46 protein-coding genes (2 of these 46 cut by a window edge) are annotated in these 57,671 nt (G+C 45.1%); 5 read left to right on the forward strand and 41 right to left on the reverse strand.

Translation table 11 applies throughout. The annotated features are described in order from the left end of the window. From mtaB to MKZ16_RS24795, 7 genes are all read right to left on the reverse strand, one after another. On the reverse strand, window positions 1-632 hold the 5' portion of the coding sequence (mtaB, locus tag MKZ16_RS24765; protein ID WP_038572916.1) for a tRNA (N(6)-L-threonylcarbamoyladenosine(37)-C(2))-methylthiotransferase MtaB. The gene continues 712 nt to the left of window position 1, outside the view; 632 of the gene's 1,344 nt are visible here — the first part of the coding sequence; the start codon lies at window positions 630-632; its stop codon lies off the left edge, out of view. A gap of 3 nt (window positions 633-635) precedes the next feature. Next, window positions 636-1,400: an RsmE family RNA methyltransferase gene (locus tag MKZ16_RS24770; RefSeq protein WP_076103752.1), complete on the reverse strand. Its 765-nt coding sequence runs from the start codon at window positions 1,398-1,400 to the stop codon at window positions 636-638. A 179-nt stretch (window positions 1,401-1,579) separates the two neighbouring features. Next, window positions 1,580-2,263, reverse strand: coding sequence for a site-2 protease family protein (locus MKZ16_RS24775; protein WP_036683904.1), 684 nt, complete (start codon window positions 2,261-2,263; stop codon window positions 1,580-1,582). 2 nt (window positions 2,264-2,265) lie between these two features. After that, a complete protein-coding gene (gene prmA, locus MKZ16_RS24780; protein ID WP_076103750.1) occupies window positions 2,266-3,318 on the reverse strand; it encodes a 50S ribosomal protein L11 methyltransferase in 1,053 nt (350 codons plus the stop codon). Between the two features lie 145 nt (window positions 3,319-3,463). Next, a complete protein-coding gene (locus MKZ16_RS24785) occupies window positions 3,464-4,042 on the reverse strand; it encodes a DNA-3-methyladenine glycosylase I (RefSeq protein WP_076103749.1) in 579 nt (192 codons plus the stop codon). A gap of 105 nt (window positions 4,043-4,147) precedes the next feature. After that, window positions 4,148-5,824, reverse strand: coding sequence for a DUF4179 domain-containing protein (locus tag MKZ16_RS24790; protein WP_143758975.1), 1,677 nt, complete (start codon window positions 5,822-5,824; stop codon window positions 4,148-4,150). After that, window positions 5,784-6,344: an RNA polymerase sigma factor gene (locus MKZ16_RS24795; protein WP_036683913.1), complete on the reverse strand. Its 561-nt coding sequence runs from the start codon at window positions 6,342-6,344 to the stop codon at window positions 5,784-5,786. The genes MKZ16_RS24790 and MKZ16_RS24795 overlap by 41 nt, the downstream gene beginning before the upstream one ends. Before the next feature lie 154 nt (window positions 6,345-6,498). On the opposite strand from MKZ16_RS24795, the gene MKZ16_RS24800 reads away from it, so the two are divergent. Beyond that, the gene (locus MKZ16_RS24800; protein ID WP_076103747.1) at window positions 6,499-7,005 is read left to right on the forward strand and encodes a hypothetical protein; all 507 of its coding nucleotides are present in this window, start codon (window positions 6,499-6,501) and stop codon (window positions 7,003-7,005) included. Between the two features lie 134 nt (window positions 7,006-7,139). On the opposite strand, the gene MKZ16_RS24805 is transcribed toward MKZ16_RS24800, so the two are convergent. From MKZ16_RS24805 to MKZ16_RS24820, 4 genes are all read right to left on the reverse strand, one after another. Further along, window positions 7,140-8,051, reverse strand: coding sequence for a methyl-accepting chemotaxis protein (locus MKZ16_RS24805; protein WP_036683918.1), 912 nt, complete (start codon window positions 8,049-8,051; stop codon window positions 7,140-7,142). A 988-nt stretch (window positions 8,052-9,039) separates the two neighbouring features. Continuing rightward, on the reverse strand, window positions 9,040-9,411 hold the full coding sequence (locus MKZ16_RS24810; protein WP_036683921.1) for a hypothetical protein: 372 nt from the start codon (window positions 9,409-9,411) through the stop codon (window positions 9,040-9,042). A gap of 97 nt (window positions 9,412-9,508) precedes the next feature. Further along, window positions 9,509-9,688 carry a YfhD family protein gene (locus tag MKZ16_RS24815; RefSeq protein WP_036683923.1) on the reverse strand — a complete coding sequence of 60 codons (180 nt, stop codon included), beginning with the start codon at window positions 9,686-9,688 and terminating at the stop codon, window positions 9,509-9,511. A gap of 36 nt (window positions 9,689-9,724) precedes the next feature. After that, window positions 9,725-10,084 carry a hypothetical protein gene (locus tag MKZ16_RS24820; protein ID WP_036683926.1) on the reverse strand — a complete coding sequence of 120 codons (360 nt, stop codon included), beginning with the start codon at window positions 10,082-10,084 and terminating at the stop codon, window positions 9,725-9,727. 283 nt (window positions 10,085-10,367) lie between these two features. On the opposite strand from MKZ16_RS24820, the gene MKZ16_RS24825 reads away from it, so the two are divergent. Beyond that, window positions 10,368-14,942, forward strand: a complete 4,575-nt coding sequence (locus MKZ16_RS24825) for a S8 family serine peptidase (protein ID WP_076103746.1) — start codon at window positions 10,368-10,370, stop codon at window positions 14,940-14,942. Window positions 14,943-16,646: 1,704 nt separating this feature from the next. On the opposite strand, the gene dnaJ is transcribed toward MKZ16_RS24825, so the two are convergent. From dnaJ to gpr, 16 genes are all read right to left on the reverse strand, one after another. After that, entirely contained in the window at window positions 16,647-17,771 is a 1,125-nt protein-coding gene (gene dnaJ, locus MKZ16_RS24830; protein WP_038572930.1) for a molecular chaperone DnaJ, read from the reverse strand. 253 nt (window positions 17,772-18,024) lie between these two features. Continuing rightward, window positions 18,025-19,872, reverse strand: a complete 1,848-nt coding sequence (dnaK, locus tag MKZ16_RS24835) for a molecular chaperone DnaK (protein ID WP_036677488.1) — start codon at window positions 19,870-19,872, stop codon at window positions 18,025-18,027. A gap of 175 nt (window positions 19,873-20,047) precedes the next feature. Next, window positions 20,048-20,629: a nucleotide exchange factor GrpE gene (gene grpE / locus MKZ16_RS24840; RefSeq protein ID WP_036677491.1), complete on the reverse strand. Its 582-nt coding sequence runs from the start codon at window positions 20,627-20,629 to the stop codon at window positions 20,048-20,050. 48 nt (window positions 20,630-20,677) lie between these two features. Continuing rightward, on the reverse strand, window positions 20,678-21,709 hold the full coding sequence (hrcA, locus tag MKZ16_RS24845; protein WP_036677493.1) for a heat-inducible transcriptional repressor HrcA: 1,032 nt from the start codon (window positions 21,707-21,709) through the stop codon (window positions 20,678-20,680). A 103-nt stretch (window positions 21,710-21,812) separates the two neighbouring features. Further along, window positions 21,813-22,304, reverse strand: a complete 492-nt coding sequence (locus tag MKZ16_RS24850; protein WP_076105914.1) for an N-acetyltransferase — start codon at window positions 22,302-22,304, stop codon at window positions 21,813-21,815. Between the two features lie 93 nt (window positions 22,305-22,397). Further along, window positions 22,398-23,570: a radical SAM family heme chaperone HemW gene (hemW, locus tag MKZ16_RS24855; protein WP_076105910.1), complete on the reverse strand. Its 1,173-nt coding sequence runs from the start codon at window positions 23,568-23,570 to the stop codon at window positions 22,398-22,400. A gap of 185 nt (window positions 23,571-23,755) precedes the next feature. Then, complete coding sequence (locus MKZ16_RS24860; protein ID WP_076105908.1) at window positions 23,756-26,032, reverse strand: FAD-dependent oxidoreductase; 2,277 nt, start codon at window positions 26,030-26,032, stop codon at window positions 23,756-23,758. 18 nt (window positions 26,033-26,050) lie between these two features. Next, window positions 26,051-26,878: a carbohydrate ABC transporter permease gene (locus tag MKZ16_RS24865; RefSeq protein WP_076105906.1), complete on the reverse strand. Its 828-nt coding sequence runs from the start codon at window positions 26,876-26,878 to the stop codon at window positions 26,051-26,053. A gap of 63 nt (window positions 26,879-26,941) precedes the next feature. Further along, complete coding sequence (locus MKZ16_RS24870; protein WP_232061438.1) at window positions 26,942-27,826, reverse strand: sugar ABC transporter permease; 885 nt, start codon at window positions 27,824-27,826, stop codon at window positions 26,942-26,944. 91 nt (window positions 27,827-27,917) lie between these two features. Further along, complete coding sequence (locus MKZ16_RS24875) at window positions 27,918-29,222, reverse strand: extracellular solute-binding protein (protein WP_038572941.1); 1,305 nt, start codon at window positions 29,220-29,222, stop codon at window positions 27,918-27,920. A 95-nt stretch (window positions 29,223-29,317) separates the two neighbouring features. Next, on the reverse strand, window positions 29,318-30,085 hold the full coding sequence (locus MKZ16_RS24880) for a response regulator (RefSeq protein ID WP_036677509.1): 768 nt from the start codon (window positions 30,083-30,085) through the stop codon (window positions 29,318-29,320). Beyond that, window positions 30,070-31,875: a histidine kinase gene (locus MKZ16_RS24885; RefSeq protein ID WP_235219398.1), complete on the reverse strand. Its 1,806-nt coding sequence runs from the start codon at window positions 31,873-31,875 to the stop codon at window positions 30,070-30,072. Before MKZ16_RS24885 ends, MKZ16_RS24880 begins: the two co-directional genes overlap by 16 nt. Before the next feature lie 105 nt (window positions 31,876-31,980). After that, a complete protein-coding gene (gene lepA, locus MKZ16_RS24890) occupies window positions 31,981-33,795 on the reverse strand; it encodes a translation elongation factor 4 (RefSeq protein WP_036677511.1) in 1,815 nt (604 codons plus the stop codon). A gap of 140 nt (window positions 33,796-33,935) precedes the next feature. Further along, the gene (locus tag MKZ16_RS24895) at window positions 33,936-34,421 is read right to left on the reverse strand and encodes a hypothetical protein (RefSeq protein WP_076105902.1); all 486 of its coding nucleotides are present in this window, start codon (window positions 34,419-34,421) and stop codon (window positions 33,936-33,938) included. Window positions 34,422-34,456: 35 nt separating this feature from the next. After that, window positions 34,457-35,797, reverse strand: a complete 1,341-nt coding sequence (locus MKZ16_RS24900) for a stage II sporulation protein P (protein ID WP_076105900.1) — start codon at window positions 35,795-35,797, stop codon at window positions 34,457-34,459. 156 nt (window positions 35,798-35,953) lie between these two features. After that, window positions 35,954-36,955 (reverse strand): GPR endopeptidase, encoded by a 1,002-nt coding sequence (gene gpr, locus MKZ16_RS24905; protein WP_036677518.1) that lies wholly within the window; start codon window positions 36,953-36,955, stop codon window positions 35,954-35,956. A 304-nt stretch (window positions 36,956-37,259) separates the two neighbouring features. Between gpr and rpsT the strand changes: the two genes are divergently transcribed. Continuing rightward, window positions 37,260-37,532 (forward strand): 30S ribosomal protein S20, encoded by a 273-nt coding sequence (gene rpsT, locus MKZ16_RS24910; RefSeq protein ID WP_036677521.1) that lies wholly within the window; start codon window positions 37,260-37,262, stop codon window positions 37,530-37,532. 158 nt (window positions 37,533-37,690) lie between these two features. On the opposite strand, the gene MKZ16_RS24915 is transcribed toward rpsT, so the two are convergent. The 6 genes from MKZ16_RS24915 to MKZ16_RS24940 form a co-directional block, all read right to left on the reverse strand. After that, window positions 37,691-38,179: a hypothetical protein gene (locus MKZ16_RS24915; RefSeq protein WP_076105898.1), complete on the reverse strand. Its 489-nt coding sequence runs from the start codon at window positions 38,177-38,179 to the stop codon at window positions 37,691-37,693. A 36-nt stretch (window positions 38,180-38,215) separates the two neighbouring features. Next, on the reverse strand, window positions 38,216-39,235 hold the full coding sequence (gene holA, locus MKZ16_RS24920) for a DNA polymerase III subunit delta (RefSeq protein ID WP_036677525.1): 1,020 nt from the start codon (window positions 39,233-39,235) through the stop codon (window positions 38,216-38,218). A 276-nt stretch (window positions 39,236-39,511) separates the two neighbouring features. Next, complete coding sequence (locus MKZ16_RS24925; protein WP_076105896.1) at window positions 39,512-40,774, reverse strand: zf-HC2 domain-containing protein; 1,263 nt, start codon at window positions 40,772-40,774, stop codon at window positions 39,512-39,514. Next, window positions 40,771-41,319 (reverse strand): sigma-70 family RNA polymerase sigma factor, encoded by a 549-nt coding sequence (locus MKZ16_RS24930; protein ID WP_036677530.1) that lies wholly within the window; start codon window positions 41,317-41,319, stop codon window positions 40,771-40,773. The genes MKZ16_RS24925 and MKZ16_RS24930 overlap by 4 nt, the downstream gene beginning before the upstream one ends. Window positions 41,320-41,559: 240 nt before the next feature. Beyond that, window positions 41,560-41,796 (reverse strand): hypothetical protein, encoded by a 237-nt coding sequence (locus MKZ16_RS24935; protein ID WP_038572950.1) that lies wholly within the window; start codon window positions 41,794-41,796, stop codon window positions 41,560-41,562. 238 nt (window positions 41,797-42,034) lie between these two features. After that, on the reverse strand, window positions 42,035-42,676 hold the full coding sequence (locus MKZ16_RS24940; protein WP_038572952.1) for a bifunctional 2-keto-4-hydroxyglutarate aldolase/2-keto-3-deoxy-6-phosphogluconate aldolase: 642 nt from the start codon (window positions 42,674-42,676) through the stop codon (window positions 42,035-42,037). Window positions 42,677-43,023: 347 nt separating this feature from the next. Here MKZ16_RS24940 and MKZ16_RS24945 point away from each other — a divergent pair, with 347 nt between their 5' ends. Beyond that, complete coding sequence (locus MKZ16_RS24945) at window positions 43,024-43,974, forward strand: sugar kinase (RefSeq protein ID WP_036677538.1); 951 nt, start codon at window positions 43,024-43,026, stop codon at window positions 43,972-43,974. A gap of 482 nt (window positions 43,975-44,456) precedes the next feature. Here MKZ16_RS24945 and MKZ16_RS24950 read toward each other — a convergent pair whose 3' ends face one another. From MKZ16_RS24950 to MKZ16_RS24980, 7 genes are all read right to left on the reverse strand, one after another. Further along, window positions 44,457-45,473, reverse strand: a complete 1,017-nt coding sequence (locus MKZ16_RS24950; RefSeq protein WP_038572957.1) for a LacI family DNA-binding transcriptional regulator — start codon at window positions 45,471-45,473, stop codon at window positions 44,457-44,459. Window positions 45,474-45,545: 72 nt separating this feature from the next. Continuing rightward, window positions 45,546-46,664, reverse strand: coding sequence for a hypothetical protein (locus MKZ16_RS24955; protein WP_076105894.1), 1,119 nt, complete (start codon window positions 46,662-46,664; stop codon window positions 45,546-45,548). Next, window positions 46,661-47,155, reverse strand: coding sequence for an RNA polymerase sigma factor (locus MKZ16_RS24960; RefSeq protein ID WP_232061440.1), 495 nt, complete (start codon window positions 47,153-47,155; stop codon window positions 46,661-46,663). Before MKZ16_RS24960 ends, MKZ16_RS24955 begins: the two co-directional genes overlap by 4 nt. A 178-nt stretch (window positions 47,156-47,333) precedes the next feature. Then, entirely contained in the window at window positions 47,334-49,397 is a 2,064-nt protein-coding gene (locus MKZ16_RS24965) for a glycosyl hydrolase 115 family protein (protein WP_256715519.1), read from the reverse strand. A gap of 865 nt (window positions 49,398-50,262) precedes the next feature. After that, window positions 50,263-52,938, reverse strand: coding sequence for a ComEC/Rec2 family competence protein (locus tag MKZ16_RS24970; RefSeq protein ID WP_076105890.1), 2,676 nt, complete (start codon window positions 52,936-52,938; stop codon window positions 50,263-50,265). Window positions 52,939-53,051: 113 nt separating this feature from the next. Continuing rightward, complete coding sequence (locus tag MKZ16_RS24975; RefSeq protein WP_036677545.1) at window positions 53,052-53,570, reverse strand: dCMP deaminase family protein; 519 nt, start codon at window positions 53,568-53,570, stop codon at window positions 53,052-53,054. Window positions 53,571-53,683: 113 nt separating this feature from the next. Continuing rightward, on the reverse strand, window positions 53,684-54,394 hold the full coding sequence (locus MKZ16_RS24980) for a ComEA family DNA-binding protein (RefSeq protein ID WP_076105888.1): 711 nt from the start codon (window positions 54,392-54,394) through the stop codon (window positions 53,684-53,686). A 187-nt stretch (window positions 54,395-54,581) separates the two neighbouring features. Between MKZ16_RS24980 and comER the strand changes: the two genes are divergently transcribed. Further along, window positions 54,582-55,433 carry a late competence protein ComER gene (comER, locus tag MKZ16_RS24985; protein ID WP_076105886.1) on the forward strand — a complete coding sequence of 284 codons (852 nt, stop codon included), beginning with the start codon at window positions 54,582-54,584 and terminating at the stop codon, window positions 55,431-55,433. 61 nt (window positions 55,434-55,494) lie between these two features. Here comER and leuS read toward each other — a convergent pair whose 3' ends face one another. Next, window positions 55,495-57,671, reverse strand: the 3' portion of a protein-coding gene (leuS, locus tag MKZ16_RS24990; RefSeq protein ID WP_076105884.1) for a leucine--tRNA ligase. It continues 274 nt past the right edge of the window; the window shows 2,177 of its 2,451 coding nt (coding positions 275-2,451); its start codon lies off the right edge, out of view; it ends in the stop codon at window positions 55,495-55,497.

Below are 57,671 nucleotides of genomic sequence, written 5' to 3' on the forward strand. Positions count from 1 at the left end.
AGACGGTAATTATCAAGATCATCACCGTAACCACCGGTATGAATACCCGTGAGAACAAATTCTTTATACCCTGCTTCTACTAATTGATGCGCCTGGGTTACGATGCTTTTGGGATCACGGCTGCGGGAAAGTCCACGTGACCATGGAATGATGCAGAATGTGCAGAAGTTGTTGCAGCCATCCTGAATCTTCATAAAAGCACGCGTCCGATCCGCAAAGCCAGGTACATCCATCTCTTCGAATTCACGTGTCTTCATAATATTACGAACAGCGTTGACCGGCTGACGTGAGGCTTCAATGTTCTTCACATGCGTCATGATCTGATCGCGGTCCTGGTTACCAATAACAAGATCGACACCAGGAATATCAAGAATCTCACCAGGAGAGGTCTGTGCATAGCAGCCAGTAACCGCCACGATAGCCTCCGGATTGCGGCGAACGGCACGACGAATCATTTGACGGCTTTTTTTGTCACCTGTATTAGTTACAGTACAAGTATTAATCAGATATACATCGGCAGGTCCCTCGAAATCGACCTGCTCGTAACCTTCATTTTTGAATAGCTGCCAGATGGCTTCGGTGTCATAAAAATTCACTTTACAACCTAAAGTATAAAATGCTACGGATGGCATCTCTTAAGCTCCTCCCATTTCTCCAGATTCATATAAAATACAAGCAGCGGCAACCATGCCCGCTGTCTCACAGCGCAGAATACGCCGTCCTAGTCCTACGGAAACCGCACCAGCTTCTTCTGCCTTTTGGCATTCCTCTGGTGTAAAGCCCCCTTCAGGACCTACCACAATCAATACCTTCCCACCAGCCTGCGGTGAAAGCGAGGATAACCAAGGGGCAACACTGCTGCGAAGCTGCAAGCCTTCTTCTTTTTCATAACAAAAATAAATTGCATCATACTCACTAAAAGTCTGGAGCAGCTGCTTCCAGGATAACGGTGAGCCTACAGCCGGAACGATGTTCCGGTGTGCCTGCTCGGCAGCTTCTTTACAAATTTTACGCCAGCGGTCCAGCCGCTTACTTTCCTTGCGTTCATCGTACTGTACAATCGTGCGCTCCGACAGAAAAGGAATAAAACCAACGGCTCCAATTTCTGTACACTTTTGAATGATAATTTCCATCTTATCAGCCTTGGGTAAGCTCTGAGCCACTGTGATTTTTATCCGCGGTTCATGCGTCATCTCCAGGGTTTCCAAGATATTCACTGTCACTTCCCCAATTTCGATCTGAGCAATCTCCACTAACGCTTCACGGGAGACGCCATCGCTGACAATAAGCTTGTCCCCAGCCTTACCGCGCATCACTTTGGCAATATGCCTTGCATCTTCTCCGTCAATTCTAACGTTATCCGTACCAAACTGCTCCGGTGTAACAAAATATCGCTGCATCTCTTCATCATCCTGTTCATGAATTCAGTAAGAAGAAACGGTAAAGACGCCTTAATTAAGACGTCACCCGTTTCTTAGAGAAATATAACTATGGATCAGGCGAAATTTAACTATCCTATTTTTCAACAAATTACATAATACAATGTTTAAGCAGGGTTGACCAGACTTCAGTCCCTACCTTAGCTGCCAAACATTCTTAGGAATAGCTGCACAAATGTTCTCGACATTTCACTAGCCCAGTGGCCAAGAGGATCAATGGTATAGGTTCGTAACCCTGGAATAAACAGAATTAATAAAAAGATAAATACAGCCCATTGCTCAAATTGCTGTAATTTGCCCCGAATAGAGCGAGGGGCAATATCCTCCACAATCCGGTAGCCATCCAGCGGAGGCAATGGAATCAGATTGAATAAGAATAGAAAGAAGTTCCATTGAATAAAGGTGCCAAAGAACAAATACACTGCCTCTAATACGCGGTCATTGGAGATCGACTCTAATACACCAGTTGCCGCAAGCACCCCATATATTAAAGCACCAATAATCCCTAGTAACAGGTTACTGATTGGGCCCGCAGCAGACACAATGACTCCCATCAGACGGGGGCGGCTAAAGTTATCGCGGTTTACAGGAACCGGACGCGCCCACCCGAAACCAGCAACCAGCAGCAGTAAAATACCAAAAAAATCGAAGTGTACAGCAGGGTTAAGCGTCATGCGTCCTAATAATCTAGCGGTAGGGTCACCGAACTTATTGGCGAAATAAGCATGACTGAATTCATGTACTGTAAAAGCAATTAAAATCGTAATGAGCAGAAAAGGAAGCTGATCCAGATCTACACGTATTATACTTTGCAATATATCCATTTTTACCTCTTTCCGGCTGTAAATGCCACCCAATCTTCTTCACGGGATACTTCCATAATCTCAAAGCCGGACTCTTGTAGTGCGTTAGCCACAAGTCCTTCTTTATCCTTGTAAATACCAGAGGTAATATACAAGCCTCCTGGCTGAAGTGCACGATACACGTCATCCGTAAACAATACGATGATTTCTGCCAAAATATTCGCAACTACAATCTTCACTGGGAGTGTAACGCCAAGACTATCCTCTGTTACTTGCTCACCAGGTGTTCCCTCAAGAGTGTGACCCGGTCTAGCGGATGGCCACATTTCTCCAGCAGCTGTGTCAGCTACGCCTTCACCGCCTAGCAAGGAGAGCAGGTCGCTTTCTTTTACCGTAATGAACTTCTCAAGTTTGTTCAGTGCTACATTCTCGCGCGCACTTTCAACAGCTACCGGGTCCAAATCTAACGCCAGCACGGATTTCGCACCAAGCAGCATCGCACCTACAGCCAATATTCCTGAACCCGTACCGACATCGATCACTTCTTCGCCGCCGCTAATATTCTTTTCAAGCGCACGCAGGCACAAAGCTGTTGTAGGGTGAGTCCCTGTACCAAATGCCATACCAGGGTCCAGCTCAATGATTGCTTCATCTGGGCGCTCAGGCGTATATTCCTCCCAAGTTGGTTTAATCGTGAGACGCTCCGATACCCTGAGCGGTTTAAAATATTGCTTCCAAGCATGCGCCCATTCGTCTTCATCTACGGTTTTCCAAGAAATCAGCGATTTGCCCGGATCAATACCGTACTCACGCAATTCTGCTACCCGTGGAGTCAGTTCTTCTATAACAGCATCCATATCCGTGGAATCGGCATAATAACCTTTGATTACCGCTTCCCCTTCTGGGATATCATTCAAGGGTTGGTCGTATAATTCACCGTAACGCGTATTCCGCTCTTTACTGAGTGTTCCGGATTCTTCAATAGAAACCCCACCCGCTCCTGCTTCATATAAAAAATTCGAAATCATTTCTTGTGCATCTTCTGTTGTATGTATCGTCACTTCATGCCATAACATCTTTATGTGATCCTCCTAAAGTTTTGTGAGCGTTAGCTTCATTGATTGACTTCGTGCAAAACTGGCTTCGTAAGCATAGACTTAGTTTTGTGAGCATTCGCTTCATAGTATAACATTTCTTCTTGGGGTAACGCCAAACTACAGATCAACGCTCTGCCATGCCCGTGCTACTCCTGCAAAAGCAATCGAGCGAATGATCATCTACCATCCCCGATGCCTGCATAAAAGCATAACATATGGTAGAGCCGACAAACTTCATGCCTCGCTTTTTTAATGCTTTACTCATTGCGTCAGACTGAGCCGTCGAAGCAGGGACATCCGCACGTGTCTTCCAATGGTTAATCGAAGGTGCACCCCCCACAAAACTCCAGAGATAATCTGCAAAGCTGCCTGTTTCCGCACTAATTTGCAAATATACGCTTGCATTACGAATGATAGAATCAATCTTTAAGCGATTTCTAATAATCCCGGGATCGTTCATCAGCTCAGCAATTTTCGGCTCATCATAATGCACAATCTTTTCCGGATCAAATCCATCAAATACCTCTCTGTAATGTGCCCGCTTTTTTAAGACGGTGTACCAGCTTAATCCTGCCTGCATGCCTTCGAGCATAAGTAATTCAAACAGCTTCCGGTCATCATACAGAGGTTTACCCCACTCTTCATCATGGTATGCGATATATAAAGGATCCTCATTAACCCAAGCACAGCGAGTGATTTCCATCCTTTTCTCTCCTTTACGCTAATCCTCGCTGAGTCCACTCAGCATCTACTCACTTTAAACGAAAAAAAGGGAAGAACACAAGGTTCCTCCCTAAAAAAAAATTTTCTATGGCCGCAGCTGCACTCTTGTTTCTTTATCCGGATCGTCAGTCGTATAGAAGAATATATAAATAGAAGCTTCTGTACCTTTGAAACCCTTGTAAACATCAATGGCCTTATTGTTTCCATCCCCAGTGAAATTAACGGTCAGAGGTTTACCTAAAATACGCTCTTTCCCCAGTCCGATATGGGTCTGGTTAATTCCACCGAAGCGAGCATCTTCACTTTCAGTCTCTACATAAAGATCGGCACCCTGCATATAGTACGTCCATTTTACCGGATAACCGCTAAGCTGCTGGATAAGCGTCTGTTTCTTATCAGATATATTCGTCAACAGAAGTGGTGTTTTTTCGTCCTTGTTAATTTTATAGCTGCCGTGCTGAGTTACCTTGTATTTAGCAACAAAGGTAATTGGCGTCTCTTCTGTGATTTCAAGGTCAACTGGCCGCTCAAAACGAAGCACTGTTAATTCCGGCTCACCTTCTGGAGATCTCCAGAAATTGCCCTCCAGCGTCTTGCCTGCTACTTCAAGAGTAGACTTTTGATACGGGAAATTGGTGCCTTTCTCTTTACTTCTAATAGCGATTCGAATTTGAGTAGGCGTCACTACCATTTTCTCCAGCGTGTAATTAGGTTCGCCCTCTTCTAGCGGCAGATTCAATGAAGTATTTATGGTTCCGCTCTCCATCTGCTTTTTGCTTAATTGAAGATCAAAAGCTAGTGGCCCCTCAACCTTTTTCTCTTGTTTCATGTACTGCAGCTTGTAATTCACTTCTCCGCTGGAAATATCAGCCGCCTTAAAATATTGCTGGGACGTATATTCCCCGTTTTCTCCCGGTGTACCGAAAGTACCTCCAGCCAGCGAATTTATGAGCGTTCCGTTTTTGTATGCAACAATATTTGGAAAGGCCCATTCTTTTGTTTCTGGCTGATCAAAAATGATCGCTGAAGAGAATAATATTTTTTCTTGTCCTTGGGTAAAAGGTTTCACCTCTATGCTGCGCATGCCTTCCTGTCCAATAGGAAACTTTTGTGTCTCCTGCGATTGGATATCCAGCGGTAAATCTAACTCCTGTGTGCTAAAGGCTTGCAGATTATCTGCAACTAATTGCACATTCACAGTATCCTTTTTCGGTGTCCAATCACTCTCGAAATATCCGTTGTAATGTTGATTTTTCTCATCCCATAACACATAACTGAACTCACTGGGACCATTCGCCCCATCTGCGCCCTTCAAAGTCATTCCTTTAACATTCCAATTTTCATTTTCCAAGCGTTTTCCTACATCCAAAGTGAATAAGATAACCGTCCGATTCTCATCCACAATCGCTGTATGTAGCTTCAGAGTTACTCCATCCTGTGTCACCGACTGGTTCAGTTGTTGTCCGAGATTTTGGGCCAGCGCTGCTTGAACGCCTCCTCTCCCATGGAGCAAATTATCCCAATCATAATGCACTGCCGCATATACGGGTGCCGCTGCAATAAGTACTGAAAATGAAGCAACCACAGCTATTTTACTCCAGTTTCTCCCTCTGTTCCCGCTACCATTGGCCATACGAAGTTGTAGGGGAGTCATTGTACTGTTTTCTTGCTCTAAACGTCCCCACATGCGTTCAAAATCTGGATAAGGCACGCCTTTATCTTCATTTAAACGATGCTCCAGCATATTTTCTAACTTTTTCAAAAGCTTCGCCCTCCTTTAGTTCAATTTGAACCCCCGCCTCCTGCAGGATTCTCCTCATTACCGTTAGTCCTTTATGCAGCCTAGATTTGGTCGTTCCAAGTGGAATGGACAGCAGATCCGAAATTTCAGCCAGACTGAAATCATGCATATACCTAAGTGTGAGCACCATCCTAAGTTTGATAGGGACCTGGCTCATATATTGCGCCCACTCGACCTCCGTCTCACGCTGCTCAATCTGCTGCTCCACAGCTGTTTCTGCCGTTTTATTAAAGAAATGAAGGTTGTCCGTAATCTTCTGTTGTAATGTCCGTTTTCGTTTCAAATGATTGAGGCAATGGTTGACCGTTATTTTCATAATCCAAGCCTTGATATGCTCCACGTGCTCACGATTGCTGCGAAATACTGTAATAAAGACATCCTGAGTCAAATCCTCTGCATCCGCCGCGTCATGCACCATATAGTAGCAAGTTCGGTATACATCTTTATTGTAGGTTTCAAATAACTCCCGGTTACTCTCCAAATCTTGCGCCCTCCTTTCTTGACTGAGATATCTATATGACAACCAATCCTTGGAAAAGGTTCGTTTTTCTGAGCATAAACTATCGCTACTCTCAAAGACATAGAGAAAATCAAACAGGCTTAATAATCTAAATGAAGCAAATAGAGGAAGGACAATGACTCTTTTAACTACTGGTCCGATAGAAAACAATGTTAACTCAGAAAACAACACAAGACTTACACAACAGGTCACGGTCAAATTCGCTAATGGTAGCGGGCAGATTGCTTCTACAGTTCTGATTGAAGGCTACTACATGAATGAAGAAAGAATTCAATATGTATGCGATCTGCTAGATGTGATGCCAAATCAGGTAATAACTAAAAATTATTTTGCGGATTTTGATACTTTCGAATTTTTTTTCACAACTGCTAGTTTGCCAGATCATCCAATTCAACTCTCATTTTGGGGTAAAGACAGTGCAGAAAGATTAGTAGCCCCGCATCGATTAGTTACAGCAGAATTACTTGGGTATGATGGGGCAACTGGCGCGACAGGCGCTACTGGGGTGATGGGGCTAAAGGTGGGACTGGCTCTGATGGGGCGATTGGGGACACGGGAGTTACTGGAGTCACTGGCACGACTGGTGCTTCTGGTAACACCGGAGTTAACGGAGTCATCATAAATCATAGATATATGATTCCTACCTTGATTGTTAACAAAATCGGATAATACCAACAATTAAAAGGGTCTATCTCTCGCAAGTAGGAGACCGACCCTTTTTTGCTGATATTCAATCTATCAACATACATACTGCTGCTAGAGAATATCCATAACTTCACGCGCTTGTGTGTCGAGATTTTGTGCAGATGAAGCAATCTTCGAAAAATCCTCCAACGCCACCAGAACCTGCTGCTGACTATCTTCTATATTTTCTTGCACTTGATTTGTACCTATAGAGATCTTTCCAATTTCCAGCGTGATCGCATCCACACTATCCCGTACCTTTATGATCGAATCTTGTACCATGGAAGATAACTTTCTTACTTCTTTTGCCACCACGTCAAAACCTCGGCCATACTCCCCGGCATGCGCTGCCTCAATAGCAGCATTTAGGGCTAATAATTGCGTTTGCGAAGCAATATCGCGAATCGTTTGCACGATGCTATGAATCGATACAGCTTGCTTTTCAAGATTAGCTAGAGTATGTGTATTTTCTATCGATACTTCGGCGATTTTGTTGATGCTTCGTAATAATTCTTGACTGCGCTCAATACCTAAATCTGCTCTTTGATTCAAGCTGTCTGCCATCTCTTGCATCCGTAGTACAACATTACTCATGTTGCTTTGTCTTTGGGTGATATTAGTTGCTATTTTAGATACTCCGATGACTTGTTCATTGCTTTCATCAAACACTGGCATGTAGGTGGCTTCAAGCCAAACCGCATTTCCTTTCGAATCCATTCGTTCGATCTTATCCTGAAAACTCTTCCCTGTAAAAAGATCCTGCCAAAACCGTTCGTAACCTGGGCTATCTGCGAAATGTGGAAAACAGAACTCTTTATGATGCATTCCGTACATTTCATCTTTTTTATATCCCATGGAATTTGCAAAAACCTCATTCACATAAGCAACTCGGCGATCAAGGTCAAACCGGATAATGGCTAAATTTCTTTCTAAAGATCTAACAACAAGCTCATCAGTAACTCCTTGAGAGTGTACCAGCCCCATTCTAATTCCCCCTGAAAAAATTCAATACTTGATTGGTCGTAGTTAGTATATTCGAACAATTATACATCCTTAATTTGTAGTGTGATATTAGCTATTTTACTTAAAATATTTATAACATCTGCAGACGTTAATATAATTGAAAATAATGATAATTAGGGAAAATTTCCCTAATGATGTGCAAGATTCGAAGGTTGATCTATCTTTTAGGGAAATACTCCCCAAAAACTCATGAAATCAGGCTTTTTCTATCTTTTCGAGCGTTTTTCAGGGAGGTTTTCCCTAAAAACTCATTTTTTCGAGCATTTAGAGAAAAATAGTGGGAGGTTTTCCCTAATTATTCATTTTCCAACCTCAATCATGCCGAAAATTATATCCAATTCCAACAGAAATGCATCTACAGCTACGTCGACTATGAGACGCCCAAATTCTTCTTAGCGGTAGCCTTACTTATAAGCTAAAAGCTTGCCCTAATTTAGTTCATTTTTCTGATCTCATAACAAAAAAACCCAGCTGCAAATATCAGCTAGGGTTCAACTCTCAATTTCATTTTCAAATTCTATCATTCTCAATCCCATTACTAATTTCAATTTTCAGATTCCAACCACAAAGCAACTTTATTTTACCACTACTTCAGTCGTTCCCTCATTACGAGCACGCAGCAAAATTTCGCAGTTCATCCAAATCAAATGCACTCCAGCTAGGCTGCGGCGCAGTAACTCGTCCTTCACACCCAGTTCTTCTACTGTGGTACTCCATGAACGGTATGTAATAGTTCGCGTAATCGTTCAGGTGTCAGCAATTCCTTAATATCATGGCATACCTGCTGCGCCACAGGACTATCGCTCAGTTCAAGCGTTTCTGCTAATTCGTGATAAAGCGCTTGCGATTTGTGTTCAAGCTACGTCTACCTTCGCTTCATGCAGCAGTTGTCTGCGACCTGTGCGAATATATTCCTTCTCCCATTGTACGTACAGTCAAAAGTATCTTATTAATTGGATTTATAATCTTTTATTTTAATCCCCAAAACCATATCCTTCTGATATGCGTCAGCTTGCTTCAAACCAATAATCCTTGGGTCTGAAGGGTAGTGACGTTCAAGATATAACAAAAATGCGTGATGAAACCTAATTTCGGCATCCAATTTATTCAGTTCGTTCGGATGATTCTCTAGTTCGGTTAATTCTGCTTCCCATCGATACAAATCGCTCGCCTCAGAGCGCTCCATACGAACCTTCTCTGTCAGCTCCCGCAACTCACGATAGGCCCGTTTTACTTTTGGAGAGTACAACTGCTTCTGGTTCAAATAGGTTAATAGTGCGATCAATAAGGCTAATCCTGTCCACAAAATAACGTTATCCATCTTCTCCCCCCACACTTAAGCTCTTCGCCCTAATTATACATGCCCAAACACAAAAATACCCCACAAAGTGAGGTATCCGCCTTAGCTTTTTTAGCTGCTATTCTTTCTTCATAATCTCATTCAGCTGACGTTTGTCCGCTTCTTGTGCGCGATCCTGAGCTTCAATATCATCAAGATCGGCTTCCGCCGCCGAGAATTCTACATCCTCCGCTTTAGCTTCATATAACATTTTCAATTTCTCCGTCTTGGAGAAGATTTGTGAGTTTTCTCTATCCATTGTTCGTCTCCTTTCTTCTTATTAATGAAGTGCCGATCAGACCATCCCGCCTGCTTCTTCAATTAAGCGCAGAGCCTGATCGTAGGACTCCGTATGCACAATAACCGTAAGCAAAATATCTCTCCCCGTTGGACCTCCGTTACCACCATGACTCATTCCGCTAGAGCTGGTGTCCGCAGCTGCAAGTATGCCTGTGTGTGCGTGCTCAGCAGTCATGGAGTCCATTCTGGCCACATTGCCTGTCACCGGATTTACCCCTGAGCTAAAGCTGGTACCTCCATATCTACTGAAGCGATCAATGGAAACTTCAATGGCCCGAAGTGCACGAAGCTTGCGCGCGACGCCTTCGGCTTCCTCTGGACTTTTAAAATATGCCAAAATATATCTTTCCGACATCTTATCCCCGCTCTCGCTTGAAATTCAGACATCTGTTGCATTCATTTATATTGTCTTAATTTCACTTGTTTTATGCTCTGATTTTCTTATATTCCACTTATCTACTGGGTATTCGACATTTTCCTCAACGCTTCGCTGCAATATGGTACTAAAGTTGTATATTCGATTTGAAGTTATAGCTGTAGAATAAATTTAATTTTCATAATTTTTTACATTTTATATGGAGGAGGAGAACCACAGACACATTGTAATACAAAAAATTCATTTGGGAGGATGAACTTATTTGAAACGTACCTTTAAACACTCTATTCAAAGATTTGCTATTGGAGCGGCAAGCTTCGGTCTGGCTGTGTCTGTTCTTTTTCCATCAGCTGCATTTGCGAACTCATCCCTTGAATCTTCAACCCTGGTTACGGATGTACAGTCTCAAAGTGTGACCCCTCATAACTATGCTGGAGTACTCAAAGGTTCAGCACCAGTTTCAGTGATTGTGGAATTGACTAATAAACCAGTCAGTGTGTATGTAAATGAGGCAAAAACTTATTCTTTACGATCCTCAGTCTCCTCACAACGCAGTAAAATTATCTCAGAGCATAAAAGCTTTATTTCCTCAACACAGAAAATCGATGCAAATATCGGTTTTGAATACAGTGAGATTTTTAATGGGTATTCCATTACGCTGCCAGCCAATCAAGTAAACAAGCTGTTAGAGCTTCCAGGCGTTGCCGCTATTTATCCGAATGAAGAAGTACATGCGTTAGCAGACAGTGTTGAAGTAGCGACATTACCTGTTACACGTTCCTATTCAGACAGCGGCAAGCTAATAGGCGCGGACAAACTACATGATTTAGGTTACACAGGCAAAGATGTACAGGTAGCGGTTGTCGATACTGGTATTGATAAGAATCACCCTTTGTTAAAAGATAATTATAAGGGCGGCTATGATGTATATGATCAGGATGATGATCCGGCTGAAACAGCCCCTGATGCTAACTTCCCTCCAAGAGCAGGCACTCCTTACGAAACCTCGCATGGTACACACGTTGCCGGGACAATTTTAGATGTGGCACCTGAGGTAGAATTGTATGCGTATCGCGTACTTGGTCCCTATGGATCTGGTTCCACAGCGGATGTAATTGCGGGTATTGAGAAAGCGGTCGATGACGGAGCAGATGTTATTAACCTTTCTCTAGGCTCTAGTGTCAACCAAAGCTATTCCGCGAGTTCAATCGCGATAGACAATACCGTAAAATCGGGCGTGAATGTTATTGTTGCCGCCGGTAACGCTGGACCGGATGCAGGAACACTGGGCGAACCCGCTGGTGCCCAACTCGCGCTTAGTGTTGGAGCTTCTACTACTCCGATAAATACCCCTTTCTTTGATATTGGCGATGTTAAAAAGATTCCCGGGACATTAGCCAGTTACTCCCCAGATTTAATCGATAATATTGCTGGCAGTAAGATCGTTTTCGCTGGTCTTGGAAGTCCTTCCGATTACAAAAATCTGGATGTCAAAGATAAGGTAGTGCTTGTCGATCGGGGCTCGCTGAGCTTCTCAGACAAATCTCTTAATGCCAAAGCTGCTGGTGCGAAGCTTTTGCTGATTGCCAATAATGAGCCTGGTGAAATCAGCCCCACCCTTGGTGCGCCTGGGGATTACATTCCTACCTACGGAATCAGTCAAGCCGATGGCAAAAAAATAAAAACTCAGATGGCTGCGGCTAAAGATATAATCAGTTACTATATAGCGCTTGAAGTAAATCAGTTAGCAAACTTCAGTTCTATGGGTCCGGGGATGCCCGATTATCTAATAAAACCTGATGTTGTAGCGCCCGGAGTCAATATCAACTCGACGATCCCTAGCTGGGATGGGAACTATGACCAAGCTTTCGGCTTAAAAAATGGTACTAGCATGGCAACTCCACATGTTGTAGGAGCTGTGGCTTTGTTACTGAGTAAAAACTCTGATCTGAAGCCAAATGAAATTAAAGCCCTGCTGATGAACAATGCTGATCCTATTTTTAAACGTGATGGGAATTCTTACTCCTTGTACCAACAAGGTGCAGGTTTAATTAATCTGGAGAAGTCGATAAACGCTAAATCCATTGCTAAAGTCGGTGAGATCCTTAACAGCGGTCTTCCGGGTACTGTTGAAATCCCTTATTACACAGGTTCCTTATCCTTCGGCTTACAGCCAAAGGGTGTTACCGTAACGAAAGCTGTCTATGTAGAGGACTTTAAAGGGAATGGAGAAACATACACCCTGTCCACCAAATGGCTGACAGAAGTGCCTAGTGATATTAGTATTGATTTTGCACCACACAGCGTTACTTCAGGGGTAGATCAATATGCACAATTTACACTCAATGTATCTAAAACAGCAAAAGAGGGCGCATATGAAGGTATCCTGTTACTTACCTCTGATACAGAAACCCTTCGTCTGCCATTTAACATTGTTGTAGGCGACCAATTTAATGTAGCACCTATTAATCAGCTCTCTTTTGAAAGTCCACAAATTTCACCTAATGGGGATGGACGCTCAGATGACACCACCTTTACCTTTTCTGTCAATGAAGAGCTGGAAGGCATAAGTTTCGTTGCCTCTTCAAAAGATGCTCCTGCAACAGTTTTAGGTGAAGTTTATGCAATCGATGAGAAGATCTATCGTGGCGTATACGAAGTTCCAAATTGGGATGGAACATTAACAGACCTGGAGACCTCCGCCAAGTCTACTTTAGCAGATGGTCACTACTACATCATTCCTGTGCTTCCCAATGGGCAACTGCTCGAGAAACAAAAGGCCGAATTCACAATTGATACCGAGAAGCCGCTAGTTTCCGGCATCACCATTGAGGAGTATGAACGCGAAGCGCCAACCGATCCTGGCGTGGCACAAATTAGTGGTTTTATTGATGATGACTTAATGGCCTATTATATTTCTAATACAAACCCTATTGGAAACTGGTTTACCGTATATGCCGAAGGCAAACATTATGATGGGAATGCTTATAAATTTGGCGGTGTGATTGCAAATAACGGTGCCTTTACCATTGATGTTCCTGTTAACGAGGGGCTAAATGAGTACAAAGTCCATGTGGTCGATAAAGTGGGGAATGGTGCAGACGACGATGATTACGTTCAGCGGCTGCTTTATAGCACAGGGGACGGTACTTTCACAGTAACTCCGGCTCTTTCTGCATCCACCATTGAAGTAGGACAATCTGTGACCGTTGATTTAGATTATTCCGTGACAGACGAGGTTTATGGCGTCTATGGGGCTTCATTCGGTGTCATATACGATGATTCCCTTGAATCACCGGTAATCCAGCCAAGCGTACAGCTGGTTACGTATCAAGAGGAGCATTTCTCTAGTGTTCCACTTACAGAATATTCACAAACGTATGACCTTGGAGACGGCCACAAACTGACACAATATAGTGTCAATCTGTCAGGAGGTGCTTATCACGGCTCCGGCTCACTAGCCCAAATAACCTTCGAACCAGCAACAGCAGGAGATTATTCCTTTGAGCTATATGATGTCCAGATTTGGAATGATGCCACAACATCAACTATCCCATCTGGTTTGAGAACAGTAAGTGTAACTGTAAGCACACCTGAAAAACCGACACCAACGCCAACGCCGACACCAACGCCAACGCCAACACCAACGCCATCAGCAACACCGACACCATCAGCAACGCCAGATCCAACAGAAACGCCAACACCGACACCATCACCTACGTCTTCTCCATCTTCTGAGACCTATGTATCTACAGCAACCAGCACTCCCACTCCTGGACCTTCTTTGAAATCCGGGAAGCTAGTAGAGACAGCCGATCCAGCTGGTGGTAAACCTTCAACGGTGTTTAACATCTTAGATGCTGCATTAACAAATTCGATCCAGAATGCAAAAGATAAGACTTCTGTACTTGATCTTAGCGATGTGAATTTCAATAAGTATAGCCAAGTCGTTATTACTCTTACCCCGGCGCAAGCCGAACAGTTGAAGAAATCGGAGAATGCACTCAGCCTTAACGGTAGTGGGTTCAATGTTCTTATTCCAGCGGCAACCCTTCCGGATTTCATTAGCAGCAGTGGTTTGTTGCTTACGATAAGTCTGGCTGATGCTAGTGATGCAGCAGTGTTATCAGGAAGCTCAGCTGCGATCAATATTGGTTCTTCCATTCTGACCATTAAAAATGGTTGGACAACCGGAAAGCCGATTACCCTTCAGCTTAATCTAAAAGACAGCAGTCTACGTGATGCTCGAAAAACTGCCGCCTATGCAGAAACAAAGGATCATAAATGGTCCTATCTGCAACCTGGATCTTTCTCTAAAGAAGGTATTCTACAGTTTACAGTTACTGGCGACGGCTCTTATAGCGTTGCATTCCGTAATGTAAGCTTCAAGGATATCGGCACTCACTGGGCTAAAGGCGATATCGAAGTTCTTGCTGCTCATGGCATCATTGCCGGCAAAGGAACCGATGGCAGCTTCAAGCCTACTGACACCTTAAATCAAGCGGAGCTACTAACGCTCTTCGACCGTCTACTTGGAAAAGGTGACACTTGGAATACTCGTATCAAACAAAGTGGTTCACGTGATTTGCTGACTCGCGAAGAAGCAGCTCTTATCATTGCTGAAGCTCTAGGTGCTGATCTTACGGTAGCTAAGACTCCTTTGAGCTTTAAGGATGCCGACAACATCGCTGCAGAAGCACGTAACGCCGTAGCCTATGCGGTAAACAAAGGTTATCTCAAGGGCGTTGGCGCGGACAACTTCAATCCACAAGGTACTCTGACTCGGGCACAGGCAGCAACGATTCTGAGCCGCGTGTTCGAGGACCTACGTTCTTAAACAGTATCTAGTTGAACTCTCAAAGAAAGCCCCAGCAGCCAGATGGCTGCTGGGGCTTTCTCGCTTTAGGTCACATCTGCGGCGCATACGAGGCAACTATCGGACACAGTTGCACTTAAATGCTGGATTATGCGACATTTGCCATGCCAACGGATCCCATAGTCGCTATTAGCACGAAAAACACCAAATATAAGCGCTTTTCTGGGCAATAGCTGCACTGGAGTCCGAAACTTCGCTCAAAAGGAGAAAAATGTGCAAATAGCGCCAACTGGGTCCGTATGCCTCCAGCGTCTTCTGGGTCCTATCCACTCAGATGATTATTCTCAGCGCTATCGGACACAGTTGCACTTAAACGCTGAATTATGCGACATTTGCCATACCAACGGACCCCATAGTCGCTATTAGCACGAAAAACACCAAATATGAGCGCTTTTCTGGGCAATAGATGCACTGGAATCCGAAACTTCGCTCAAAAGGAGAAAAATGTGCAAATAGCGTCAGCTGAGTCCGCAAGCCTCCAGCGTCTTCTGGGTCCTATCCATTCAGATGATTACACTCAACGCTATCGGACTCAATTGCACTTAAACGCTGAATTATGCGATATTTGCCATGCCAACGGACCCCATAGTCACTTTTAGCACGAAAAGCACCAAATATGAGCACTTTTCTGGGCAATAGCTGCACTCGAGTCCGAAACTTCGCTCAAAAGGCGATAAATTTGCAAATAGCGTCAACTGGGTCCGTATGCCTCCAGCATCTTTTGGGTCCTATCCACTCAGATGATTATTCTCAGCGCTATCGGACACAGTTGCACTTAAATGCTGGATTATGCGACATTTGCCATGCCAACGGACCCCATGTCGCTATTAGCACGAAAAACACCAAATATGAGCACTTTTCTAGGCAACAGCTGCACTGGAGTCCGAAACTTCGCTCAAAAGGAGAAAAATTTGCAAATAGCGTCAACTGGGTCCGTATGCCTCCAGCATCTTTTGGGTCCTATCCACTCAGATGATTATTCTCGGCGCTATCGGACGCAGTTGCACTTAAATGCTGGATTATGCGACATTTACCATGCCCACGTAGATAATTCAAAACAGATAGTGTGTTTAAAAAAGCTGGAGACCAGTCGGGGGTTTCAAGGTTACAGGGTTCGGGGTTCGGGGTTCGGGGTTCGGGGTTCGGGGTTCGGGGTTCGGGGTTCGGGGTTCGGGGTTCGCGGTTCGCGGTTCGCGGTTCGCGGTTCGGGGTTCGGGGTTCGCGGTTCGCGGTTCGCGGTTCGCGGTTCGCGGTTCGGGGTTCGGGGTTCGCGGTTCGGGGTTCGCGGTTCGCGGTTCGCGGTTCGGGGTTCGCGGTTCGGGGTTCGCGGTTCGCGGTTCGCAGTTCAGGGTTCGCGGTTCGCAGTTCAGGGTTCGCGGACGGGATTCGGGTTCAGAGGTTCGGCGGGGTTTACCGGGCTTGCCGGGCTTGCCGAGTTCACCACGAGCTGCCAGGCTTTTCCGGGTTTTCCGAGTTAGCCAAGCTCGCAAAATTCCCCAGGTTCCAGCATTACAGCTCAACCAAAGAATTGCATGGGGTCAGTTAACTGGCCCTGCTATAATCTCATGCTAAACAAAAACACAGAGCAGCGATCCCCCAATAACGGGAGGACCGCTGCTCTGCTGTCTTTTTTCTATTCATTTACTGAATGAATGAGTTAGGATATCAGTCCCCGCGAAACGCACGTTTCACACGATCAAAGAAGGACTGTTCGTGTTCATGTGTGTTTTCTCCGTTCAGAGAAGCGAACTGGCGTAGCAATTCTTTTTGCTCTTCATTGAGCTTGCTAGGTGTCACAACAATTACTCGTACATGCTGATCACCTTGGCCAGATCCACGCAGACGTGGAACACCTTTACCTTTGAGGCGGAAGAAAGTGCCTGTTTGCGTTCCGGCAGGAATCTTCAGCTTCACTTTTTCGGTTAAGGTTGGAATTTCAATCTCATCACCAAGTGCTGCCTGTGCAAACGTAAGTGGAACCTCGCACATAATATCATCGTTCTCACGCACGAAGAAATCATGCGATTTAACACGGATAACAATATACAAGTCTCCAGCAGGACCGCCGCGTAAGCCGCCTTCACCTTCGCCAGTCATGCGCAGCTGTGCACCGTCATCAACACCGGCAGGGATACGCACATGGATCTTGCGTTGCTTTTTAACTTTACCCTGTCCGCTGCAAGTTGTACATTTTTCCTTAATAATCTTACCTGTACCACTGCAATGTGAACAAGGACGACGATTACGCATCTGTCCAAGCGGTGTATTCTGTACGAATTCCTGTTGTCCACTACCATGACATACGGAACAAGTCTCTGGTTTAGTGCCCGGTTTAGCCCCGGAGCCGTAGCAGGTATCGCAAGTTTCTGTACGTGGAATAGTAATATCGGTTTCTTTGCCGAATACCGCTTCCTTGAATTCAATGGTCATGGTATACTGCAAATCCCCACCGCGCTGCGGTGCGTTAGGATCACGGCGTCCGCCGCCTCCGAAGAACATATCAAAGATATCACCAAGTCCTCCGAAGTCGCCACCACCGCCGCCTCCGAAGCCGCCCATACCTTGGTTAGGGTCAATATGGCCATATTGGTCATATCTAGCTCGCTGTTGTCCATCACTAAGAACATCATAAGCTTCTTTTACTTCCTTAAACTTAGCTTCAGCGTCATCTGCTTTATTCACGTCTGGGTGATATTGGCGCGCCAATTTCCGGTACGCTTTTTTCACCTCATCGTCTGAAGCATCTCTACTTAGGCCAAGCACTTCATAATAATCGCGTTTATCTGCCACTGCTTTCACCTCCGTGCATACATACTCAAATTCCTTATTACCTGTCAAACAAACCATTATACGATAAAACCTCAGGATCTGACCATCCAGATTCAGCGATGTTTATTCTTACAATATCAGAAGGCGCATTCGCAAAGAGTGTGCAATCTGATATTACAAAAGGAAAGTCAAAACACGGGATGACCCGGTTTTGACCTTCCCTTCTTAACTATATAAGAATTTATCAGTTTCCTATTACACTTATCGTATAAGGTTACCCTTGATTCTTATCTTCGTCAACAACCTCATAGTCAGCGTCAACTACATTATCTTTTTTAGGAGCGCCTTCAGCGGCTCCAGCGCCACCTTCAGCACCTTGCTCAGCTTGAGCAGCTTGTTCGTACAGCTTCATGGACAACTGTTGTACAATCTCAGTCAATGCTTCTGTAGCTGCATTGATTTCTTCAAGATTGTCAGTTTCAAGTGCTGCTTTAACTTTATCTTTAGCTTCATTTGCTTTTTCAACATCAGAAGCATCAGCTTTATCACCAAGATCTTTAATTACTTTTTCAGTAGAATACACGAGTTGGTCAGCACCGTTCTTCGCTTCTACCAGTTCTTTACGCTTACGGTCTTCCTCAGCGTGAAGCTCGGCATCCTTCATCATTTGTTCTACTTCTGCGTCGCTCAGGCCGCTGGAAGAAGTGATAGTGATTTTTTGGCTCTTGTTCGTGCCTTTATCTGTTGCAGATACATTTACGATACCGTTGGCATCAATATCGAAAGAAACTTCGATTTGTGGCACGCCACGTGGTGCTGGTGGAATCTCGTTCAGCATGAAGCGTCCCAGTGTCTTGTTGCCATTTGCCATTTGACGCTCACCTTGCAGCACGTGAATCTCTACGCTAGGTTGATTGTCAGCAAAGGTTGAGAATACTTGGGATTTGCTTGTAGGAATCGTAGTATTACGCTCGATCATCTTCGTGAACACGCCACCTGCAGTTTCAATACCCAGGGAAAGCGGAGTTACGTCAAGCAATACAACGTCTTTAACATCACCAGTCAATACACCCGCTTGAACAGCAGCACCAAGAGCTACTACTTCATCCGGATTCACACCTTTGTGTGGTTCTTTGCCAGTAAGCTTTTTGATAGCATCTTGTACAGCTGGGATACGTGTAGAACCACCAACCAGAACGATTCTAGTAAGGTCTGCAGGTGTCATACCAGCATCAGACAATGCTTGACGAGTTGGTCCCAAAGTACGTTCTACCAGACCAGCAGTCAGTTCATCAAATTTCGCCCGAGTCAAGTTGATCTCTAAGTGCTGAGGTACGCCGTCAACCACAGTGATGAACGGAAGCGATACAGTTGTTGTCAGTACGCCTGACAATTCTTTTTTCGCTTTTTCAGCTGCATCTTTCAAACGTTGTACAGCAGATTTATCTTTGCTCAGATCAATGCCTTGCTCTTTTTTGAATTCGGATACCAGGTAATCCATAACCACTTGGTCAAAGTCGTCGCCACCCAGCTTGTTGTCGCCGCTTGTAGCTTTTACTTCGAAGAAGCCATCACCAAGTTCAAGGATGGATACGTCAAAAGTACCGCCACCAAGGTCATAGACTAGAATGGTTTGATCTTCGGATTTCTCCAGACCATATGCCAAAGCTGCTGCTGTTGGCTCGTTCACAATACGCAGAACTTCCAAACCTGCAATTTTACCTGCATCTTTGGTAGCTTGACGTTGGCTGTCATTAAAATAAGCAGGAACAGTGATAACCGCTTGAGTAACAGTTTGGCCAAGATAAGCTTCTGCATCGGATTTCAGTTTTTGCAGAATCATTGCCGAAATTTCTTGTGGGGAGTAGTCTTTACCATCAATGCTTTCTTTGTGGTTAGTACCCATGTGACGTTTAACAGAGCTGATCGTACGATCAGGGTTAGTAATCGCTTGGCGTTTAGCCGTTTCACCGACGATACGCTCGCCGTCTTTCTTAAAGCCTACAACCGAAGGGGTTGTACGCGCGCCTTCTGGGTTTGGAATTACTACGGCTTCGCCGCCTTCCATAACGGCAACGCAAGAGTTCGTGGTTCCTAAGTCAATACCGATAACTTTACTCACAATAATTTGCCTCCTCTAAAGTTATATGGAGCCTAAGCTCAATAAATTTATAAAAATATCAAAAAAATTCGATTGATAATAAACTATCCGGGCAACAGCCTGCAATCGGATAAATAGTAGGCAAAAGCACTGCTGCTTTATGGCGAGCAGAAACTGCCCGTCCTATATAGACAGACTACATGCTGACTTTGACCATGGCCGGACGAAGAACTCTATCTTTCAGAAGATATCCTTTTTGAACCTCTTCTGTAACGATACCCTCTTCGTACTCCTCGCTCTCAACCTGCATAATAGCCTGATGGTATTCAGGATTAAAAGGCTGTCCTACTGTTTCCATAGCTGTAAGCCCCTCAGCCTTCAATACCCCATCCAGCTGACGGAAAATCATATTAACGCCCTTCGCGAAAGCTTCGGATTCAGGATTAGCTGGAGTAGTGACTAACGCACGCTCGAAATTGTCCAGCACGGAAAGCAATTCCGTCAGGAGCTTGGAGGTAGCATATTGAGCCAACTCTTCTTTTTCCTTCTGGGTACGACGACGGAAGTTATCAAAATCAGCTTGTGCACGAAGTGCACGACCTTGATATTCATCAGCAAGATCCTGTAGGCGTTTCACCTCAGCACCTGTATCTGAAGCACCTTCACTAACGTTTTCAGCTGTAAATGAGTCGGCATCTGAGACTACTTCAGCCACAGGCTCCTCATTGATCAATTCCTCTTTGAATTCATTAGAATCTTGAACTTGTTCCTTTTTCAAGTTGTCTTCACCTCCTTAAAATCATTCACGAAATCATGTTGACTCTGTTCACTTATACCAGTGCGCCAGCATCGCTGTCAAATCTCGGGATAAAATGCCCAAGATCCCCATCACTCTTGCATATTCCATACGGGTCGGCCCAAGGATTCCAATGCTTCCTAGTGCCTGCCCATCAAGTGAATAAGTGGCGGTGATCAGACTACAGTTAGCGAACGCTTCGTGATTGTTTTCTGTTCCTATTCGTACTTGAATACCTGTGCCACCCACTGTAGGGGCCAGCATTTTGAGCAGTGTCGGTGTCTCTTCCAGCAGATCAAGAATACTCTTCACCTTGTCTACGTCTTTGAACTCAGGCTGTGTCAGCATATTCGTTGCTCCGCTGAGATAGATGCGCTGCTCTTGATCGCTTTCCAGCGCGGTGTCCAGCACCTGCATTAATTCTTCATAATGTGAGATGTGACGCTGCATTTCTTCGCCAAGCTCGGAATAGAGCCGAGTCTTCAGCTTATAGAGTGGTACATTGACCAGTTTACTATTCAGTAGGTTAACCACTTTCTCCATCTCGGAAACAGAAATCTCCGGCGGAATGTTCACCGTACGATTCTCAACTTGCCCCGTACTTGTGACGATAATGGCCACAGCGGTTGTATCATCTAGTGGTAACAACTGAAAATGACGCAATGAAGTATGAAAAACCTCCGGTCCCAGCAGGATGGAAGTATAATTCGTCATATTGGAAAGAATCATCGCCGCATGTTGGATTACCTGCTCCATTGCATTTAGCTTCTCGGCAAAAAAAGCGCGGATCGTGCCCATTTCTGCCGTTTCGGCGGAATTCCACGGTACCAAATGATCCACATAATATCGGTATCCTTTATGGGAAGGAATTCTTCCCGCCGATGTATGAGGCTGCTCGAGATAACCTAAATCCTCCAGGTCAGCCATTTCATTTCGAATCGTAGCCGGACTGTATCCTACATCTCCCCGTTTAGAAATGCTGCGAGATCCTACTGGCTCTGCCGATGAAATATAATCATCCACAATTGCATTTAGTATCATTCTCTGGCGATCAGTTAACATGTTATTCCCTCCTATCGGCTGTGGCTCCGATTCGTTAGCACTCGACTCAGATGAGTGCTAACCACTAATACAAAAATACCAAACTGACATTGACGTTGTCAAGTCAGTTCAGTATCTTAAGCACTGCTATTTCATCGCAGGCATGCTGCTTTTTACAATTCACGCAATCTGTCCATACTTTTTCGGGGAAAATCTCTTTCTGGACGACTTCAAATCCATTTCTAAGAAAAAAATCAACAGCATAGGTTAGTGCCATTACCTTTGGGATTTTCTGGTTCCTAGCTTCCTCGACCAGCTTCGCCAATATCATGGAGCCTACGCCTTTACCCTTACCTTCATCATTCAAGCCAATCGAGCGAATCTCTACGAGATCATTCCCGAGCTTGAAAAGTGAACCACAGCCTACGAATCTGCCTTCGACTTCAGCAACTACGAATTGATCGATCTGGCGTGTCAGCGCCTGCCGGGAACGGGGCAACATGATGCCGCGCTGTGCATACTCTTCTATCATTAGATACAATGGCTCAACGTCTTCTACCACAGCATTTCTACAAATCACCTGTGCGTCTCCCGCTGGAGACGAATGGCGAATCATTTCCGTCTTGGCAAGCACTTTGGTTCACCCCTCTGTTGATAATATGAATAAATATACAACAGAGTGAATTACAATTCAAGGGGTATTTTAAAATTAAACTTCTGTCAGGGCGCCTACAAATTCAGCAAAAACATCGTTCCCAAACAAGATTCCTTGCTTGCTGAGTCGGTAAACTCCTGCTTCTTGTTCCAACAGCCCTGCATGCAGCATTTTATGCAAGGATTTCTCGAATACTTCCTCTATTGAACGCCCGAATTGCGCCTGAAAAGCTTCATTAGAGACGCCCTCATGCATACGCAATCCGACCATCATAAAGTCTTCCATCGCTTCTGCTTCTGAGATTGGGTATGCATCCAGTCGTGGCAGCCCTTTACGTGTTGCTTCTACATATGGATTTACGCCCTTAACATTAATATGCCGCTGACGCCCCACATATCCATGTGCTCCTGCTCCTAGACCATAATAATCTTCATTACGCCAGTAGGTGATATTATGGCGGCTCTCCATTCCCGGTTTCGCGAAGTTACTGATCTCGTATTGATTGTAACCAGCTTCCTTCATAGAGGACATCAACAGGAGGTACATTTGCAATTCATCTTCTTCATTAGGAAGAGGAAGTTTGTTCTTATTAAACAGCGTGTGAAAAAGAGTATTCTCCTCCACCTTCAAGCTGTAAATAGAATAGTGGGGTAGATCCAGCTCCAACGCCTTGCGGATACTTTCGCCCAACATCTCAACAGTTTGATTAGGCAGCCCAAACATCAGGTCAACTGAAAGATTATTTAGTCCAACTGCACGTGCATTCTCTAGGCTCCGGTATACATCATCTACATTATGAATCCGGCCGATGCCTGTGAGCAGCTCGTTCTGAAATGCTTGAACGCCAAAGCTCACCCGGTTCACGCCGCCTTCTTTCATAACCGTCAGCTTGTCCAGATCCGTTGTTCCAGGGTTAGCTTCCATAGAGAACTCAATATCTTTATCCCAGTTTGGGAAATGCGTACGAACAGACTTTAAGAAATAAGCCATTTCATCAGGTTTTAAAACAGTGGGCGTGCCTCCGCCGACGAAGATCGTTTTGATAACACCCGGAGGGGTGTTCTTGACGGTCTGCTCCATCTCTCGATCCAAAGCTTCGAGATAATCCATAACTGGCTGATCCTTGAGTACATAGGAATTAAAATCACAATAAAAGCACTTATTGGTACAAAAAGGGATATGAATGTATACAGCCTCAGGGGGACGGCCATTAGTCTTCGTTGTCATTAGCTGTCTCCTTTATATAAAAATATCGTTTGAATAGTGTAATCTAAAAAACAAGAAAAGGGAAGCCTGACGGCTTCCCTTCGAGGGCGTTCATTTATAAATGCACTCTATTTTAAAATACATGAAAGTATAAGTTTTACGTTATCCTATATATTTTGTATTTCCAGCAGAAACGGATACCGTACCTATAAGGACGGCAAAACCGTTGCTTCTTGATAAATCCGCATTTCCACAAGTTCGGCATGTACTCCACCGTTAGTTTCATGAATAACGATTCGGACAGCATCTGTAAGGACAGGCGTCTCTAATCGATGAACATTCTTCCGGCGATGGTTGTCTTTGACACGGAGCATGACTTGCCACGCGCCATCAATGAGCAGCTCTACATCATAGTTCTTTACCAGTTCAGGAATCACTAGAAATGGCGTTTCATGGTGATGTAAGTTGATGAGATCTTCATTGACATCATCATTAAAGGTGAAATGAATTTCGGAGACTGGGGCAGCATCCGGGAGACGCGCCTCTACCCACTCCGATCTACCCGCGGTCATCGGCTCAGAAACCCAGCTATGCGGTCCCGCGAAAGGTCGAACATATCCATCAATGACTTTAGATGCAGCATATGCCGATGTTTCTACTGCAAAGCAGAAATGCCTGCGTACAAGTTGTTTCATGCTCCACTCTATCACCGGCTGATCTGGCTGATGATCCTCCAGCGCTGAATCAACAACGGATTTAGCACCTCGCTCAAATGTAATGACACCAGTGATTGGGGTTTCTGAAATATGCAATTGAAGGTGTTCATTAGCTCGAATAATAGCGAAGATATTACATTCGCCGATTGGACTACATTTCTCCTCTTGTATCGGAACTTCAATCCATTGCTGCTCTCCAGCCTGTACTGTTATAACATCAACCTGTTTGCACTCCGCCGGCACGTAATTTTCCGCGCGTCCAGTCGTCCAGATCTCCACGGTCAGCTGCGTCTGAATACTTGCTGACACAAGCAGCCTTAACCCACGGATACTTCCTTCAACCGGAAACAAAATCCCTACATCATGAGAAAGCTCATAAGCTTCGGCTGGGCGATCCAGCAGGATACCATTCATCGTGCTGGATGCATGAATCTCGCTTTTTCTGGCGAGGTCCAGTGGATCTTCGTTACGTAATCCAATAATCGAAGCATCTTGCTTTAACATCACCTGCTGCAATTCATGCATATACTGCTCGCGAATTTCACGAGGGGGCACACCTTTGATGACGGATAAAGCGGCACCTGTTCCAGCTGCTTCACCCATGATTGCACAGGTTGCCATAACGCGTGTTGTTCCAAAAGCCACATGAGATGCACTGATATTACGACCCGCGAAGAATAGATTCCGTACATTCTTCGAATATAGCGAACCAAATGGAATATGGTAGATCCCGTCCGCATGCAGATGCTTGGAGCCACTCTCATGTGCGTACATCCCCTGTGGTGGATGTAGATCAATCGACCAGCCACCAAATCCAATACGGTCTGCAAATTCACGCTGCGCGAGAATATCATTTTGCGTTAGAATCGTATCGCCAACAAACCGTCTGTATTCACGTTTACCCGGAATCGAGCCAACCCATTCAAGCGTCATATTCTCGGCATCAAAATGGCCTGAGTTTTTGATATAATCCCAAATTCCATAAATAACAGAGGATAGTTCATCACGTATACGTTCATTCTCATCCACCGTATCAAGCTCGCCGCCCCACTCAATCCACCAGTAGTGACAGCCTGAATCCCCACTCCGAATGACCCGGCGGATCGGGATAGACGTTGTTGTAATATCCTTCGCGAATGAGGGTGCTACATAACGTACCGGTTTTCCAGTATCCTGTGTATAGAATAATAATGTACTGCCTAATGTAATATTATCAGGCACTTCTGGTGCCCATTCCTCATTAAATTCATGACGGGCTTCACGTCCTAATCGGAAATCCGCTCCTGCTAGGAAGCCAACTAAACCATCACCCGTACAATCGATGAAAGCATCGCTCTCGAACGTGATTAAACGCTCAGATCCCATCATCCAGCCGGTCACACTCTGAATCGTACGCTCCTCTGCCTCACCTTCCGCTTCCACTTCACGTACATCGGTATTTAGGAACAAGCTGATATTCGATTCTGCCTTCACCGCTTCGAGCAAGGTTAGATCCCATAGATACGGATTCCCTTCCGGGTTCCGGTATTGATTCTCGATGAACAGCTCACCCATAATGCCTGTCTCACGTGCATAGCGATTTACACCATGTCCTGTTGCACCACATACCCATACCCGAACCTCTGAACTCGAGTTACCACCAAGTACAGGACGATTCTGTACCAGTGCTACCTTTAACCCAAGACGTGCTGCAGCAATCGCCGCGTTCATCCCTGCAAGTCCACCCCCGACCACTGTCACATCGGATTTAACCGTTTCTGTTCTCATGTCAGTACCCTCCTATAGTTAGCCTTTCACAGCCGAGCTAGAAATCCCTTGAATAATATATTTCTGACCTATGAAGAAGATAACAATCATTGGAATGATCGCAGCCGACGAAGCGGCCATCATTCCGTTGTAATCCACATTGTTCTCAAGAATAAAATTCTGTAATCCAAGCGGAATGGTATATAGCTTAGGGCTCTGCAAAAATACAAGCGCATTCTCATAATCATTCCATTGCCAGGAGAAATCAAGAATAGCAAATGTAGCGATTGCCGGCTTCGCTAATGGCAGAATTAAGCGGAAAAATATTTTGTAATGCCCGGCTCCATCCAGAAAAGCAGATTCCGTAATTTCCTTAGGAATGCCCATGAAGAACTGCCGAAGCATAAATACACCGAAGATCGAGAACATGGCTGGAAGGATTAGGGCCAAGTGCGTATTGTAAATCCCAACCCAGTTAAACATGATAAACTTAGGAACAAAAAGCACCTGCGGTGGAATCATCATCATGGATAGATATATGACGAATAGGCCATCACGCCCTTTAAACGAAGTACGTGAAAATCCGTAAGCGGCAAGGGCAGATAGAAACACAGCTCCCGCAGTTCCAATAATCGATATCTTAAGTGAATTTAAATAATACGGAACAAAATCATAACTTCCTGTCCATACCCGAATATGATTGCTCCAGTTGAGAGATGAAGGCAGCCATTCGTTAAACACCTCGGCAGGTGTCTGAAAAGATGTGCTGAGCATCCATAGAAAAGGCACAATCATAAATAGTCCTAGAACAAACATGATGATCGTCACTGGCAGCTTCACCTTCATGTTTCCTGCTTTTTCATTCATACCGCCTGCTCCTTTAATTTATGGTTTCGGGGCCTCCCGCAAAGCTCCACTTTGTAGGGTTATTTAGTAATGAACCCAGCGCTTTTGGCCGATCCACTGAATGACTGTAATGACGAGAATGACGGCGAACAAGAACCATGAAATGACTGAAGCGTATCCCATATCGTAATAACTGAATGCTGTTTTATAAACGAATAGTGATAAGACCGTCGTACTTCCGCTAGGTCCTCCAGCCGTAATGGCTTGAATAATCGAGAACGATTTCATCGTCATAATTAATCCGGTAATCATTAATAAAAAAGTTGTTGGACTAACAAGAGGCCATACAATTTTCCATGTTGTTTTGAATGTGCTTGCACCATCGATCCGGGCAGCTTCTAGCTGTTCTGTCGAAATTTCCTGTAGTGCTGCTAAATATATGATCATATTGTAGCCAAGCATCAGCCAAATCTGTACGATATCAATGGCATACATTGCGGTTTCCGTATCTGCAAACCATCCTGGCGGCGATGTTATGCCAATCCAGCGAAGCAGTTCATTGATGGGTCCCTGTGAAGGCTGAAATAGCAGCATCCAGACAAATGCAACGGCTACTCCACTAGAGATATACGGTAAGAAAAACATTCCACGTAATACGCCTTTAAGATACACACTGCGGTTTAGAAATAGCGCCACAATAAAAGCGAGCACCATCGATACTGGAACCGATATCAGGAATATCACCGTATATTTGATCGAGGCATAGAAATTATCGTCATGGAACAACCGTTTGAGATTATCCAGCCCGGTAAATTGCCAATTCGGATTTGAAAATTGATAATTCGTAAACATCAGGACAAAGGAAAAGATTGCAGGAATCACAAAGAATAAGAGAATACCAATCATATTCGGGAGAATAAAAGTCATGCCGATCCAGCCTTGTCTGTCCATCCAGCTTCTCCGCTTCACGGTATCGCCGCCTTTCGTATGCTGAAAAATGGGTACACGAAAGAGAAGAACGAAGAAATCTTCCTCCTTCTCTTTTGTGCCAGCTATTTCTTTATTTCATTAACTCTTGCGAACGGGTTTGCATATTTTTCATCGTGGTATCAATATCTTGCTTATTTAAGAAGTATTTTTCATACTCTTCTTTACGTGCATCAATGGCTTGTTGAGGTACATTTAGCTGGAAGGATGGGAATTTGCCGAATACAATATTATTCATTGAATCTGTATCATATTTGTCTTCTACACCATTCAAGAGAAGGCTCATCGCTTCCTTACTGTCCACACTCTTAGAGGCTGGAATACGACCCCCGCTTGCCATTGGCAGCATACCGCCATCCGCATACCATTTTGCGAACTCCCAAGCTGCATCCAGATTCTTGGACTTTGCATTAAGAGCAAGCATGTCACCCACACCGCCCGAATATTTATAATCCTTTTGATCTTTATTCACTTTTGGAATAGCGGCGAACGCGGTTTTGAAATCATGCGGATAGTCCTTCAAGTTGTTCGCATTTCTAAAAATAAATTCACCGGCTGCCAGCATTGCCGCTTTGCCTTGCAGGAACATGGTATCCACCGGCATTTTACTGGTCAGCTGCTCCCCATATTCCGGTGTGGATTTGTCTACGAACATCATGTTATGCAATATTTCCAGGTGCTGTTTCCAGAGATCATTCCCAAAGTTTGAGGTACCATCCGCCTGTTTCACACCCATTCCAGCCAGCGTACCGTCCATCGTTGTTGAGAAGGAGGAATCTGCCTGCAATAATCCGTACACACCAGGCTTCGTTAGCTTCTTCGCATACTCCTCAAGATCTGACCAAGTCCAGTCCACCGCAGGAATCGGTAATCCTGCTGCATCCAGCATATCTTTGTTCAACCATACAAACGCCATGTTTTTCTTTGTAGGAATCCCATAGTACTTATCATTGATTTTCCACATCGCTGCGTCCTCGCCGATCTGGCTGTCGATATCATAATCTGTTTTCGTGCTCAGATCCAAGGCAACGCCTGCATCCATACGTTTCTGTAAATGAGCAAGATCGTAGTTCATGAAAAGGTCTATGTTTTGATTGGTCATCAATGCAGTGTCTAGCTTTAAGTTGCCTGCATCGTCATTTACATTACGGATATACTCGACCTGAATGTCTGGATGATCTTTATTCCAGTTATCAATTACAGCTTGAGGCCCGGCTTCGGCAGGAACTGCCCCCCACATCGTAAGCTTTATTTTCTCCTTTGCTGTTTCTCCATTTGCACTGCCCTGCGCCTCATTACTTCCACCACTCCCACAACCAGCCAGCATCGTACCTGCTAATAAGACAGAAAGCACTGCAGGATACCACTTTTTCTTCATAGATAGCTTCCCCCTTGGAAGGATTATGTGTTGTGCTCTACATCTATAACTTTATCATCAGAGCGGATTCTGGGGGATGAACTACATTTGGGAACTTATAGAACGTTTTTTGGTTCTTTACGGAATTCATTTGGCGTGACACCACACCACTTTTTGAAGATTTTTATAAAATAATTATCGTTCTCAAAGCCTACCTGCTGCCCAATCTCGCTAATCGTTAGCTTCGTTTCTGCAAGCAGCATTTTCCCAGCCTGAATCCGACGCTCTTGAATATAATTGGTCAACGTTTTCCCTGTCTTTTTCTTGAATAAGTCACTTATATAGCTGGCATCCATCCGGATCAACTCTGACATGGATTTGAGCGAGATGTCCTCAGCATAATGTTCTTCAATATAAGCTATAATTTTGTTCATCTCCACATGATCTGTCGGTCCCGTTTGTTGCTTCTCCGGAAACCATTTATCGGCTTTCTTCATCTTCACCATTCGCTCCAGCTCGGCCTGAACCTTACCCATGGTCTGCTTCAAACCTTGGAGATCTAAAGATAACTTCAAAATGTAGTCCGAAGCCCCAAATACGAGCGCCTGGCGGGCGTATTCAAATTCACTCAATGCGGTCAACATTACAAACCGGCATTCGAAGCCTTCCTCTCGCGCAATTTGAAGAAGCTTCACCCCATCCATCACCGGCATATTGATATCCGTCACTACCACATCAGGCTGAAGCTCACGAATCATTTGCAAGCCTACTTCTCCATTCTCCGCCTCACCTATAATTTCAAACGGGATTCCAGCCTTTAAGAATAGCTTCCGTATACTTTTAACCGCAGGTTGTTCATCATCCACAATTAACGTTCTCCACATGTGAGCTTACCTCCATCGTAAGGTTTTGAAATAAGGAATGGAAAATGGATGATCACTTCAGTTCCTGTATCCGAAGATACAATGTCCATACCTGTCCGTTGATTCTTGAACAACAGCTCTAAGCTCTCCCTAATATTCTGAACACCGATTCCTTTACGTTTCCGTGTAGCCTTATTCAGCTGTGCTCTTTCTATCCCCATGCCGTTATCTCTAACCTGCAGGTACAGCTGTTGTCCAGTCACCTTAGCGGAGATATCAATTCTCCCTTGTTTTACTGACTGACCGAAGCCGTGAATCAAGCTATTTTCAATTAAGGGCTGCAGACAAAATTTAGGGATTAACGCGTATTGCAGCTCCTCGTTGATATCATATTGAATTTCAATCCCATGTCCAAAACGTTGCCGCTGTATCTCCATGTAAGATTCTATTAGTACGATTTCATCCTTTAACAGGATCAAATCCACTTCAGTATTTAAGGTTGTCTCCAATATTTTTCCTAGTGCAACACAAATTCCATAAATTTCATCATCATCTTTATCTAAGGCAATGCTCTTTATCGTATTCAATGTATTTAGTAGAAAATGCGGGTTCATCTGCGAAAGTAATACCTGAAACCGAACGAATTGCTTCTGTTTTTCTTCAAGCTGAAGACGCTGCAACAGCTCATTTAAATCATGAATCATTATATTGAAACTCTGAGTCAGGGCAAGAATCTCTCCCCGCCCTTGCTCGGGTAATTTCATTTTGAGATTCGTCTTAGCGGTCATTTCCATCTTCTTCTGTAGCTTCTTAAGCGGCACTGTAATCGTCGATGATATGAAATAAGTTAATAGAACAAATAGCAGCAGAATGATTCCAAATCCACCAAAAAACCGTCGTTTCTGCTTGTCTACTTCAAGAAAAAGCTGTGCTAGCTGCACCTTTTTAACAACATAGCCATTTAACTCCTCGATGTAGCTGTAGGTGTATAAGCTTTCCTCCTTCGGGTTGACAATGGATGCAGCACGCCCCGTCTGCCGCTGGTTGGCACTCTTCACAATACTCTGCGCAATATCAGAGGAAAAAGCCTCATCCTTAAGGGGATTAAGCATCACTCCCCCCAAGGCATCGAGTAGAAATAAAGCCCCTTCCTGTTTACTCCCTAACGTTGATCTAGTAAACCACTCCTCATAATCGATACTTAATCTTGCATAGGCATAAATATTCAAATCATTATCACGCATAACTTCATAGAGACTAAGCATTTTCTTACTTGTTGTACTTTCCCGGACCACATTATTCTTGTCATTCGGATTCCATATATATCGATTCGTTCCTTCTCGCTTCAATGCTTGAACCCAATCCTCCGATTGGATTTCGTCGTAGCTCAAAGTTTCCTTTGGCATAAAGGAAGTGTATGCGTTTCCATGAAGGTCGATTAAAGTATAATACACCGTCGCTCCACTCATGAAGAATGTATTTTCAATCGCTCCAAACTTGTTTTCAACGAGTTTTTTTCTCGTGATTTCATCAGATTGCTCGGGATTCTTCATTATCGATAAAATCGTCGTATCTTGTTCGAGTAATGACCCTGTTTTCATCACGAGACTCATGAGATCAACAAAACCATTCTTAATACCAATAAGCTGCTCTATGTTCTTCGTTTCCGCATTATCCTGCAGCATTCGTTCTGTCTCTTTAAAGTTATATAGAACGAGTATGGCAATGGGTGTTAGTACCAACAGCAAGAAAGCTAACAAAATCCGATTCTTAAAGGTACTTGGCGTAAGTTTCAAATATAATCGCTTCACGAGGACTCCCCTCACTTTGTATGTGCTTACAATCCTTCCCCCTATTGTAATCTGCTCCTGCTCAAAAAAATAGAGCCGGGATATTCTCCCGGCTCTACCTATTTTTTACTCGTCGATCTTCAGTACTGCCATAAACGCTTCTTGTGGTACTTCTACACTACCCACTTGCTTCATGCGTTTCTTACCTTCTTTTTGCTTCTCAAGCAGCTTCCGTTTACGGGAAATATCACCGCCGTAACATTTAGCAAGTACGTTTTTGCGCATCGCCTTAACGGTTTCACGCGCAACTACCTTCGTACCCACAGAGGCTTGAATCGGCACTTCGAACATTTGACGAGGGATAATCCCACGTAATTTCTCACAAATGATACGTCCGCGGTTGTAGGCACGATCGCGGTGAACGATAAAGGACAAGGCATCGACCTGCTCATTGTTAAGCAAGATATCCATCTTGACCAGATTCGAACGACGGTATCCACAAATTTCATAGTCGTAAGAAGCATATCCTTTCGTACCGGATTTCAACTGATCAAAGAAATCATAAACGATCTCAGACAGCGGAATCTCGTACGTAATCGTTACACGATTAGTATCTAGATATTCCATATTTACGAACTCGCCGCGTTTGTTCTGGCACAGCTCCATTACAGTACCCACGAAGTCGTTAGGCACAATGATCGCTGCTTTAACATACGGCTCTTCAATGTAGTCAATCGTACCTATCTCCGGATAATGTGACGGGTTGTCGATTTGGATCATTTCGCCATTGGTCAGCATAATTCGGTAAATAACACTCGGCGCTGTTGTGATTAGCGGCAGATTGAACTCGCGCTCAATCCGCTCTTGAATGATCTCCATATGCAAGAGTCCAAGGAAACCGCAACGGAAACCAAATCCAAGCGCGCTTGAGCTTTCCGGCTCAAAGCTTAGCGAAGCATCATTTAGCTGGAGCTTCTCCAAGGCCTCACGAAGATCGTTATAATCGGAGGTCTCAATCGGATACAACCCGCAATATACCATCGGGTTGATCTTACGGTAACCCGGAAGCGGCTCAGCAGTAGGATTCTTTGCGTCAGTGACAGTATCACCGACACGGGTATCTCCAACATGCTTGATCCCAGCTACGATAAAGCCAACATCACCGATGTTCAATTCATCGACAATGGTCATACGCGGCATAAATGCGCCAACTTCAATGACCTCGAAGGTCTTCTCAGTTGCCATCATCTTAATCTTCGAACCCGCACGGATCTTCCCGTCCATTACGCGCACATAGACGATAACGCCTTTGTAAGGATCGTAGTGAGAGTCAAAGATCAATGCTTTAAGCGGCTCTTCTGAATTACCGGATGGCGCAGGAACCTGCTTCACCACCTGCTCCAGAATTTCCTTGATTCCGATACCGGCTTTGGCAGATGCCATAACCGCTTCACTGGTATCCAGCCCGATAACATCCTCAATCTCCTGCTTTACCCGGTCAGGGTCAGCGTTTGGCAAATCAATTTTGTTGAGCACAGGTAGGATTTCCAAGTTGTTATCCAGTGCTAAATACACATTGGCCAGCGTCTGTGCTTCAATTCCTTGAGCCGCATCCACGACCAGCAGTGCGCCTTCACATGCTGCAAGACTGCGGGAAACTTCATAGGTGAAATCGACGTGCCCCGGTGTATCAATCAAGTTGAGATAATACTCTACACCATCGTCTGCACGATAGGTTAAACGCACGGCTTGCAGCTTTATTGTGATACCACGTTCGCGCTCCAGATCCATCTGATCGAGTACCTGTTCCTGCATTTCACGCGTGGTTAGTGCCCCCGTGTATTCCAAAATGCGGTCAGCTAGTGTCGATTTACCATGGTCTATATGTGCAATAATCGAGAAATTGCGAATTTGTTGTTGTCTTTTCTGAACGTCAGTCATTCCTTACCCCCACAGACAGCCTGATATTAATCCACTTATTATAACAGTACAAGCTTACTCCATCAATCCCGCGCTGGCCCAAAACAAAAGAAACAGCTATACACGATCCCGTGAAATAACCGTTTCTTCTAAATTTGCTGTTAATTTTCTGCCGAAGCGAACAATGAAACTACCCAGCGGATTCCCTTCTGGGAAGCCTGCTGCAAGAGACCTGCCGTCTTATCAGCCAGAACATCGACTGTAGGCTTTTGCTCCTCAGGAATTAGAATTTGCTCCGGAGATTTCGTACTATAATCATCCACAACTTGCTGAGGAGGATCTGCGGCTGGCGTTGTATTGCTATTTTGAGGCAAAGGAGAAACAGCCGTATATGCACCTGTGACAGGATCGATCACCATTGGCACATATACATAAGTCTGCCCACGCTGTGTCACACCATTCTTTTGCAGTTGTGGCTGTGGCTGCATGCCTGTTACTTGACTGGTCTGCGTAGTCGGGCTGGCATTCCAGCCGGGTAGAATCTTAGAGACTGTTGACCCACCGCTTCCGCCGAACTGCATCCCTAAGAGGATGCCAATCCCTGCCCAAATCCCAACCATAACCAGTTTTTTTCCGAAACGCGACATGTACACCACTCCTTTTTGATCCTTGGTAATTTATTTTACGAAGCTCCGTTTGATTTCTTTGGTGTTGTAGTGGGATTCGCCACTTTTTCAGGTGCGTTCACCTTCTGAGCGTCATGACTGCTCCAGTACACATCAGCGATAGCATCTGCCAAAATATCAGCCGTCCGCTTTAATTCCTCAGCCGAGTTATCAATTCCGCCCACTTCAATCAAAACACTATTGGGAGACAGGGTCTGATTGTACTCTCCGTTGTTGCCTTTACCCGCAGCTTTTCCCCATATCCCACGAGATATTCCCGGGTAATTCTTTTCAAGCTGTTGATGAATCTTATTGGCAAACTCTTCGTTCTTCTTCCAGTCTTTATTTGCATGTCCAATGATAAAATAGACCTGTGCATAGCTTTTCCCGTCAATAACAGCTGTTGTTTTGCTATGACGCTGCGAATCACGGTGAATGTCGATAAAACTATCCATTTCCTCATTTGCGCTGAGTGCTGATTTAACCAAGATCCGGGAATATTTATAGGAAAAGTTCCAGTTATAGTCGGTGACTTTGGTCGGAAAATCTTCTTTGGCATGAACCGTACCAATCCCGAGCTGTTCCAGTCTTTTCGTAATATATGATCCTACCAGCATTACATTTTTAGTTGAAACTCCGGAGCTGGGATTTTCATTTGCTGCCCCTAACAGAGGATTGTAGGCTTCTCTAGGATGTGAATGATAGATTAGAATCCGTTTGATCGAGGTATCCTTAGTGCTGTCTGTACCGCTTTGCGGATTACTCTTATCCGTCCCTTCCTCCGCCGCTGATGGATCAGGAGATGGTGCAACCGTCGCTTCAGGCTGCTGTGTTGTAGTATCTCCATGCTTGTCCCCTTCGTCCGGAACAGAAGTTTCCGCATCTCCACTACCCTCAGCCAGCTCATCAGTCCCAGGATGATAATCCACTGGTGCTCCTGTAGATCCACCTGAACCTTTCCGCAAAAGAAATGGATCATCCGCCGCCATCCCCGGCACTTCACGAGAGACTAGACTCTTAGGGTCACCTGGATTCACGCTGGTCAGCAACTGAAATACGAAAGAAGTTACCTTTTCACCTGAAAAAGCGGATGGCTCTTTACCCTGCGGTAAATGCGGCACCTCCATCCCCAGCAGCTCCATGAAAAAACCACTAGACAGGGAGGCGGCAAGCCCCTTCATTGAAGGAATGGGTGAAGAGCTAAGCTTCTGTCCGGCTAATCCACCGGCTCCAAGCAGCATAAAAAATACTAGTGAACCTCCGGCCAACAGCAGCATCGTTCTCCCCAGCGATAAAACATCCAGCATTTTTCCCCTTAAACGGCCGATGTTCCAAAGCTGAAACCATTTTTTATTCATTGTAGTTATGTCCTCCTCCAGCCCTCTGTAATCTCTTATACTCCAAATCTATGAGTGCAAGAGCAATACTAGAACCGAAAATGAGAGAATAGACTTAAAGCCCGTACAGGATACCTTAATTCAGCATCCCGCCGGGCTTAACAAACCATAATTCAGTTAGTGGGTATACGCGCCAACATTCTCAGGATCAACCGCATCATGTAAAGCCGCATTCAAACCACTGGCCACGATATTCGCGATCCCTTCAATAAATTCATCGATTTCCTTGGGAGTGACGATCAAATCGTGCCCCAGGGGTTCAAGCACTTCCTTCACTAATGACAAGCGTTCCTGCTCAGAGATATCGTCCAGCATTCCCATGATTTCCTTAGTATGGTTTGCTCCTTGCCCGAAGTGATTTTTCATCATCTCCAGCACATTATTCACAATAGTTGATGCATAGCAGACAGTGGGCACTCCGATTGCGATACAAGGAACACCCAGAATTTCTTGGGTCAATCCACGTCGCTTGTTGCCAATCCCCGAACCGGGATGGATCCCAATGTCGGCAATTTGAATCGTCGTATTGATACGCTCCAGTGACCGGGATGCCAACGCATCTATGGCGATAATAAGCTCAGGTTTCGTGCGATCCACGATTCCCTGCACGACCTCACTCGACTCAATTCCAGTCAGCCCAAGCACTCCAGGAGCAATAGCGCTCACCTTACGATAACCAGGGGAGATCTGATCCGGAACCAGCTCATAGAACTGCCGTGTAATGAGTGAGTTCTCCACCACTAAAGGACCCAGTGAATCCGGTGTAACATTCCAGTTACCAAGACCAACAATCAACACAGATGCATCCTTGCCAATCCCAATTCTGATCAAAAAGTCCTCAAATTCGCGGGCAAAAACTTCTGCCACCTTTTGCTGCAAGCCTGTATCTCCGCCACGCAGAGCGGGTACCTCAAGGGTTACATAGTTGCCAATTGCGCGTCCTATTGCCTGTGATCCGGCAGCATTAGCTACACCAAGACGGGTCACTTTAATCCCATCAGACTCTTCCACTTCTTCGTTCACACCAGGGATTGGCGTTCGTTGTGGGCCTTGAGCCATTTCCTTTGCCTCTAACGCCAAATCGGTGCGCACAGAATATAGCTGCAGATCCGGTTCCATTGTGTACCAGCCTCCTAAAAGTTTTGTAAGCATACACTTCCATGAATTACTTCGAACAAAACTCACTTCGAAAGCAGCTGCTTAGTTTTGTAAGCATACACTTCCATGAGTTCATCCTCATTTGGCAAGCTTCTGCCTATGCTCTTTTGTCGATAGTGTGCGAGAGAAAGCCAATGTTTATGCAGGATACGGAGGTTTAATTTGAAAGCTTTAAGTATTGCTTTTTGCTACCGGTCATGCTAAACTATTTTAAGTTGTGAATCATTTGATAATGATTTCGAATGTCTTACAGGAGGTGAATGCAATGCCAAATATTAAATCCGCGGTTAAACGCGTAAACACGAACGAAAAACGCCGTGCACTGAATGCTTCCCAAAAATCCGCGCTTCGTACAGCTGTGAAAACTGCTGATGTAGCTCTGACTGGTACGGAAGTAGAAACTGCTCAAGCTGCTTTCCTAGCTGCTTCCAAAAAGCTGGACAAGGCCGTAAGTAAAGGTCTGGTTCATAAAAATGCGGCTGCCCGCAAAAAATCCCGCTTGGCGAAGAAATTGAACGCTCTTACGGCTCAAGCCTAAGACGACATTCATAATGAGCAATTGAAGAACCTGACCGCTATGCTTCATACGGTTAGGTTTTTTTGTGTCTATTAATTAATAATAAGTAGTGTTAGTTACTTTTAAGAGATGTGTGTTAAATGAAAGAAGACCACCTTAGAGAGGCGGTCTTCTTTCATTTATTTTTTCTCTTTTTTCATTTCATAATAGTTACCATCCCATAAGAAAATCATCGTTTGATCGTCTTTAACAATAAAACTGCTGCCGGGATTCGTCCAATTATTTATAGATACCGTCTTAACCGATTCCGTTTCGATCCCAAGGTCACTTAATTCATTTCTGTATTCGTTAAAAAAGTCATCCTTAGTGATGTTCTCTTCCTTATATTCAGGGCTCATAATTTCATCTTTATCAAAAGATGCTTTTTCTATCGAATAAGTTACTCGCATTCCAATAAGCTTTTCATCCTCCGCTGCCGAGACAGGTGTAGAACCTACTATACTTTGTACACTCCATTCCCCAAAATAAGAAGGTGCATCTGCAGAGGTATTCGTATTCGCAGGCGAATCAGAGGCAGATCCTGACGGTGAATTAGTATCCGTTTTGCCACAGGAACTAATTAGTAGAACGAGTAAAAGCAGTGCCGAATATTGAAATATTCTTTTCATAGTCAGATCATCTCCAATACTCTTTCCCTTCTTAGCTCAGACACCTAAACGCAGCATGAACAGCTCCAGCCCTAGCACTTTGTCTATAGCCCCTGTTTTCATTTTATAATCCAGATCCGCCAATGCACTTAAGATTTGCCGCAATCGTTCACTGGAGAACTTATGGGCCTGCTCCCCAGCAAGCTTAACCGCATAAGGATGCAATCCGATCTGTGACGCAATCTGTCCCTGCGAATAACTATGTGCTGATAAATCCTTAACCTGCAATATAATGCGGAACTGCCGCGCAACCAGCGCTGCGATCTTGATCGGTTCCTCACGCTGCTTCAGCAGCTCATATAATGTATCAAGCGCCTTATCAAGACGCAGATTAGCGATATCCTCAACAAGCGTAAACACATTTTGTTCTGTTCCACGATGTACCAGACTCTCTACGGCCCCCGCATCCACAGTGCCGCCCTTACCAGCGAATAAACAAAGCTTGTCCATCTCTGCAGATAAACCTTGCAAGCCGGTGCCTGCATTCGTTATAAGAATTTCTGCAGTGCCAGGTGCCATTACACAACCACGCTCACGAATTCCTTTTTCCACCCAGCGCAGCAGCTCTTCTGCTCCCAGCGGATTAAAGGCTAATACTGTGCCCACTGATTTGACAGTCTTCACAATTTTTTTACGCTCATCCAGCTTATCATTATTCACCATAAAGACGATCACACTGAAGTCTACAGGATGCTGCAAATAGTCACTTAAAAGATCTATACGATGCTCCAGTTTGGCATTTTCTTTGCCCGCTGTAAATAACGAGGCATCCCGCACCAGCAATAATTTACGTTCTACCATAAATGGCACAGTCTCCGCTTCTTCTACCACAGCCTGCACCGGCGTCTCAGAGAGATCAAAGGGAATAACTGCGAAATCACGATCCTCTTTAGCAATCAGCTGTTCTTCCAGCAGTGCCGTGAATTCATTCATTCGAAATTTCTCACTGCCATATAAAACATACAACGGTGAGATCTTCCCTTGTTTGATTTCTTTTATCGCCGTTTTGGCATCCATCCCGCCACTTCCTTTTCCATTCATCTAGCCCATTTTGTCCAGAGTTCTATTGTAGCAAAAAAAACTACAAAAATGCATGCAAAAACGGAGAAACTCTGGCAGCCATGGCCAAAGCCTCTCCGTTTAAGCGGCGCATCTATATAAACGACGGAGTGCGAAGCTCTAGAAACTCCACATCCGGCGGTCATACCGATGTTCTGCAAAACCTATACTTTCTAGTTCCTGTCCTGTTGATATAGTATATTCAGAAACTTCGAAAAAAGTTCCAACCCCACTTTAATTTGTTGAAGATGAGGTTGGAGTGTTCGTTGGGGTTGCTCCAGGGGATGCAGCCGGACTTGAAGAAGCAGTAGCTGCTTCCTGTACAGTGAACACCTTGGTTACATTCACACCATCTTTTTCAGTCACGTACGTAAACTTCGAGCTGTCCGCGGACCATTCACCAGAAATCCAATTTCCTTCGAGCGGATAAGAGTTTACGGCTAACCGTTCTTCCGCTGAGCCCTCTGGCGACTTCTTATAAATTACAAGCTGCAACCCAACAAATTCTATAGCATACTGACCATCAGGAGAAGTCCAAGTCTGCACATTAGGATCTTCAGAACTGCTTAAGCTCATAACTTCCCGTCCGTAGTCATAAGGAATCTTTAAAGAATCCTCCATCAGCGGAGCAGAATCGGCTGCGCTGTCTGAATTCATATCAGCAGTTTGCTCCTTATTATCCACCTTTAGCTGATTGCTACTGGCGTTGCTAGAATCTGAATTTTGAGATTTCGTGGCGACATCCTGCCTTGGCGGAGCAATCTTCTCTGTCGGTTTAGGATCTGCGCTTTGAGGCGGTTCAGTGATCGACCGCCCTCCAGCTCCCGCTCCCGCATCAGCTGCATCCGCCGGTGCACTTGGCATCGAGGCAGGGTCCACTGGTCCCGTCGCTCTATCTAAAGCGGCGTTATCTTCGTTCATCTCCGGTGCATCCGTCTTAAACTGCGCAGCGCCCTCGTTCTCTCCACCAGCGGCAGGAGAAGCTCCATCAGAGTTAGCAGTAATAGAAGCTTGCGATTCCATTGCTGTATCCTTAGTATCATCGCTGGCTGTTTTAGCACTATCCTGCATCCTTTGTTCTACTTCTGCCCCAGGCATTTTATCGGGCATATTAAATATTGCGATCCCTAATAGAACGGCAGCTGCAATAGCTCCAATGCCTGTCCGTGTTGCTATAGAGGTTCCCTTGGCAGGTTTACCGCGGGAGCTTTCACGTGAAAATGGGACAACAACCGGCTCCTCAGATCTCACAGCACTCTGTTCACGACTGCTTCGATCCAATTCTGCAAGCTGAGGTAAAATAGAGTCAACCAGACTAAACGGGGGTTTCACGTCTGGCAACTGCTCCAATTCATTGGAGAGAAGTGTCAGGCGCTCAAAGACTTCCGCGCAGGAAGGACAATTATCGATATGACGGAACATCTCAACAATCTCATCTTGACTCAAATCTTTGTCTAAATAGCGGTGCATCCATTCCATCACCTCCGCGCATTTCATCCCGATACACCACCTTTCTGGTACTCCTGAAGTCTATTCTGCAGTTGCTGTCTAGCCCGAAATAAGTATGATTTCACTGTATTCAAGGGCAAATCCAGACAATCTGCAATCTCGTTGTAAGAAAAATCCTGTAAATAGCGCAGGACAATGACTGTCCGATGATGCTCGGGCAATTGATCAATTGCTTCACGTATATCCTCAGCTAAATAAGAGGATAGAACCTCACGTTCCACATTGTGTTTATCCTGAAACACCATTTCATGTTCATCAATAGAAACTGTAGGTTTAGTTCTTCTGAATTTATCAATGCAAATGTTAGTGACGATTCGCTGAACCCACGTTTTGAACTGGGCCTTCTCCTCATATGAGCCGATTTTTGTATAAACCCGGATCAAGGCTTCCTGAGATGCATCTAACGCATCTTGTTCATTATGCAAAATGTAGAAGGCCGTTTTATATACATGTCCTTCAATTTCTCGCAATAGGGTGATTAGAGCGTCGCGATCGCCCGCTTGAGCGGCTCTGATGAGTCCCTGCTCCACCACGAAGGTTCCCCCTCTCTATGCAATCTTACTGACGCGCAAGACTGCGAATTTGTTGCAACCGTGTAATTAATATTTTTAGCCAATAATTCCTACTAAGCATACAGGGGAAACAACAATCATTCAAATACTCTTTTTCACTATCTTAGTAACAAAAATGACATCAAAAGAAACGGCCTATCCCCTTGTCGGAAATGAAGCCGTCTGTCTTAAATATTACCCTCCGGAATCGAGCAAGAAACTCTATTTATAGAGCGCAATTTTGCAGAGCATGAAGACCGCGTAGTTTTCCCTAGTCTCATCATCCACCACATAGGCTTCTCCATTCTCAAATAATTGAGGGTTATTGTAATTGCGCTCTAATCTGTAGATCTGCCCTTCCGTCACCTTACAACCATGGAATGCCGACTCAATTTCTACGTACTCAGCATCATCTTCATCCGCTGCTTGATACAGCTTTTTGTCATTATAAGCAGGCATATACTCACTCCCGGCTGGATAATAGATCCTGACGTTCAGTCCATGTATCACTACTCTTCTATTATATAGTTTATTATCTTTATCCCGATTCTATACTTTCTAAAAAGCATAGAATAAAAGGAATATGGACAGCTCAAAGAAAATCAACATAAAAAGGCTGCATGGCCAACATCTGTCAGCCACACAGCCTATAAATAAAAACGCGAATCTGGATTTCAATCTTCGTTCGAACTATACATTAAATCCCTTTTATCTCTTTAAACTTCGCCACATATTGGGCAGCAAGATCGGTAATCTGATCGTATCGGCCATTCTTCGCCGGTGCAGTCAAATTCCCCCCAATGCCCACAGCCATGCAGCCGTTTGCAATCCACTTCTCCATATTGTTCAAATCCACACCACCGGTCGGCATAATATTCACATGTGGCATAGGACCTTTAACCGCTTTTACATAATCCGGACCGAAAGCACTGCCAGGGAACAGTTTAAGCACATCCACGCCGTACTTCAACGCTTCCTTCATTTCATTTAATGTCATGCAACCAGGCATATAGGGAATGCCGTAAAGATTACACATCTTAGCTGTCTCCACTTCAAAAGAGGGACTAACGACAAACTCTGAACCTGCAAGAATGGCTATTCTAGCTGTTAATGGGTCCAAGACAGTTCCGGCGCCAATCACCGCACGACTCCCGTACTCTGCAACCAATCTCTTAATCGCCACGTCCGCGTCTGGTGTAGTAAAAGTTACCTCAATATTATTTAGACCGCCTTCTATACAAGCAACGGACATCTTAAAAGCTTCCTCAGCACTATCTGCTCGAATAACCGCTACAACCCCGACGGATGCCACATTCTGTAATACTTTCATTTTCTTCATCAGTAGACTCCCTTTCTCTTGGTACGATCATAGATAAACAGGAAATACTTTTTTAGATAAACTTTTTTTATTAAATTTACTAATTATTGCGTTTTGTTCTATAAGGAAATAGTAATAACAATACGATTAACAGTCAATACATTTTTACTACATCAGGTGGAAATAATCAATAAAATCTAATAAAAACCTTTATAAAACAAGGGTTTATGGAAACATTATTTTCTTTTTACGAAAAAAGTTTTTTGGTTAAAAATCATTCTTTTATTGTACAAAACCGATTTATGTGATAATTTCAAATTACAAATCATTATACTGGGATAAAATCATTACCCTAGGAGGAAGTAAAAATGAGTAAACAGCTGGATGCCGTCACTTTCGGGGAGCCGATGGCGATGTTTTATGCGAATGAGGCCGGTCCTCTGCATGAAGTATTTTCGTTCTCCAAAGCATTAGCAGGTGCAGAAAGCAACGTGGCTACAGGCTTGTCGCGTTTGAATCATCCTACAGGTTATGTTACGAAGCTTGGCGAAGATAACTTTGGCACATTCATTGCTCAGGCGATGAAGAATGAGAACATTAATACGGACAATATTACTTTTACTAAAGAGTATTCAACAGGTATGCTTATCAAATCGAAAGTGGTTACCGGCGATCCAAAGGTCGAATACTTCCGCAAAAACTCCGCGGCCTCCACGCTTAGTCTGGAGGATTTTGACGAGGCCTACTTCAATTCCGCAGGACATCTGCATGTTACAAGTATCTCCGCCGCTTTGTCCAAGAACTGTCTTGAATTTTCTATTCACGCTATGGAATTTATGAAGAGTAAAGGAAAGACGATCTCTCTGGATCCTAATCTGCGTCCTAGCTTATGGCCGGATACAGAAACAATGGTGAGTACCATCAATGATCTGGCTACACGCTGCGACTGGTTCCTGCCGGGACTCGGTGAAGGTAAAATCCTTACCGGACTGAGCACACCCGAAGAGATTGCTGACTATTACCTGGAGCGTGGCGTAAGCTTAGTCGTCATCAAGCTTGGCCCTGAAGGCGCTTACTATAAATCCTCTGCTGGGGAAGGTTACGTGGACGGATTCAAGGTGGAGCAGGTTGTTGATACGGTGGGTGCAGGTGATGGATTTGCGGTTGGCGTAATCAGTGCGATGCTGGAAAAGCTTCCGATTGCTGAGGCCGTCAAACGCGGCAATGCGATCGGTGCGTTAGCCGTCATGTCGCCAGGCGATATGGACGGACTTCCCACCCGTGAGGAACTTGCGAAGTTTATGCAACAAGAAGTCTAATAATCGCAAAAGAGCAGCGATTCTCCGTTATTGGAGGAGCGCTGCTCTGCTTTTTGGGTCGCTGATTGGCTGCTATGGCTATGCTATTGCTACTGCTATTGCTATTGCTATGCTATTGCTATGCTATTGCTATGCTTCAGCAGTGTAATCACGTACCCCTGGGGCTTTCGGACCCAGAAGACGCTATTTGCGATTTTTTTACCTTTGCGGCGTAGTTTCGGACTCCAGTGACGCTATTCCTTATGAAAAAGGGCATTTAGCATGTTTTCCATGCCGATAACTGCGATGGGGTCCGATTGTACTCCAAATATGGGATTATACTGCTTATAAGATCAGCTGAGTCCGATAGCGACTTCCTGCGCGAAAATATTACTCAATCAAACCCAAGTTTAGTGTTTAGATAAAGTTAGGTCCAATAAAAGAGGGAGTGCTCAACAAGCTAAGAAATAGCTGCTGGGCACTCCCCTTTTTATAGTTCAAACTTATTTGTAAGACTTCACCGACTGCCCTTGCTGCAAGGTCGGCGGGAAACGATATGTAATTGGAACAGAAGCTCCCTTATCCTCGATACAAGAGAGTATAATCTTGGCAGCCTGCATCCCCATCTCGTAAGCAGGCTGTCGGATTGTCGTAATGACCGGATTATATATTTGCGCGAATTCCGCATCATCTATCCCGATGACCGACAACTGTTCTGGAATAGAGATGGCATTTCGATTCGCATATTTCAGAATTTCCGCTAGTGTGATGTCGTTCGTAGCCAGCAACGCTGTCGGAGGCTCCGGCAGTGCTAATAAGTGTTCCAGCCCCGAAGCTAATTCCTCTTTGGATACACTGCAAATATACTCCTCACGCAGCGTTATGCCCGCTTCTTCCATCGCTTTTTTATAGCCACTAATCCGCTCTTTCCGAGGGGTAATCGCATGCTCCCCAATTGGGAGGGACACCAGAGCAATCCGCTCATGACCTTGCTGTATTAGCTGCCCTACGCCTATCTTTGCCGCCATTTCATTGTCCAGCAATAGACTCTGCGTGGTGATTCCATCTACCAGACGATCCATAAAGACTAGCGGAAAATCAGCCTCTATCAGCTTGCTATAGGCAGACGGGTTATTCCCTGTAGGAAAAATAATCAGCCCGTCCACCTGACGTGCGATTAAGGTTTCTACATACTTGCTTTCTTTCTCCGCATTCTCATCCGCGTTGCATATGATCACTTGGATTCCGTGATGCTGCAGCTCATTCTCAATCGCCCGGATACATTGGATTGACAGCGTATAGTCAATATTGGCTACGATGATCCCGACCATATGCGTCCGATTCTGCTTCAGACTGCGCGCCAGACCATTCGGCTGATAATTAAGCTCCTCAATTACTGCCTCAATCCGGTTTTTCGTCGCTTCACTCATATATTTAAAACGTTTGTTCAAAAATTGGGAGACCGTACTTTTCGAAACTCCCGCTTTTTGAGCCACATCATCAATCGTTAACTTCTTCATCGCTTCGGCTCCACTCTTCTCAAAAGAAAATACTTTATCAAAAAGTATAGCTTTTATTTAGTGATTTATCTACTAGGGAGTATTGTTCATATAATCCATATAAAGCTTATTTTGTTGCTCTTCGGATAAAAAAGCCCAATTCTCATCCAGCCACCCCAATCCAGCTTTCGTAAGAATATCCGCTTTACGTTGTTCCCCACCCACTTTATAATCCATAATTAATGTTTCTCCCTTAATCTCTTTAAAACCAATTGCTGTAGCAGGTGTTGGAATGCTCATGGTCTCCATATCATAAAGTACGGTTTTCTCTTTGTACTTTTTATCCCCTGCATGTTCTAAGTAACTAAGTACGAGTTGTCCATGCTCCTTATCAACAGCGATTAATGACTTGTATTCTAAAAGTGTATTATCGAAGGATGCAAGCGCTATTGGAACTACAGATTCTCCTGCCGCTGCTTTTTTAACATTAAGCATTGAAAATTTAACATCCTCATACATTCCTACACCAAGAGTCATTTTGAAGGAAATTAACAGGACGTAATCGCCTGCCCCAAAAAATCCACTCAAATATTGATACGTACTTGCCCCTCCCCCATAAAGAGGAAAAGTATAAATCCTAGTAGCCGAAGAAGCCGATAGCTCCGTCTGGTCCTTAGAGCTCAGGTAAAGAGTGAACGGTTCTGTAGGATGTGTGTACTTTGGCTTCTTGTAGTCAACCATCGGGGGTGGCGGCGACCAAAGAATTCCCGCTGTTGTCTCAACGGCATACGCTTTGCTCTTATCTCTGTTCATTGGCAAAGGCATGTAGTATTTCTTACCGCTAATCTCAAATTCTACTGGACTTGTCGGAGGTTCTAACGCTTTATCATTAGTTGCAGAACTAGAAGAAGGCAGTATGCCTGCGCCTTGTGACTGAACGGATGGCGAATGGATTGGCCCTGTATTTTTCCATACCCCCATAAGCAAGGTAAGCGCACCTATCAACAAAACCGTAGCCAGACTGGTTAGAAGCACATTTTTATTCATCCAATAACGTTTGTAACCTGAATTTTTATTCACAGCAGCCTGTTCGATCCGCATCATTAACTCAGGCGTGAAACCATCTTCAATGAAAGGTCTTTTGCCTGCTTCCGCATACCAATCCGTCTGCCCGATCATCACTGGATTACTATCATCCGCGTTGCGTTTCATTCCCTCTCCTCCTTCTGGATAGCCTCTTTAACCTTCTCTCTCGCCCGCGCGAGCCGAGATTTCACGGTTCCTTGTGCTACATTCAGCAAATCTGACATTTCGGCAATGGATAATCCATGTTGAATATCTAGCACAAGCACCTCTCTGTTCTTCTCTGGAAGGGTCATAATAATTTCCCAGATACGGTTCGCATACTGATTGCCGAGAGCTTCTTTTTCCGCAGAAGGAGCATTAACAGTAGTAGGTTGATCGCCCAAAGCTATGAATCTGCGCCAAAAGCTATTTTTGCTCCAACTGAAGGCCGTATTTCTGGTAATTGTAAGCAGCCAGGTTTTCATCGAAGATTGACCCCGGTATTTCCCAACATTCTTATACGCCTTCAAAAATACTTCTTGGCTGATATCATTTGCCTGCTCTCGACTTCTAGTTAAGAAAAAAGCATAATTCCACACATCCGAGCCATACGCCTCCATCATTTCCCGCAAACTCATTGCGGGCGCGTACGCTGCTGTATATGGTATATCTTCGCTTAGCATGTTTCGCCTCACCCCTTGCCTAATAAGACTTTCCAAACTTGAAAAAGTTCCCTCTAAAATAAAAAAATAGGTCATTCATTAAAAAACACCACCGATGAACGTTTTAAGCGTTCACTAGTGGTGTGCGGATATTTTAAAGAGAGCTGAATTTCTCCTCCAGCCGCCGTGCAAGCTCATCGTCCGGTAACGGATTACGATGCGTATTTTCCAGATAGATATGCTTTTCAGTCTCGGGCATCAAATATTCCTTATACCATAAAAACATATCCGGACTATCCCCCTGAATCCGCAAAAATTTACGCGCTGTTTCTACATGATCTATAGTGTTGGCAATATTGGTCAACCAATCAGCCCGATAAAAATGCTTCCACTGACCGATCTCTGCCCGTAAAAGAGCCTGCTGGCCCTCCTTATAATCCCAAACCGCATGTGAAGCTTCGATAAACGCCTCTGGAAATCGCTCTTCTTGGTAACACATATACGCCTGGCAAAGAGAGGATAACCCTCTGCACCCGCTCCAATGCAGCTCAATTTGAACTAGCAGTTGAACATGCAGCCTGTTTCGCTCTTTTTCGGGTAAAAGTTCCATCACCTCTAGGCACTGCTTTCGCAGCAGATACCAGACTAGTACAACTCGCTCAGCTCGATCCCTGAACCATCGAACCTGCTCTACAAAAGGAACATCCCCTGCGGCCCAGCACAGACGTTCATCGCTCTCCGTCTTATTTTGCAGCCAATGCCCTATAATCTGCCTTGCCGGATGATGATAGAATTCATCGCCTGCGCGGTCGTCAGCATTAGGACCATATACTATGGTGTTTTTGAAGTAGCTTTTGTACAATTGGGCAATTCGCCCCTGCTGCGCTGTGTAGAAACGGTTAACGAAGGTCTGAAGCTGTTCATCAGCATCTGCTGTTCCATCCATCCACAACTTTGCTGTCAGATCTAATGTATAGAGATGAGGCAAAATATTCCCTGAATTCACCAGCAGATATTCACTAGCCCCTGCCGCAAATGCACCCTGTAATTCCTCCACTATAAAGGACGGATCCGTAGGGAATTGTGTTAGATGATTGGAGGCCTGCAAATCGTGGAAGGTGACGTGGTAATATACCCCGTTTTTGCCTTGATCACCTGCCTCGGGTAGAGCAGGCACGCGCAGATTCAGATGGCCATGTCGCCGCGACACCATTTTGCCGTATCCGTTATCCGCCCATATTTTAATAACACCTTCTGGAACTTCGATCTTTCCCTGTTTATACAGCTCCGCAATTTCTCCGTACATCGCCATACAGCACACAGGCTGGTCCACATATTCACAGATCATATCGTATTGCTTGCGAACCACAAATGAGATCAAATCGCCCCGTTTCTCCGGAGTATCAAAAGAGGGGTCATTCTCCCAAAAAGGTTTATCGCCCTGTCCGCGGAAGGAGAGCACCCAGAGTGTTTTTTCATCTTTTTGCCGCTCGATGGCTTCTCTCCACAGCTGTTCAAACAATTCTGGATATTCTTTATAGCTAGCCTGCTTGCCCGGAAAAGCACGCAGGAACATTTGCGCGCCAAGCGGCTCCGCATGATGATGTGTGATCCACAGTCCCATATCTACCGCAAGCTGATGATGAACTCCGTCTCTCGGCAAATCTGTCCCCGGGATTACCATATTTCCACCACAGCGCAGCAGCGCTTCAAAAACAGGCTCCCATACCTCCGCCGTCGGAGGATAATCCTCCTTCCAGCCAATAAGACACACTTCATCATTCACGAACCAACCTCGGTAACGTACCTTTGGCTGAATGCTGTTGTAGTCAGAAACAGGCAGATTGATCGCATCTTTCTTAGCAGGAGGAAGCTCCGCCCAGAACCAGAAGGGATCGACACCAAGCACGTGGCGGCTGTAATGAAGCATCCCATAAATAATGCCCAATTCATCACGGCCGATAATATGCAGGACCCGATCCTCTTCACTACCTGCAAAATGCAAACAAAAACCCTCTGCCCATTCCGGGCAGCCATCATCCTGTGTTGCATAACGAATAATTACAGTAGCTGCTGCTCCTTGTAACGGAGCTTTTCCGAACACCTGCTCATGATCTCTGGCGATCATTCGCCAAGCATGTCCAATTGGATTACTACATTCCACTTGAACATCGTATACACTTTCCGCTGTGACTCTAAATTCTGCATATGTATTCACTATCGCTTCATCTCCTAATTCGCTACAAAACACGGAGGACATAAGCTTCTCACCACCGGGCTTTGAAACATAGTTTAAGTAGGCATAGAGTTTACCAGAATCTTCTATCTCTATTATAAAGCGTTTACATAGATTGTGCATGCACGCGTAATAATTACTGGAGGAGGACGGCGGTTACTGGAGCTGGAGCTACTGCATTTGAGCAGTTGGTGCTAGACAGGACAACAGTTACGACAGTTACTGCAATAGAGCAGCTGGTGCTAGAAAGGGACTACAGTTACTGCATTAGAGCAGGTGCTAGAACAAATGGACTGGAATCATCAGCAAGTAATCGGAATTTGGGTGGAAGTTAACATCGTTACAACGATAATATGTAACAGAAGCGCTTTGGTATGTTCATATGGAGCGTTCTATTGCACTTTGTGCAACTAAAAAAGATCTTTCCAGCTCATAAAGTGATTTAGTTGCACTTCATGCAACTATTTCTGCTCAAAATTAGAGAAATAGGCATTTTTCCAGATTCCAAGTGTACAAAGTGCAACTAAATGAAGATCCAGCTAATTTAAAGTGCGATCTATTGCACAAAGTGCAACTAAACGAGTTTTTAGGTTCTATGGTGTCTATGGGGAAGAATGCAACGGAGGAGCTACATAGATTCTGCGATATTGATACATGATGACCTACTCTGCACTAACGCGACAGAAGGAGCTACTTGAGCTGTCTACTACCTAAATTAATTCGGATAGGAGCAACTTTGCCCGCTTACACAAACCGCAACAGTAGAAGTCCGTGTGCACTCACAATTCCCTCTTTCATACCCCAGCACTCAATCACATTACTCTACTACCTTCCTCTACTACCTTCCTTAATCCGCTCCCTCCGCCAACTTATGACGCACCATAATCCCGTCGGCCCGCACACGCATCTGAATCTCCCCCTGCTGATCCGTTCTAAAAATAGCAGCATGATTAACTTCCAAACGTTCCAATACCTCAGCTTTCGGATGACCATATAGATTATTTACTCCCGCAGAAATCACCGCAGCCGATGGATGCCAGAACTGCAGCCAAGACTCGCCTGTTGAAGTTTTGCTCCCATGGTGAGCTACTTTTAAAACGTCAATGGAAGGTCCTGCGTTAATACCCTTTTGCAGTGCTTGCTGCACAATCTCCTCCTCGGCTTCCAGATCCATATCTCCGGTAAATAGAAAATTTCTTCCGTTCATCTCTAAACGAAAAACTACAGAATCGTGGTTCTGATCCTCTAGCATTGGGATGCCATTCAGCATAGAAGCACCTGACGCTGCTCCCTCTCTATCTTGTTCCTCCGGCCATAAAAAGGACAGCTTTGTCTTATCATCCGGGGAAAGCCTCATTCCCTGATGCACGGCATACAGTTGAACATTGTTCTCCAGCGCAGTCCGCATCATCTCCATATAAGATTCACGGTCAGCGAGTGTGCCATTAAAAAGCAGTGCCGAAACCGGAATCGCCTCCATAACGGCTTGGAGTCCCCCGGCATGATCCTGATCCCCATGAGTCAAAATAATCGCGTCCAGACGGTGGATCCCACGTTTTTTAAGCAAGGGCACCAACACTTTAGCCCCTACCTCGAACGGGCTGCGGCGAATCCGCCATTCTTCTTTTTGCCCAAAATTTAACGTTCCTCCACCATCTACAAGGATATGAGCTCCTTTTGGTGTAGTGATGAGGATACTGTCGCCTTGCCCGATATCCAGATAACTAATCGTCCCTTTACCTTCCATTCTTTCTGACTGATAACCCTTGTACAGCATTAGGCCCAGTCCAACCGCAGATAGTAGAACAATCGCTCCGCTCCAACGTACAAACATAGGCGCATCCAAAAAATACTGTGCGCTCCCCGCTCCCCCAAACCCGCCGTGCTTGTTCACAGCTAAACCAATCTCAGCTAACGGCCTCGTCTCATCCTCCATATACTGCGGTGTTGCGCGGGCTTCCATTCTTAGCTTGGCAGCATACAACAGCCCGTACAACAAGACATAATACACTCCGATCCACAGCAGTGAAGGCGAGCGCCAAATCAAAACTCCACCAGCAAAACCATTGATCCATTCAACCGCATAAAAAGTAACGTTATTCAGCAGCTCCGTAATATGTGCCAAAAAAATTGCAGCATCTCCCCACAATCGTCCAAGCAGTAGCGCCAGCGTTCCTAAAGGCAATACAATAAAAGTAATAAAGGGCACAAAAACCAGATTAGCCACTAAAGACAGCAGCGAAAATTGATTAAAATAATAGATCGTCAATGGAAATGAGACCAACTGGGCAACTAGAGTCACAGAGACGGCGCTTTTAAGCCAGCGTGGCAGTGCCCTCAGCAGAGGGTCCATAAGCGGAACGTAGACCATTAATCCTAAGGTCACCAGAAATGACAACTGGAAACTGACACTGAGCAGCATGTAAGGATTCCAAATCAGCATAACCAGTGCCGCTGCAGCCAAAATATTCAGTCCATCCTTCAGCATGCCAACTCGTGCAGCGAGCAATGCAATCATACTCATTAATCCCGCACGTACGATAGACGGACCCGCACCTGTCAAAAGGACGTATATGGGAACGAGCACTAAGGTGACTGTTAGCGTGGTCTCTTTTGTCATCCGTAAGCGCCTGAATATAAATAAAAGAACACCAACATACACTGCAACATGCATGCCTGAAATGGCGAGGATATGTGTCAACCCAAGTTGTGAGAACTGCTTAAAGGTATCCGGATCGAGATCATCCTGCATCCCAATCACCAAACCCTTCATATATCCAGAGTGGCGCTCTTGAAACAGCCGATCCGTCTCTGCTCCAAGAACTGCCCGCGCTTTATCATTCCAGCGTAAGATCATTAACGGACGCCATGAATCTGGAGCCGTTGCTTGCACGTTCTCTGCCCCCTGACCCTTTAGAAGCCAGTGGATCTTCTGCGTATGTAAATAGGCTCGATAATCAAACCCTCCGTAATTCCGCGCTGTCGCTGGCTCTTCAAGTACGCCGTTTAGCGACACCTGATCCCCTCTGCGCCACTCCGCGGCAATAGCGATTTCTTGCTCGGCAAGAAGTTTGATCTGCACCATAATTAACTCCCCATGCCCCCTTTTATCTTGTTCGTCCCGCGGATCAGGCGAAGCGGCCTCTTCCTCAGTAATCAACGATAACTCTGAGAGCTTCATCGTAAAATCAACCCGGTCCCCGTCCCGTTCCACAACGGAAATAATCGTCCCCTTAGCCTCCACGGCAGTCTCATTCAACTCCGAAAATAATTTCCCCAGCACTTCAGGCAGGTGACTTACATTGCGGCCTTCATTCCATTCCCAATATCCAGCGGATATAATAATCGCCAAACAAAATACCGCCAGCTGTTTCCAGCTCATGTTCACCCAAACTCTCATACTAACCAGTAACAATAGTAATCCAGCCCCCGCCAACCACAAGCTAATCCCTGAGTATAAACACGCTGCTGCACTTCCAGTCACCCAACACACTGTAAAACTTAATAAGGGTCTCTCCTTCACGCCTCCATTCTCCTCCTTTCGCAAGATAAAAAAAGAACCTCTGCATACGCCATAAAAGCGTACGAGAGGTTCTTCCTCAAGTCATCTTATTCAATTAGGGTTGTACAATACAGCTAATCCGCTACTTTAATCATCGTTTCACTTGGCGGCTCATAATTTTCCAATTGGCGAAATACGATGCCTTTGGCAGCCATCATTGCCTCTACCTTTTCCATATCCTTACGGTAAGGACGATAATACACAATCTCCACAATACCGCTATTAGCCAGCATATTTGCACAGGTCCAGCAAGGCTCATCCGTCACATAGACGGTGCTGCCTTCCCGGTCAATCCGGTCTGTGAATAGCAAAAGATTCTGTTCCGCATGAATCGTGCGAATGCAGCGCTGTTTCTTCACCATAGTCTCTACGCCATCCACGATCTCCATCTCATATTGCTCCGAGAGCATACAACCTGCCTCTGAGCAATCAGGTACGCCCATTGGCGCCCCATTGTACGCGGTACCAAGCAGCTTTTTGCCTTGCACCAGCACAGCACCTACATGTCGTCGTGAGCAGCGTGAACGAGTTGAGACCATACAGGCAATGTCCATGAAATAAGTATCCCAGTCTTTACGATAGGCAGTAGTCATAATCAATCTCCATATCCTTCTAAATAGTTGTTAACTATTGTAGCACATCCCCGCAAGTTTTCACTAGGACAACGGTTGTGGCACTTCCAACGATCTTCATTTCCTATTTATCTTCAAAATATTACTAAAGCTTTTAACTTCTCCAGCATTTTAGGTCCTATCCCCTTTACCTTCCCCAGATCAGATAGGCTGCGAAAGGTCCCTACACGGTTGCGGTAATCCATAATTGCCTGAGCCTTCTTTTCTCCGATGCCCGGAAGATCCATCAGCTCCTTAACACCCGCAGTATTCACATTTACTTTACCTTCCTGTGAAGCTGCTGATGCGGAAAGCTCAGTCGCCTCCTTAGCCGCAACAGCTTTATCCCCTGCCGACGTTTGCTTCCCTGCAATGTTTGGCGTTTGAACTTCTGCCCCTGTTGGTGTTTGACCTTCTGCCGTTGGTGTTTGGCCCGCTCCTTTTGCTCGCTCCCCCGCAGCGGCTGCCGTAGCTTTTTCATCTGCCGAAGTTTGGACAGCTTGTTCTGCTTGTTCAGCTTGTTCAGCCTCCTTAACCTTCTCACCGTCTTCAACATTCCCAGCAGCTTCAGCCTGCCCTGCATCTTTCTCTAAATGTTGCTTATTTCCTTTCGTCTGATGACCTCCCTCACTGCCCCCAGCAGCTGGAGCGTCACCAGACTCAGCGATTCCAACAGCTTGCTCCATACCAACATTCAAAGTCTCCCACCCGGCAATCCCGGAATCGCCCTTACTTCCCGCCGCCCAGAATAGCCCACTTCCTATTACAGCAGCAGCCACTCCGAGCACGATACTCCCTTTATTCATATCACTTTCCTCCTCACAAAAATTCTTCTTATGCCTTTTTGTGAATCTTCATACATTCCTGCGGCTGGAAACTCCTTTAATAATTCATACAAAACCTGTCATCTGTCCAAGTCTATCCTGCATACATATAACGAAGAGCATTCATGTCAGTTAGTAAAAAAGCAACGCTAGAAAGGAGGAACCACAGGTGAAAGTAGGATTTATCGGAACAGGCAGCATGGGCAGCCTGCTGATTGACGCCTTTCTTTCTTCCGGAGCCCTGAATCCGTGCGATGTACTCGCCAGCAACCGCAGTCTGAATAAACTGCTGGAGCTAGAAGATCGTCATCCCGGCATAAACTTATGCGGAAGCAATAGTGAAACAGCGACTGGAAGTGACATTGTTTTTTTATGTGTAAAACCGCTGGAATTCAAAACCTTAACAGATGAGATTGGCCCTTATCTCCGCAGCGATCAAATCGTCGTATCCATTACAAGTCCCGTTCAATTGCAACATCTGGAATCCGCTTTGCCGTCCAAAATAGCCAAGATCATCCCCAGCATTACACACTGTGTCAAAAGTGGGACATCACTGTGCATATTTGGCAGCAGGCTTAATAAAGAAGACAGGCTTGTGCTGCTGCAGCTGTTGTCTTTCATAGGTGTTCCTTTGGAAATTCAAGAGGCCCATACCCGAATCGCTTCTGATTTCTCCAGCTGCGGACCTGCGTTCTTGAGCTATTTCATTGAACGCTGGATTGAAGCTGCGGTGGAAGTTACCGGGATTGAAGAGACGTTAATCAGCCGGCTTGCAGGTGAAATGCTGCTTGGAACAGGCAAGCTGCTAACAGAAGGAGAATTCACCCCGCAAGGGCTCCAAGAACGTGTAGCTGTCCGTGGCGGGATTACCGCAGAGGCACTGAACCATCTTCGCATTAGCCTTGAGGGCGTATTCGAACGTCTCATCATGACTACGCATGATAAATACGATGAGGATGTCACCAAGCTGGATGCGCTATTTGGGCATGACGGTATTATTCAAAGTCCTGTAGACCGTTAGAAAACAATAAAACCCGCAGCACGGAGTTCTCCGTTGCTGCGGGCATTATTGCGTTCTTCGCTTAACCCACTACGATATTTACAAGCTTGCCAGGAACCGCAATGATCTTGCGTACGGTTTTACCTTCTACTGCTGCACTCACATTCGGGAGTGACAACGCATGAGCTTGCATCTCTTCTTGACCCATATCCTGCGGGATCAACGCGCGTTGTACGATTTTACCATTTACCTGAATAACGATTTCAACCTCAGCATCCACCGTCCATGCTTCATCATACGTTGGCCAAGCCACGTAGCTGATACTTCCTTCGTGACCGAGCAGCTGCCACAGCTCTTCAGCGATGTGAGGCGCCAGTGGTGACAACATTTGTACGAAGTGTTCAGCAGCTTCTTGGGACAAAGTTTCTTGCTTATAAGCATCGTTAATAAAAATCATCAACTGGCTAATTGAGGTATTGAAACGCAGATGCTCGAAATCATCAGTGACCTTCTTAATGGTCTTGTGCCAAGTGCGTTTGAACTCGTCAGTGCCACCGTCTGCTGTGATTTTGGTGCTCAGCTTACCATCTTCACTCACGAACAGGCGCCATACACGGGACAAGAAACGGTGAACTCCTTCTACACCCTTTTCATTCCAAGGTTTGGTTGCTTCCAGAGGGCCCATAAACATTTCATACACACGTAGTGTATCTGCACCAAAAGCTTCCACAATCTCATCCGGGTTGATGACATTTCCGCGTGATTTACTCATTTTTTCATTATTATTTCCAAGAATCATACCTTGGTTAACCAGCTTATGGAAAGGTTCTTTTGTTTCAACAACGCCGAGATCATAAAGCACCTTGTGCCAAAAACGTGCATAGAGCAAGTGAAGCACGGCATGCTCCGCTCCACCAATATACAGATCTACTGGAAGCCATGCTTTTTGCTTCTCAGGGGAGCACAGCTCTTGATCGTTTTTCGGATCAATATAACGCAGGTAATACCAGCAGCTGCCCGCCCATTGCGGCATGGTGTTCGTCTCGCGGCGAGCCTTCATGCCAGTCTCAGGATCAATAGTTTCCACCCACTCTGTTACATTCGCAAGTGGAGATTCCCCTGTACCCGAAGGTTTGATCGCATCTACATCCGGCAGTACCAGCGGCAGCTGATCAACCGGAACAGTCTTCATTGTGCCGTCTTCCAAATGCAGAATTGGAATGGGCTCTCCCCAGTAGCGTTGGCGGCTAAACAGCCAGTCACGCAGACGATAGGTTACTTTGCCTTTACCTACGCCCTTTTCTTCCAACCAAGCAATCATCTTCGCAATCGCTTCTTCATTCTTGAGTCCATTCAGGAATTCAGAATTGACATGCGGACCATCTCCGGAATAAGCCTCTTCTTCAACGTTGCCGCCTTGAACGACTTCCACGATATTCAGGCCGAATTGTTTAGCAAATTCCCAGTCGCGTGTATCGTGACCCGGAACTGCCATGATTGCTCCCGTTCCGTAACCAGCAAGCACATAATCTGCAATCCAGATTGGCGCCTTCGCACCATTCACAGGATTAATTGCATATGCGCCTGTGAAGACACCGCTCTTCTCTTTTGCCAAATCCGTACGCTCCAGATCGCTTTTACGAGAAGCTTTTTCACGATATTCTGCCACAGCAGCACGCTGAGCTTCAGTGGTAATCACATCAACAAGCTCATGCTCTGGTGCCAGTACGCAGTAACTTGCTCCGAACAGTGTATCTGGACGTGTAGTAAACACGGTCAGGTTAGCCTTGTGACCTTCAATGTTAAAGTTCACTTCTGCACCTGTTGATTTCCCGATCCAGTTGCGCTGCATATCCTTGATGCTTTCGGACCAATCCAGCTCTTCCAGATCCTCCAGCAAACGCTCAGCGTACTCTGTAATTCTCAGAATCCATTGACGCATCGGTTTGCGCACGACCGGGTGACCGCCGCGCTCACTTTTACCATCGATAACCTCTTCGTTGGCAAGTACCGTACCCAATGCCTCACACCAGTTAACAGGTACTTCTGCTACATAAGCCAGGCCTTTGTTATACAACTGGATAAAAATCCATTGTGTCCATTTATAATAATCCGGATCTGTCGTGCTGATCTCGCGGTCCCAATCGTAGGAGAAACCCAGCGATTTGATCTGACGGCGGAAATTATCGATGTTCTTATCGGTAAAATCACGTGGATGCTGGCCGGTATCCATCGCATACTGCTCTGCCGGAAGTCCAA

The sequence above is a fragment of the Paenibacillus sp. FSL R5-0928 genome (genome assembly GCF_037970385.1).
GTDB lineage: Bacteria > Bacillota > Bacilli > Paenibacillales > Paenibacillaceae > Paenibacillus_AQ > Paenibacillus_AQ odorifer.

Coding starts and splice junctions, on each gene's coding strand:
- MKZ16_RS24875 (WP_038572941.1), bottom strand. CDS start 29,222: ATGAAGAAAAAGTGGTATCCTGCAGTGCTTTCTGTCTTATTAGCAGGT.
- hrcA (WP_036677493.1), bottom strand. CDS start 21,709: ATGTTAACTGATCGCCAGAGAATGATACTAAATGCAATTGTGGATGAT.
- MKZ16_RS24935 (WP_038572950.1), bottom strand. CDS start 41,796: ATGCCTGCTTATAATGACAAAAAGCTGTATCAAGCAGCGGATGAAGAT.
- MKZ16_RS24940 (WP_038572952.1), bottom strand. CDS start 42,676: ATGAAGAAAATGAAAGTATTACAGAATGTGGCATCCGTCGGGGTTGTA.
- MKZ16_RS24960 (WP_232061440.1), bottom strand. CDS start 47,155: ATGAGTTTGCGGGAAATGATGGAGGCGTATGGCTCGGATGTGTGGAAT.
- MKZ16_RS24820 (WP_036683926.1), bottom strand. CDS start 10,084: ATGTCGGAAAGATATATTTTGGCATATTTTAAAAGTCCAGAGGAAGCC.
- MKZ16_RS24880 (WP_036677509.1), bottom strand. CDS start 30,085: ATGTGGAGAACGTTAATTGTGGATGATGAACAACCTGCGGTTAAAAGT.
- MKZ16_RS24950 (WP_038572957.1), bottom strand. CDS start 45,473: ATGAAGAAGTTAACGATTGATGATGTGGCTCAAAAAGCGGGAGTTTCG.
- MKZ16_RS24800 (WP_076103747.1), top strand. CDS start 6,499: ATGACTCTTTTAACTACTGGTCCGATAGAAAACAATGTTAACTCAGAA.
- prmA (WP_076103750.1), bottom strand. CDS start 3,318: ATGTTATGGCATGAAGTGACGATACATACAACAGAAGATGCACAAGAA.
- MKZ16_RS24975 (WP_036677545.1), bottom strand. CDS start 53,570: ATGACTACTGCCTATCGTAAAGACTGGGATACTTATTTCATGGACATT.
- MKZ16_RS24860 (WP_076105908.1), bottom strand. CDS start 26,032: ATGAGAACAGAAACGGTTAAATCCGATGTGACAGTGGTCGGGGGTGGA.
- MKZ16_RS24770 (WP_076103752.1), bottom strand. CDS start 1,400: ATGCAGCGATATTTTGTTACACCGGAGCAGTTTGGTACGGATAACGTT.
- hemW (WP_076105910.1), bottom strand. CDS start 23,570: ATGACAACGAAGACTAATGGCCGTCCCCCTGAGGCTGTATACATTCAT.
- MKZ16_RS24815 (WP_036683923.1), bottom strand. CDS start 9,688: ATGGATAGAGAAAACTCACAAATCTTCTCCAAGACGGAGAAATTGAAA.
- MKZ16_RS24865 (WP_076105906.1), bottom strand. CDS start 26,878: ATGAATGAAAAAGCAGGAAACATGAAGGTGAAGCTGCCAGTGACGATC.
- MKZ16_RS24925 (WP_076105896.1), bottom strand. CDS start 40,774: ATGAAATGCGCGGAGGTGATGGAATGGATGCACCGCTATTTAGACAAA.
- MKZ16_RS24895 (WP_076105902.1), bottom strand. CDS start 34,421: ATGTCGCGTTTCGGAAAAAAACTGGTTATGGTTGGGATTTGGGCAGGG.
- MKZ16_RS24805 (WP_036683918.1), bottom strand. CDS start 8,051: ATGGGGCTGGTACACTCTCAAGGAGTTACTGATGAGCTTGTTGTTAGA.
- MKZ16_RS24945 (WP_036677538.1), top strand. CDS start 43,024: ATGAGTAAACAGCTGGATGCCGTCACTTTCGGGGAGCCGATGGCGATG.
- MKZ16_RS24915 (WP_076105898.1), bottom strand. CDS start 38,179: ATGAAAAGAATATTTCAATATTCGGCACTGCTTTTACTCGTTCTACTA.
- MKZ16_RS24810 (WP_036683921.1), bottom strand. CDS start 9,411: ATGGATAACGTTATTTTGTGGACAGGATTAGCCTTATTGATCGCACTA.
- holA (WP_036677525.1), bottom strand. CDS start 39,235: ATGGATGCCAAAACGGCGATAAAAGAAATCAAACAAGGGAAGATCTCA.
- MKZ16_RS24785 (WP_076103749.1), bottom strand. CDS start 4,042: ATGGAAATCACTCGCTGTGCTTGGGTTAATGAGGATCCTTTATATATC.
- MKZ16_RS24850 (WP_076105914.1), bottom strand. CDS start 22,304: ATGATTCGCCATTCGTCTCCAGCGGGAGACGCACAGGTGATTTGTAGA.
- MKZ16_RS24775 (WP_036683904.1), bottom strand. CDS start 2,263: ATGGATATATTGCAAAGTATAATACGTGTAGATCTGGATCAGCTTCCT.
- gpr (WP_036677518.1), bottom strand. CDS start 36,955: ATGGAACCGGATCTGCAGCTATATTCTGTGCGCACCGATTTGGCGTTA.
- lepA (WP_036677511.1), bottom strand. CDS start 33,795: ATGACTGACGTTCAGAAAAGACAACAACAAATTCGCAATTTCTCGATT.
- MKZ16_RS24900 (WP_076105900.1), bottom strand. CDS start 35,797: ATGAATAAAAAATGGTTTCAGCTTTGGAACATCGGCCGTTTAAGGGGA.
- MKZ16_RS24980 (WP_076105888.1), bottom strand. CDS start 54,394: ATGAATAAAGGGAGTATCGTGCTCGGAGTGGCTGCTGCTGTAATAGGA.
- rpsT (WP_036677521.1), top strand. CDS start 37,260: ATGCCAAATATTAAATCCGCGGTTAAACGCGTAAACACGAACGAAAAA.
- MKZ16_RS24955 (WP_076105894.1), bottom strand. CDS start 46,664: ATGAAACGCAACGCGGATGATAGTAATCCAGTGATGATCGGGCAGACG.